Source organism: Shumkonia mesophila (assembly GCF_026163695.1).
Taxonomy (GTDB): Bacteria; Pseudomonadota; Alphaproteobacteria; order Rhodospirillales; family Shumkoniaceae; genus Shumkonia; species Shumkonia mesophila.
On record NZ_JAOTID010000007.1, the window covers coordinates 162,884 to 219,188 of the forward strand.

The 56,305-nt window shown below is 63.3% G+C and carries 55 protein-coding genes, 2 tRNA genes and 3 pseudogenes (2 of these 60 cut by a window edge); 30 read left to right on the forward strand and 30 right to left on the reverse strand.

Annotated features, from left to right (window positions below):
• Positions 1–1,692, reverse strand: the 5' portion of a protein-coding gene (locus tag ODR01_RS13680) for an assimilatory sulfite reductase (NADPH) flavoprotein subunit (protein WP_316978232.1). The gene continues 96 nt to the left of window position 1, outside the view; only the first 1,692 of its 1,788 coding nucleotides appear in the window; it begins with the start codon at positions 1,690–1,692; its stop codon lies beyond the left edge, outside the window.
• A 175-nt stretch (positions 1,693–1,867) separates the two neighbouring features.
• On the opposite strand from ODR01_RS13680, the gene ODR01_RS13685 reads away from it, so the two are divergent.
• Positions 1,868–2,689 (forward strand): sugar phosphate nucleotidyltransferase, encoded by an 822-nt coding sequence (locus ODR01_RS13685; protein ID WP_316978233.1) that lies wholly within the window; start codon positions 1,868–1,870, stop codon positions 2,687–2,689.
• Between the two features lie 8 nt (positions 2,690–2,697).
• Here the strand turns inward: ODR01_RS13685 and ODR01_RS13690 are convergent, their stop codons facing one another.
• From ODR01_RS13690 to ODR01_RS13710, 5 genes are all read right to left on the reverse strand, one after another.
• Positions 2,698–3,990 (reverse strand): TRAP transporter large permease, encoded by a 1,293-nt coding sequence (locus ODR01_RS13690; RefSeq protein WP_316978234.1) that lies wholly within the window; start codon positions 3,988–3,990, stop codon positions 2,698–2,700.
• Positions 3,987–4,490, reverse strand: coding sequence for a TRAP transporter small permease (locus tag ODR01_RS13695; RefSeq protein ID WP_316978235.1), 504 nt, complete (start codon positions 4,488–4,490; stop codon positions 3,987–3,989). The genes ODR01_RS13690 and ODR01_RS13695 overlap by 4 nt, the downstream gene beginning before the upstream one ends.
• A gap of 102 nt (positions 4,491–4,592) precedes the next feature.
• Positions 4,593–5,576 (reverse strand): TRAP transporter substrate-binding protein, encoded by a 984-nt coding sequence (locus tag ODR01_RS13700; protein ID WP_316978236.1) that lies wholly within the window; start codon positions 5,574–5,576, stop codon positions 4,593–4,595.
• Positions 5,573–6,760, reverse strand: coding sequence for an N-acetylglucosamine-6-phosphate deacetylase (locus tag ODR01_RS13705; RefSeq protein ID WP_316978237.1), 1,188 nt, complete (start codon positions 6,758–6,760; stop codon positions 5,573–5,575). The genes ODR01_RS13700 and ODR01_RS13705 overlap by 4 nt, the downstream gene beginning before the upstream one ends.
• Positions 6,761–6,805: 45 nt before the next feature.
• Complete coding sequence (locus tag ODR01_RS13710) at positions 6,806–7,561, reverse strand: glucosamine-6-phosphate deaminase (RefSeq protein ID WP_316978238.1); 756 nt, start codon at positions 7,559–7,561, stop codon at positions 6,806–6,808.
• A 104-nt stretch (positions 7,562–7,665) separates the two neighbouring features.
• On the opposite strand from ODR01_RS13710, the gene ODR01_RS13715 reads away from it, so the two are divergent.
• Positions 7,666–8,868, forward strand: a complete 1,203-nt coding sequence (locus ODR01_RS13715; protein WP_316978239.1) for an ROK family transcriptional regulator — start codon at positions 7,666–7,668, stop codon at positions 8,866–8,868.
• Between the two features lie 57 nt (positions 8,869–8,925).
• Here ODR01_RS13715 and ODR01_RS13720 read toward each other — a convergent pair.
• A tRNA-Thr gene (locus ODR01_RS13720) sits at positions 8,926–9,000 on the reverse strand.
• Positions 9,001–9,117: 117 nt separating this feature from the next.
• Between ODR01_RS13720 and ODR01_RS13725 the strand changes: the two genes are divergently transcribed.
• From ODR01_RS13725 to ODR01_RS13735, 3 genes are all read left to right on the forward strand, one after another.
• Positions 9,118–9,306, forward strand: a complete 189-nt coding sequence (locus tag ODR01_RS13725) for a hypothetical protein (RefSeq protein WP_316978240.1) — start codon at positions 9,118–9,120, stop codon at positions 9,304–9,306.
• Positions 9,307–9,451: 145 nt separating this feature from the next.
• Positions 9,452–10,738, forward strand: coding sequence for a UDP-N-acetylglucosamine 1-carboxyvinyltransferase (gene murA, locus ODR01_RS13730; RefSeq protein WP_316978241.1), 1,287 nt, complete (start codon positions 9,452–9,454; stop codon positions 10,736–10,738).
• Between the two features lie 372 nt (positions 10,739–11,110).
• Positions 11,111–11,329 carry a hypothetical protein gene (locus tag ODR01_RS13735; protein WP_316978242.1) on the forward strand — a complete coding sequence of 73 codons (219 nt, stop codon included), beginning with the start codon at positions 11,111–11,113 and terminating at the stop codon, positions 11,327–11,329.
• 24 nt (positions 11,330–11,353) lie between these two features.
• Here the strand turns inward: ODR01_RS13735 and ODR01_RS13740 are convergent, their stop codons facing one another.
• Together ODR01_RS13740 and ODR01_RS25250 are read right to left on the reverse strand one after the other, a co-directional pair.
• Positions 11,354–11,638, reverse strand: coding sequence for a hypothetical protein (locus tag ODR01_RS13740; protein ID WP_316978243.1), 285 nt, complete (start codon positions 11,636–11,638; stop codon positions 11,354–11,356).
• A gap of 13 nt (positions 11,639–11,651) precedes the next feature.
• A pseudogene (locus ODR01_RS25250) lies at positions 11,652–12,134 on the reverse strand (FkbM family methyltransferase); the annotation flags it as partial.
• Positions 12,135–12,309: 175 nt separating this feature from the next.
• Between ODR01_RS25250 and ODR01_RS13745 the strand changes: the two are divergent.
• The 5 genes from ODR01_RS13745 to ODR01_RS13765 all read left to right on the forward strand — a co-directional run bounded on the left by ODR01_RS13745 (position 12,310) and on the right by ODR01_RS13765 (position 14,815).
• Entirely contained in the window at positions 12,310–12,474 is a 165-nt protein-coding gene (locus ODR01_RS13745; RefSeq protein ID WP_316978244.1) for an FmdB family zinc ribbon protein, read from the forward strand.
• Positions 12,475–12,669: 195 nt separating this feature from the next.
• Positions 12,670–13,032, forward strand: a complete 363-nt coding sequence (locus ODR01_RS13750; RefSeq protein WP_316978245.1) for an SPW repeat protein — start codon at positions 12,670–12,672, stop codon at positions 13,030–13,032.
• Positions 13,033–13,421: 389 nt separating this feature from the next.
• Positions 13,422–13,754 (forward strand): hypothetical protein, encoded by a 333-nt coding sequence (locus tag ODR01_RS13755; protein WP_316978246.1) that lies wholly within the window; start codon positions 13,422–13,424, stop codon positions 13,752–13,754.
• A gap of 168 nt (positions 13,755–13,922) precedes the next feature.
• A complete protein-coding gene (locus tag ODR01_RS13760; protein ID WP_316978247.1) occupies positions 13,923–14,354 on the forward strand; it encodes a hypothetical protein in 432 nt (143 codons plus the stop codon).
• A 116-nt stretch (positions 14,355–14,470) separates the two neighbouring features.
• The gene (locus ODR01_RS13765) at positions 14,471–14,815 is read left to right on the forward strand and encodes a hypothetical protein (protein ID WP_316978248.1); all 345 of its coding nucleotides are present in this window, start codon (positions 14,471–14,473) and stop codon (positions 14,813–14,815) included.
• A gap of 349 nt (positions 14,816–15,164) precedes the next feature.
• On the opposite strand, the gene ODR01_RS13770 is transcribed toward ODR01_RS13765, so the two are convergent.
• Positions 15,165–16,037: a universal stress protein gene (locus ODR01_RS13770; protein ID WP_316978249.1), complete on the reverse strand. Its 873-nt coding sequence runs from the start codon at positions 16,035–16,037 to the stop codon at positions 15,165–15,167.
• Between the two features lie 243 nt (positions 16,038–16,280).
• Between ODR01_RS13770 and ODR01_RS13775 the strand changes: the two genes are divergently transcribed.
• The 8 genes from ODR01_RS13775 (at position 16,281) to ODR01_RS13810 (ending at position 22,548) form a co-directional block, all read left to right on the forward strand.
• Positions 16,281–17,471, forward strand: coding sequence for an acyl-CoA desaturase (locus tag ODR01_RS13775; RefSeq protein ID WP_316978250.1), 1,191 nt, complete (start codon positions 16,281–16,283; stop codon positions 17,469–17,471).
• A 127-nt stretch (positions 17,472–17,598) separates the two neighbouring features.
• Entirely contained in the window at positions 17,599–18,903 is a 1,305-nt protein-coding gene (hisD, locus tag ODR01_RS13780) for a histidinol dehydrogenase (protein ID WP_316978251.1), read from the forward strand.
• Between the two features lie 6 nt (positions 18,904–18,909).
• Complete coding sequence (locus tag ODR01_RS13785; RefSeq protein ID WP_316978252.1) at positions 18,910–19,383, forward strand: UPF0262 family protein; 474 nt, start codon at positions 18,910–18,912, stop codon at positions 19,381–19,383.
• 4 nt (positions 19,384–19,387) lie between these two features.
• Positions 19,388–19,834 (forward strand): arsenate reductase ArsC, encoded by a 447-nt coding sequence (locus tag ODR01_RS13790; protein WP_316978253.1) that lies wholly within the window; start codon positions 19,388–19,390, stop codon positions 19,832–19,834.
• 136 nt (positions 19,835–19,970) lie between these two features.
• Positions 19,971–20,189 (forward strand): translation initiation factor IF-1, encoded by a 219-nt coding sequence (gene infA, locus ODR01_RS13795; protein ID WP_316978254.1) that lies wholly within the window; start codon positions 19,971–19,973, stop codon positions 20,187–20,189.
• A gap of 35 nt (positions 20,190–20,224) precedes the next feature.
• On the forward strand, positions 20,225–20,836 hold the full coding sequence (locus ODR01_RS13800; RefSeq protein WP_316978255.1) for a Maf family protein: 612 nt from the start codon (positions 20,225–20,227) through the stop codon (positions 20,834–20,836).
• 7 nt (positions 20,837–20,843) lie between these two features.
• Positions 20,844–22,334, forward strand: a complete 1,491-nt coding sequence (locus ODR01_RS13805) for an Rne/Rng family ribonuclease (protein ID WP_316978256.1) — start codon at positions 20,844–20,846, stop codon at positions 22,332–22,334.
• Complete coding sequence (locus ODR01_RS13810; protein WP_316978257.1) at positions 22,327–22,548, forward strand: DNA gyrase inhibitor YacG; 222 nt, start codon at positions 22,327–22,329, stop codon at positions 22,546–22,548. Before ODR01_RS13805 ends, ODR01_RS13810 begins: the two co-directional genes overlap by 8 nt.
• On the opposite strand, the gene ODR01_RS13815 is transcribed toward ODR01_RS13810, so the two are convergent.
• The gene (locus ODR01_RS13815; RefSeq protein WP_316978258.1) at positions 22,527–24,680 is read right to left on the reverse strand and encodes a TRAP transporter permease; all 2,154 of its coding nucleotides are present in this window, start codon (positions 24,678–24,680) and stop codon (positions 22,527–22,529) included. The genes ODR01_RS13810 and ODR01_RS13815 overlap by 22 nt on opposite strands.
• 85 nt (positions 24,681–24,765) lie before the next feature.
• A complete protein-coding gene (locus ODR01_RS13820) occupies positions 24,766–25,806 on the reverse strand; it encodes a TAXI family TRAP transporter solute-binding subunit (protein WP_316978259.1) in 1,041 nt (346 codons plus the stop codon).
• Positions 25,807–26,119: 313 nt separating this feature from the next.
• Between ODR01_RS13820 and ODR01_RS13825 the strand changes: the two genes are divergently transcribed.
• From ODR01_RS13825 to ODR01_RS13835, 3 genes are all read left to right on the forward strand, one after another.
• A tRNA-Phe gene (locus tag ODR01_RS13825) sits at positions 26,120–26,195 on the forward strand.
• Between the two features lie 189 nt (positions 26,196–26,384).
• Complete coding sequence (locus tag ODR01_RS13830; protein ID WP_316978260.1) at positions 26,385–27,593, forward strand: tyrosine-type recombinase/integrase; 1,209 nt, start codon at positions 26,385–26,387, stop codon at positions 27,591–27,593.
• Positions 27,594–27,806: 213 nt separating this feature from the next.
• On the forward strand, positions 27,807–27,950 hold the full coding sequence (locus tag ODR01_RS13835) for a hypothetical protein (RefSeq protein ID WP_316978261.1): 144 nt from the start codon (positions 27,807–27,809) through the stop codon (positions 27,948–27,950).
• Here ODR01_RS13835 and ODR01_RS13840 read toward each other — a convergent pair.
• The 10 genes from ODR01_RS13840 to ODR01_RS13885 form a co-directional block, all read right to left on the reverse strand.
• On the reverse strand, positions 27,924–28,550 hold the full coding sequence (locus tag ODR01_RS13840; RefSeq protein ID WP_316978262.1) for a dihydroxyacetone kinase subunit L: 627 nt from the start codon (positions 28,548–28,550) through the stop codon (positions 27,924–27,926). The genes ODR01_RS13835 and ODR01_RS13840 overlap by 27 nt on opposite strands.
• 2 nt (positions 28,551–28,552) lie before the next feature.
• Positions 28,553–29,551: a dihydroxyacetone kinase subunit DhaK gene (locus tag ODR01_RS13845; protein WP_316978263.1), complete on the reverse strand. Its 999-nt coding sequence runs from the start codon at positions 29,549–29,551 to the stop codon at positions 28,553–28,555.
• 27 nt (positions 29,552–29,578) lie between these two features.
• Positions 29,579–30,742 (reverse strand): enolase C-terminal domain-like protein, encoded by a 1,164-nt coding sequence (locus ODR01_RS13850; protein WP_316978264.1) that lies wholly within the window; start codon positions 30,740–30,742, stop codon positions 29,579–29,581.
• A 108-nt stretch (positions 30,743–30,850) separates the two neighbouring features.
• Positions 30,851–31,528, reverse strand: coding sequence for a 4-carboxy-4-hydroxy-2-oxoadipate aldolase/oxaloacetate decarboxylase (locus ODR01_RS13855; protein WP_316978265.1), 678 nt, complete (start codon positions 31,526–31,528; stop codon positions 30,851–30,853).
• Positions 31,529–31,623: 95 nt separating this feature from the next.
• Positions 31,624–32,898, reverse strand: coding sequence for a TRAP transporter large permease (locus ODR01_RS13860; RefSeq protein WP_316978266.1), 1,275 nt, complete (start codon positions 32,896–32,898; stop codon positions 31,624–31,626).
• Between the two features lie 3 nt (positions 32,899–32,901).
• Entirely contained in the window at positions 32,902–33,432 is a 531-nt protein-coding gene (locus ODR01_RS13865; RefSeq protein ID WP_316978267.1) for a TRAP transporter small permease, read from the reverse strand.
• A 106-nt stretch (positions 33,433–33,538) separates the two neighbouring features.
• Positions 33,539–34,522 (reverse strand): TRAP transporter substrate-binding protein, encoded by a 984-nt coding sequence (locus tag ODR01_RS13870; RefSeq protein WP_316978268.1) that lies wholly within the window; start codon positions 34,520–34,522, stop codon positions 33,539–33,541.
• Positions 34,523–34,604: 82 nt separating this feature from the next.
• Positions 34,605–35,375: an enoyl-CoA hydratase-related protein gene (locus tag ODR01_RS13875; protein WP_316978269.1), complete on the reverse strand. Its 771-nt coding sequence runs from the start codon at positions 35,373–35,375 to the stop codon at positions 34,605–34,607.
• Positions 35,376–35,410: 35 nt separating this feature from the next.
• The gene (locus tag ODR01_RS13880; protein ID WP_316978270.1) at positions 35,411–36,631 is read right to left on the reverse strand and encodes a CaiB/BaiF CoA transferase family protein; all 1,221 of its coding nucleotides are present in this window, start codon (positions 36,629–36,631) and stop codon (positions 35,411–35,413) included.
• A gap of 194 nt (positions 36,632–36,825) precedes the next feature.
• Positions 36,826–37,593 carry an IclR family transcriptional regulator gene (locus ODR01_RS13885; protein ID WP_316978271.1) on the reverse strand — a complete coding sequence of 256 codons (768 nt, stop codon included), beginning with the start codon at positions 37,591–37,593 and terminating at the stop codon, positions 36,826–36,828.
• Positions 37,594–37,628: 35 nt separating this feature from the next.
• On the opposite strand from ODR01_RS13885, the gene ODR01_RS13890 reads away from it, so the two are divergent.
• Positions 37,629–37,943: an ATP-binding protein gene (locus ODR01_RS13890; protein ID WP_316978272.1), complete on the forward strand. Its 315-nt coding sequence runs from the start codon at positions 37,629–37,631 to the stop codon at positions 37,941–37,943.
• Between the two features lie 145 nt (positions 37,944–38,088).
• Positions 38,089–38,412 (forward strand): hypothetical protein, encoded by a 324-nt coding sequence (locus tag ODR01_RS13895; RefSeq protein WP_316978273.1) that lies wholly within the window; start codon positions 38,089–38,091, stop codon positions 38,410–38,412.
• Here ODR01_RS13895 and ODR01_RS13900 read toward each other — a convergent pair.
• The 3 genes from ODR01_RS13900 to ODR01_RS13910 all read right to left on the reverse strand — a co-directional run bounded on the left by ODR01_RS13900 (position 38,393) and on the right by ODR01_RS13910 (position 41,810).
• Positions 38,393–40,087 (reverse strand): recombinase family protein, encoded by a 1,695-nt coding sequence (locus tag ODR01_RS13900; RefSeq protein WP_316978274.1) that lies wholly within the window; start codon positions 40,085–40,087, stop codon positions 38,393–38,395. The genes ODR01_RS13895 and ODR01_RS13900 overlap by 20 nt on opposite strands.
• Positions 40,077–40,274 carry a hypothetical protein gene (locus ODR01_RS13905; RefSeq protein ID WP_316978275.1) on the reverse strand — a complete coding sequence of 66 codons (198 nt, stop codon included), beginning with the start codon at positions 40,272–40,274 and terminating at the stop codon, positions 40,077–40,079. The genes ODR01_RS13900 and ODR01_RS13905 overlap by 11 nt, the downstream gene beginning before the upstream one ends.
• A 516-nt stretch (positions 40,275–40,790) precedes the next feature.
• Complete coding sequence (locus ODR01_RS13910; RefSeq protein WP_316978276.1) at positions 40,791–41,810, reverse strand: LacI family DNA-binding transcriptional regulator; 1,020 nt, start codon at positions 41,808–41,810, stop codon at positions 40,791–40,793.
• 122 nt (positions 41,811–41,932) lie between these two features.
• Between ODR01_RS13910 and ODR01_RS13915 the strand changes: the two genes are divergently transcribed.
• The 7 genes and pseudogenes from ODR01_RS13915 to ODR01_RS13945 all read left to right on the forward strand — a co-directional run bounded on the left by ODR01_RS13915 (position 41,933) and on the right by ODR01_RS13945 (position 50,327).
• Positions 41,933–42,946, forward strand: coding sequence for a TAXI family TRAP transporter solute-binding subunit (locus tag ODR01_RS13915; protein WP_316978277.1), 1,014 nt, complete (start codon positions 41,933–41,935; stop codon positions 42,944–42,946).
• An 80-nt stretch (positions 42,947–43,026) separates the two neighbouring features.
• Positions 43,027–44,178 carry a mandelate racemase/muconate lactonizing enzyme family protein gene (locus ODR01_RS13920; protein WP_316978278.1) on the forward strand — a complete coding sequence of 384 codons (1,152 nt, stop codon included), beginning with the start codon at positions 43,027–43,029 and terminating at the stop codon, positions 44,176–44,178.
• The gene (locus ODR01_RS13925) at positions 44,175–46,067 is read left to right on the forward strand and encodes a TRAP transporter permease (protein WP_316978279.1); all 1,893 of its coding nucleotides are present in this window, start codon (positions 44,175–44,177) and stop codon (positions 46,065–46,067) included. The genes ODR01_RS13920 and ODR01_RS13925 overlap by 4 nt, the downstream gene beginning before the upstream one ends.
• Before the next feature lie 13 nt (positions 46,068–46,080).
• Entirely contained in the window at positions 46,081–47,379 is a 1,299-nt protein-coding gene (locus tag ODR01_RS13930; RefSeq protein ID WP_316978280.1) for a 3-isopropylmalate dehydratase large subunit, read from the forward strand.
• Positions 47,376–47,903: a LeuD/DmdB family oxidoreductase small subunit gene (locus ODR01_RS13935; RefSeq protein ID WP_316978281.1), complete on the forward strand. Its 528-nt coding sequence runs from the start codon at positions 47,376–47,378 to the stop codon at positions 47,901–47,903. The genes ODR01_RS13930 and ODR01_RS13935 overlap by 4 nt, the downstream gene beginning before the upstream one ends.
• A 9-nt stretch (positions 47,904–47,912) precedes the next feature.
• Entirely contained in the window at positions 47,913–48,569 is a 657-nt protein-coding gene (locus tag ODR01_RS13940; RefSeq protein ID WP_316978282.1) for an RraA family protein, read from the forward strand.
• Positions 48,570–48,988: 419 nt separating this feature from the next.
• Positions 48,989–50,327 (forward strand): annotated as a pseudogene (locus ODR01_RS13945) (IS701 family transposase).
• 50 nt (positions 50,328–50,377) lie between these two features.
• Here the strand turns inward: ODR01_RS13945 and ODR01_RS13950 are convergent.
• The 5 genes and pseudogenes from ODR01_RS13950 to ODR01_RS13970 form a co-directional block, all read right to left on the reverse strand.
• Positions 50,378–51,131, reverse strand: a pseudogene (locus ODR01_RS13950) (IS5 family transposase).
• Between the two features lie 181 nt (positions 51,132–51,312).
• On the reverse strand, positions 51,313–52,518 hold the full coding sequence (locus ODR01_RS13955; RefSeq protein ID WP_316978283.1) for a CaiB/BaiF CoA transferase family protein: 1,206 nt from the start codon (positions 52,516–52,518) through the stop codon (positions 51,313–51,315).
• A gap of 224 nt (positions 52,519–52,742) precedes the next feature.
• The gene (locus tag ODR01_RS13960; protein ID WP_316978284.1) at positions 52,743–54,482 is read right to left on the reverse strand and encodes an acetolactate synthase catalytic subunit; all 1,740 of its coding nucleotides are present in this window, start codon (positions 54,480–54,482) and stop codon (positions 52,743–52,745) included.
• Between the two features lie 218 nt (positions 54,483–54,700).
• The gene (locus ODR01_RS13965) at positions 54,701–55,507 is read right to left on the reverse strand and encodes a CoA-transferase (RefSeq protein ID WP_316978285.1); all 807 of its coding nucleotides are present in this window, start codon (positions 55,505–55,507) and stop codon (positions 54,701–54,703) included.
• Positions 55,504–56,305, reverse strand: partial view of a CoA transferase subunit A gene (locus tag ODR01_RS13970; protein WP_316978286.1) — the 3' portion only. Its footprint extends 98 nt past the window's final position; only the last 802 of its 900 coding nucleotides appear in the window; the start codon falls outside the window, past its right edge; the stop codon is at positions 55,504–55,506. The genes ODR01_RS13965 and ODR01_RS13970 overlap by 4 nt, the downstream gene beginning before the upstream one ends.

Below are 56,305 nucleotides of genomic sequence, written 5' to 3' on the forward strand. Positions count from 1 at the left end.
GGCCTTAAGCGTCGCGTGCACATCCTTGGCCATGTGCTTCTCGTCGCCGCAGACGTAAAGATGGGCGCCGCCTTCCAGCCACGAGAACACGTCACCGCGTCGCTCCCACAGCCGATGCTGGACGTAGACCTTCTCGGCGGCATCGCGTGAGAAGGCGACGTCGATGCGATCCAGCACGCCCTCCTTCACGAAATCCTGCCAGTCGAGCTGATAGAGGAAATCGTGGACATAGCGGCGGTCGCCGAAGAACAGCCAGTTGCGCCCCTTTGCGCCGGTGGCCTGACGTTCCTGGAGGAAGGCGCGGAAGGGGGCGACGCCGGTGCCGGGGCCGATCATGATGACGTCGCGCCCGGTGTCGGCCGGCAGCCGGAAATGGCGGTTCGGCTTGACGTAAACTTTGAGGCGGTCGCCCTTGGCCACGCGGTCGGCGACGAAGGTCGAGACGACGCCCCTGCGTGCCCGGCCGTGGCTTTCGTAGCGCACGGCGGAAATCAGCAGGTGGGCCTCGTCCGGCGCCGCCTTCAGGCTCGACGCGATGGAGTAGAGGCGCGGCGGCAGCGTGCGGAGGACGCCCACCAGCTGCTCGGCCGTCAGGCCGTGGGGAAAGTCCTCCAGCAGGTCGACGATCTGCCGCCCTTCCAGGTAGGGAAGAAGATCGGCGCCTTCGGCCAGGGCTTGCAGCTTGGCGTCCTCGGTCAGCCGGCCGTAAGCCTCGATGACGGGGCGCGTCAGCGTTGTGATGTCATAGCGTTCGGCCAGCAGTTGGCCAACCGGGACCCCCTCGACCGCAGCTCCGCCATCGATGCGGGCGGCCTTCAGTACCGCCTCGACCATGGCCGGGTCGTTGACGGGCACGATGCCCAGCGAATCGCCCGGCTCGTAGGCAAGCCCCGACCCGGCCAGCGACAGTTCGACGTGGAGCGTCTCCTTATCCGAACGGCTGCTGTTCAGGTCGACGATGTCGGCGACTTCGGCCTCGAAGGGGTGGCTGCGCGAATAGGCGGCGGGCCGTCGGGTGTCCAGTTGGATGACGTCTCCGCCGCTGCCCGCTTGCGCGGCCTCGTTGGGCTCGCCCAGGCGGTTCAGCGCCTTGCCGATCCACGCGGCGGCCGGTGCCTCGAAGTCGAGGTCGCAGTCGATGCGCTCGGCCATCCGCTCGCCGCCCAGCTCGGCCAGCCGGGCGTCGATGCGCTTGCCGGTTTCGCAGAAATTCACGTAGGCGGAATCGCCCAGCGCCAGGACCGCAAAGCGCACGCCCTCGAAGCGGGGCGCATCCTCGGCCATCAGGGCGTTATAGAAGCCGGTCGCGCGCTCCGGCGGCGAACCTTCCCCCCACGTGCTGGCGATGACGAGAAGGTTGCGGGTCTTGGCGATGTCCGCCGGGGTCGCGTCGGCCATGTCGGCAACCGTCGCGGCGAAGCCCTGGCGGGCCGCCGCCTTCTTGGCGTCGGCGGCCAATTCTTCGGCGTTGCCGGACTCGGTGGCGAACAGGATGGTCAGCGGCTGGCGCGCTACGGTCGTCGGCGCCGCCGTTTCGACCGGCCGCCCGGCCGCCTGATAGCCGGCCAGGAAGCCGCTCAGCCAAACCCGCTGTTCGGCGTCGGTGTCGGCCATCACCCGGTTGAGCAGGTCGATCTGTTCGCGCTCGAAGGGCGCCGTAACGGGGATGACGGGGGCGGCAAGAGTCGACATGAGCTTTCCTGACGGGGCTAAGGAGGGCCGCAGCTCCGGCGCACGGCCACGAAAAGGTATAATATACAAATTAAAATGTGTATATTATTTATATTTAACTATATAAATACGATATAAATTCAGTCAACAACATTCTGCGACGGTAGATTGATTCGCGGGCGACGGGTTGCCCGGCATGGCGTTCTGGATCTTTTTGGTGGGCGGCAAGGGAACGCGCCTGGGCTCGCTCGCCGCCGACACGCCGAAGCCATTGCTGCCGGTGGGCGGCCGGCCGTTTCTCGACTACCTGCTCGATCGTGCGGTCTGCCTTGGGGCCGACGAGATTTTGCTGCTTGCCGGGCATCTCGCCGGAAAGGTCGTGGCGTCCTATCACGCCCGGCCCTGGAATGGCGTGCCGGTACGCTGCCACGTCGAGGCCGAACCCATGGGGACGGCGGGGGCGTTGCGCCAGGCCTCGGCGCAGCTGCCGGCGCGCTGGGTCCTGATGAACGGGGATACGCTGTTCGACGTCGATCCCGCCCGTCTCGACCAGTCGGGAGAAGAATGGATGGTCAGCATGGCCCTGCGTCGGCTGGACGATACGGCTCGGTCGGGCACGGTTTCTCTCAAGGACGGGCGGGTGGACGAGTTTCACGAGCGCGGAACGGGCGGGCCCGGGCTGGTCAATGCCGGCGTTTACGTCATGCGCCGCGAAACCGTCGCCCTGCTCCTGGAATTCTACGATTTCGCCATCGAGGTCGCGACCGAGGCGCCCTTCGCAACCGACGAGGCCGACCGGTTGATCGCCTTGGCGCGGAACCAGGCCCGGCATACTCCGGAAGAAGCGTTAAGCGACGTCGAGGCCTTGCTGGCCCGCATGAAGGCGTTGCCGGCCGAAGCCGGCCTGGAACTGTGCCGGTTCGTCGATCGGCACCGCGCGCTCTTCGATGTCGCCGACGCTGCTTTGCCCCGGTCCGAACCGGTACCGCGGGGACGACGGAAAGCGGCGATACAATAGGCGACCGCTCAACGCATCTTGGACGGAAGCCACAGCGACAGTTCCGGGACCAGGATGATCAGCGTGAGAATGGCAAGCATCGTCAGATAGAAGGGCGTGAAGCCCTTGACGGCGTCCTCGATGCTGATGCGGGCGATCGAGCAGCCGACGAACAGTGACGTGCCAACCGGCGGCGTACACAGGCCGATTCCCAGGTTGACCATCATGATGATGCCGAAATGGATCGGGTCGAAGCCGACCGCGGTCACCACCGGCAGCAGGATGGGGGTCATCAGCAGGATCAGGATTCCCATATCGACCAGCATGCCCAGAACCAGCAGCAGCAGGTTGACCATAAGCATGACGACCAGCGGATCGCTGGAAACGCTGGTGAAAAATGCCGATACCATCACCGGAACCTTCAGCCAGGCCAGCAGGAAGGCAAAGACCGATGACGCCCCGATGATGGCAATGATCATCGACAAGGTCTTCAGCGAGCGCAGGAAAACGTTCAGCACGTCCCGCGGGCCCAGGGACCGGTAAACGAACACGGTGATGATCAGGCCGTAGACCGAGGCGACCGCGGCCGACTCGGTGGCGGTAAAAATGCCGAACAGGATGCCGCCGATGATGATGAAGATGACGAACAGGCCGGCGATCGCATCGAGGAAGATGCGGAGGGATTGTCGCAGGGAATAGGTATCGCCGCGCGGAAACTTCTTCAGGACGGCAATGACGTAGCACACCGTCATCAGGCTGCAACCGAACAGGATGCCCGGGATATAGCCGGCGATGAACAGTTTGCTGATCGACAGACCTCCCGCCGCGAGGGCGTAATAGATCATGTTCTGGCTGGGCGGGATGATGATGCCCTGCACCGAACCCGAGACGGTTACCGCGGTCGCGAAATCGGCGGGATACCCTTTCTTTTTCATCAGGGGGATGAGAAAGGTGCCGATAGCCGACACGTCGGCCACCGAGGAACCGGAAATCCCGCCGAACAGCATGCTCGCCAGCACATTGACCATGGCCAGGCCACCGCGCACCTTGCCGACGACGGCGTCGGCAAGCCTGATGATCTTGTCCGACATGCCGCCGTCGCTCATGAGTTCGCCGGCGATGATGAAGAAGGGGACGGCAAGGAACGTGAAGCTGTTCAAGCCGGAGACCATCTTCTGCAGCAGCACCACCAGGGGAATGTCCAGGTACAGTCCACAGGTCACCGAGGCGGCGATCAGGGCGACGGCAATGGGCACCCGGATCAGGATCAGCCCGAAGAAAGCCGCCAACAAGATGATCAGCGCGGTGGCGTCCGTGGTCATTCAGATCCCTCCAGCCGCTCGATGATCGAGGTTGCGGCGAAGGCGTCCGGCCGGAACAGGTGTATGCCGGCGTAGAAGGCGGTCAGGCCACCCGACAGGATCAGGCTGTAATAGAGAACGGCTTTCGATATCCCGAGGGCGGGCATGCTCTGGATGGCGGTCTTGGCAACCAGCACGCCGCCGTAATGGATCATCAGTCCGGCGAGGATCAGAATCAGCACGTCGGACAGGATCTGCAAAACCCGAATGGCGGCGTCCGGCAAGTTGCGGGTCAACGAATGGAGCGCGATGTGGTAGTTGTGCCCGAACCCCAGCGCCATGCTCATATAGCCGAACCAGATCAGGATCAGCAGGGTCAGTTCCTCAGACCAACTGGTCGGATCGTTGAACACGTAGCGCAACACGACCTGTGAAAAGATGATCGCCAGCATGGCGATCAACTGGATGGCGCAGAGATACACCACCGTATGGTCGATGAAGACAACGATCCGCCGGATCATACCTACTTCTTCCTCGCCATCCGCCCGTCCTTTCAGAACCCATGCGACCGGAAAACCGCGGGGGCGACGGGTGGTCGTCCCCGCGGCAAGGCATTGCGGGCGTTACTTGACGGATTCGATCCGCTTGAGCATGTCCGCGTAGTCGGGGAACGTCGCATAGATTTCGTTGACCGCCTTGCGGAACGGCGCGTTGTCGATGGTTGTGATGACGACGCCGGCGGCGATGGCTTTCTTCTTGGCCTCTTCGTTGCCCTTGACCATGAGATCGCGCTCGAAGATGGCGGCTTCCATGCCGGCGGCCAGGACGGCCGTCCGGTGTTCCTTCGAAAGGGAATCCAGCTTGTCCTTGCTCATCAACAGCATCGCCGGCGGGCTCAGGTGGTTGTCCTCGGTGAAGAAGGGAGCGACCTCGAAGTGGCCGGAGGTCACATAGCTGACATAGTCGTTCTCCGCCCCGTCGATGACGCCGGTCTCAAGGGCCGAGTAAACCTCGCCATAGTTCATCGGGGTCGGCGTGGCACCCAGCAGCTTGACCATCTGGATCGAGATCGGCGCCGGCTGGACGCGGATCTTCTTGCCCTTGAGGTCGCTCAGGCTTTTGATCTGCTTGCCCTTGATCGTATAGAAGGAGCGGGTTCCGGCCTCCATGTAACCGAGATTGACCAGGCCCTGCTTCTCGAGCGCGGCATCGACCTCCTTGCCGATCTTGCCGTCGAGCACCTTGAACTTGTGGTCGATGTCACGGAACACGTAAGGCAGCGTGAAGACGCCCACTTCCTTGACCACGTTGCCGACCACCACGCTGTTCACGCGGGCAAATTCGATCGCGCCAAGCTGGGCCTGCTCGATGGTCTCGGGCTCCTGGCCAAGTTGGGCGGCGGTATAGACAGACACCTCGATTTCGCCGTTGGTCTTTTCTTTGACCAGCTTGGCGAAGTGATGCATGGCGACGGAAACCGGATTGTTTTCCGGCTGGTTCTCGGCCAGGCGCATCGTGATCTTGGCGGCGCTTGCCGGATGGATTCCGCCCAATGCCATCGCGGCGATGGCGACGAGGCCGAGGCCCCAGAAGGTTTTCGATTTCATGATCTCTTCTCCTGCTCCCCATGTGGAAGGTTCGGTCGAGGCGTGTTGCTCCATATCCATGGACCGAGATGGACCCGCGCGATTTGCGGCCCGTTCTCGCCATCGATCCATTCAATGAAATCGGCCCATTCGCCGATTGCCGGTACACTCCGCGTCTCTGCGATCGCGTGCAGCGGATTGACGCGGCAGAGCCGCAGGATGTCATCCCATCCGAAGTCGAACCACGCCATGACGTTGCGGACCATTTGGTCCATCGATACCGACGATCCGGCCAGGTACGGCGACCCGGGGATGCGGACCACGCCGTCCGGGCTGCGCTCGATCCGCGCTTCGCCGATGGTATAGATCCCAGCCGGCGTGTTCGGTCCGGCCGCGGCGGCGGCATCGGACGTCAGGATGGAGCGGCGCACCGTCTTGGCTCGCAGCCAACTGCGAAGAACGGCCGACGGGATGTGGATGCCGTCGGCGATGAAGCCGGCGAACAGCCCGTCTTCGGCAAGCTGGGAGAACAGGGGGTTGTCGTTTTTCGCAAGCTGGTGGGGTAGGCCATTGCCGAGATGGGTGGACAAGGTCGCCCCGGCCTCGACGGCCCTGTGAATGGTTTCGGCGTCGGCGGCGGTATGGCCGATGGAGCAGGTGATGCCGCGGGCGCGGAGGATGGGAATCAACTCGATGACGCCGGGCACCTCCGGAGCCATGGTCAGGATGCGGATCGGCTTGCGGCGGCCGGCCAGAAGGCGTTCGACCGTCGCCAACGAAGCCGGCTTCATGGCATCGGCCGGGTGGCAGCCGGAATATCCGCCCTGCGTCGAAAGAAAGGGCCCCTCGACATGATAGCCCATCACCATCTGCTGTCCGAGAGCGCTTGCGGCGATGGCGCGGTCGAGGGCATCGAGGCGCTCCACCAAGTCGTCCTCGTCCGCGGTGATCAGCGTCGGCAGAAACCGGGTAACCCCGCAAGCCAGGAGTTCGTGAAGCGCGCCCTCGAACGTCGCCGGCGGTAATGTGGCGGCATTGAAATCAACGCCCGCGAAGCCGTTGACCTGGATGTCCACGAGGCCGCAGGTGACGCAGGGCGCGCGGATTGGCGTGGTCTCCGCGGGGCGGCAGGGCAGAACGGAATCGATCCGTCCATGCGCATCGACGGCAATGTCGAACCGAGGCGCCTCATCGCCGAAATACACCCTGAAAGTCGAAGATGCGGCTCGTGCGATGAATGCCATGGCCCGTCAGGTGCCTGTGGAGGAAGACGAAAGTAGGGAGGCGGAAGCCGCATCCAGATACAGATGGGCGTCGGCATGGTCGCGCAGGATCGAGGCGGGCCTCAGGTTCGACACCGGTTCCTCCAGGCAGGCCTTCACGGCGGGCGCCTTACGAGCATCGGGCACGGTGCAGATGATGGTTGCGCTCTTCATGATTTGTCGGATCGACATCGACACTGCCCGGGCCGGCACATCGTCCAGCGTCGCGAACCAACCCTCGCCCATTTGCTGGCGCCGGCAAGGTTCGTCCAACTCGACGACGATGTAGGGGGTTTCAATTTCGAAATCGGCCGGCGGGTCGTTGAATGCCAGATGGCCATTCTCGCCGATGCCGACAAAGGCGACATCGATCGGGTCTCGCACAATCGCGTTCCCCAGGCGGGCCAGTTCGCCCTCCAGATAGGCGGCGTCGCCTTCCACGAACACGAAACGGCCAAGGTCGGGGACCTTGGCGAGGAATCGCTCCTTCAGGTATTTGCGGAAGCTGGCCGGATGGCTCTCGGGAAGGCCGATGTATTCATCCAGGTGAAATGCCGTGACTTTCGACCAATCGATGCCGGGGAGTTCAACCAGGGCGGCCAGCAAATCGAACTGGCTTGCGCCGGTGGCCAGGATGATGGCGGCCTTTCCCTTGCTCGCAATGGCCTTGCGGATCGCTTCGGCGCCGCGAATGGCGCCATCCCGGCCGGCTTCCTGGGCGGTATCGCGTCGATAGACCTGCACCGGACTCCTCCTCAACCTGAACCTTGCACTGATTTAATAACTTATGGTGTAATCAAATCAAGGTCAATTTTCGCTGTTGGACCTTTTGGCGGAAAGAGGGAGGAATGCTCGGCCGTCTGAATCATTGGGACCCTCCCGCGGTGGCGACCGCGGCGGACCGAAACAAGGCCAGGATTTACACCCATATCTGCGCGTCGCCGGAGGTCACCCGCAAGCAGATCGCCAGTGACCTGAAAATCCGCCCCGCCACGGTGTCGGCCCTGGTGGCCGGCCTGCTGGAACACCGTCTGGTCCGCGAGGGTGAACCCTTCGTTGAGAACCGCAAGGGCCGTCGGGAGATCCCCCTGACGCCGGTGCCCGACCGCTTTGCCGCCATAGTCGTGCATGTGGTGTCCAACACGGTCCGCGCCACCCTGGTCGACATGGCGGGCAACGTTCGGGCCGAAAGAAAGGTCGATCGACCGATCGATTTCATGGCGGAAAACGCCGATCTGGAGACCCTGTTCGCTTCGTTGGTCGAGGAACTCCGGCCGTGCGTGACGCCTGGCATGGACCTGGAGGGGATCGTTCTGGCCTTGCCCGGGTTGGTCGACGAGCTTTCGGGCGTTTGGATCTTTTCCTCCCGGTGGCCGAGGATGAGGGAGATGACCTTCGGGGAACTGGCCCGGCGGAGCGGCCTGAAGGTGCTGGTCAGCAAGAACCTCAATGTCGAGCTTGAACATTACCTTACCGTCCATCCGGAAGCGGCGGAGGGAGGGACCCTGTTCGTCCACTGGGGATTCGGAATCGGCGCTGCCTATGCCCATGACGGCCAGATCTTGCGGCCCCATGGCGGAGGATTCGGTGAACTGGGTCACTGGCTCGGCGGCGCGCAGATGGACCGCCAATGCCTGTGCGGAAAACGCGGCTGCCTGGAAACCGAAGCCGCCCTCTGGGCCATTCTCCCGGAAATCCGGCACGCCTATCCGGATGCGCCGGGCGATGAATGGGCCTTCGAGGATTTCCTGGCGCGGATGGATCTGGCCAAGTGCACAGTCATTCGGCGGGCGACCGAACGTTTCGTCACTGCCTTGCACGATCTTCAAATGGTGTTGTTCGCCCGGACCATCGTCGTGACGGGGCCGTTCGTGCAGGATGCGGGCATCTTCGATCGTCTGAGGACCGGCCTGCTCGGCCTGCTTCCCACCTACGCCAGGAAAGACCTGAAACTGGCCACCGCAAGGCATGTTGCGGCGGACGAGATCATCGGCGCCGCAGCCCCGTTCTTCGAGGCGGCACTGCGCGATCATCTGAACCTCCCCGACTGATGCGGCGCGTGCCGGAAAGCCGCAACACGGAGGAATCTCTTATTTTCAGGGGATAGGTGGTGCCGCCGCACAGAATTGAACTGTGGACCCCGCCCTTACCAAGGGCGTGCTCTACCCCTGAGCTACGGCGGCACCGGGAAATCGGGGCGCACCATGCCACAGTGGACCGACCAACGCAAGCGCCCCTTGACGTTTCCCCAGGCGATGCCCAGGATGCCGGAAAACCACCGTTTCGGGAGGGCCGAGGCCATGTCCGAGCTGTGCCGGCCGAAGCGTCCGGCAAGGGCCGAGAAATCGCGCCAGCGCATGGAGGAACGCCGCCGCCGGCTGGCCGCGGCGCTGCGCGAGAACCTGCAGCGGCGCAAGGAGCAGGCCCGCGCCCGCCAGGCCGAGGCCGTCGCCGCCGGCGAGGCGCCGCCGGAAGCCTCTTCGGAATAACCGGCCGCGCGGGGATGCCCGTACTTGAGGCGGGCGGGCGCATGGGCTAAAACCCGCGGCGGCGATTCGCGCCGGCCCCTGCGGCCGGTCGCATCGGCGCGGCACCCGGCCGGATGTCCCGGCCGACGAACACAAGGACTCCTCCATGGATCGCATCGTCGTTCGCGGCGGCAAGCCTCTCACGGGCTCAATTCCGATCGGCGGCGCCAAGAACGCGTCGCTGCCCCTGATGGCCGCCAGCCTGCTGACCGAGGAGACGTTGACCCTCTCCAACCTGCCGCACCTGGTCGACATCACCACCATGGCGCACCTGCTGGCCGAACTGGGGGTCGACATCGCCATGAACGGCCACGCCCCCAACGGCGGCCACGCCGGGCGCACCTTCGAGTTGACGGCGGCGGCCATCGCCAATACCACGGCGCCCTACGACCTGGTGCGCAAGATGCGGGCCTCGGTGCTGGTGCTGGGCCCGCTCCTGGCGCGCGCCGGGGCGGCCCGGGTGTCGCTGCCGGGGGGCTGCGCCATCGGCACGCGCCCCGTGGACCTGCACCTCTCGGCGCTTGCCAAGATGGGGGCCGTCATCGACATCCGCGAGGGCTACGTCGAGGCCACCGCGCCCAAGGGGCTCAAGGGCGCCAACATCGTGTTCCCGATGGTCAGCGTCGGGGCCACCGAGAACGCCCTGATGGCCGCCGCCCTGGCCGACGGCGAAACCACGCTGACCAACGCCGCCCGCGAACCCGAGGTGGCCGACCTCGCCCGCTGCCTGGTCGCCATGGGCGCCGACATCGAGGGCATCGGCCGAGGCACGGTCACCATCCGCGGCCAAAAGGCCTTGCACGGCGCCCACCATGCGGTGGTGCCCGATCGCATCGAGACCGGGACCTATGCCATCGCGGCGGCCATTTCGGGCGGCGACGTCACCCTGAAGGGCACCCGTTTCGACCTCATCGAGGCCCTGGTCGAAGTGCTGCGCAAGGCCGGCGTCGAGATCTCGGAGATCCCCGACGGAATCAGGGTCAGCCGCGCCAATGGGGCGCTGCGCGGGGCCGACGCCATGACCGAGCCCTATCCGGGTTTCCCCACCGACATGCAGGCCCAGTTCATGGCCCTGATGACGGTGGCCGAGGGCGCCTCGATGATCACCGAGACCATCTTCGAGAACCGCTTCATGCACGTGCCCGAGCTGTGCCGCATGGGGGCCAACGTCAACGTGCACGGGTCTTCGGCCATCGTGCGCGGGGTGCCCAAGCTTTCCGGCGCCCCGGTGATGGCGACCGACCTTCGGGCCTCGGTGTCGCTCATCCTGGCCGGCCTGGCGGCCAGTGGCGAGACGGTGATCAACCGCGTCTATCACCTGGACCGCGGCTACGAACGCATCGAGGAAAAGCTGGCTGCCTGCGGCGCCGACATCGAACGGCTTTCCGACTAGAGCATTGACTCATAACGGTATTTTCGTCATTCCGGACGTTAGGCGAGCCCGGAAATCTCCGGATTTCCGGGTTGCGAGCCTTGCGATCCGGAATCCAGAAGCCGTTCCGGGACGCCTGGACTCTGGATTCCGGATCACTGACTTTCCTTTCCAAATCAAAGATTTGGAGGAAAGTCGTGTCCGGAATGACGGCATAATAGGTTCCCGGCGCCGGGATCGGTGACCCTGTCCTTCCCGACCCCGGAAATGACGAGAATCCGGTTTCGCTCGGATCCGGCAACTCTTTATAAATAAACGGAATTTTCCGGATCGGCCGAAAAAAACCTCGTCATTTCTCGTCATTTTGCCATTTTCGCTTTTTGATTCAAGGGCTTGAGCCGCTTGGTCGTGGCGGTCCCCGAGGGCGCCGCGAAAGACGCTTTCGAGCGTGCCCAGCGGCACGTCCGGCCCGTCGCCGGCCTCGGCGCGGGCGGCGTGGAAGCCGGCGGTGGAATCGCGGCGGAAGCGTTCCTGGCGATGGATCAAGCCGTTGGCGCCCTTGGGCATGGTGACATCTCCTCGCGTGTCGGGATCGAAAAGAAAGGATTCTGACTATAATCCTATTATAGGAAAAAGTCAAGAGCCGAGGCGGCGACGGCAGTGTCCCGCAACCAACGGCGTCGACAGGTCGATCGCCTCGTCCACGGCGCAATGCCCGGCCAGGCTGTCGCGGAATTGCTCCAGGATCTCGATGGCGCTGTCCCCGTAGTCGAAGACGTCGAACAGGCCGCACAGCCGCAACAGGCGATCCCACGTCCAGGAGACTGAGGTCCGGCCTTCGATGCGCTCTCCGACCGGGTCGCGAAAATAGAGCGCGTCGCCGGTAAAGGCCTGCCCGAAAGGCCGGGGATCGAGCGCCACACTCCGACAGCATCCGGCCGGCGCCGCGCAGGACATCGAGTTCGGCCCCCTCGACATCGACCTTGACGAAATCCACCCGATCGACGGCTTCCCTGGCGACGAAGGTATCGAGGCTGACGGCGTCGACCTGGACGGTGGAGCGGACCTTGAGCGTGGTGAAGGGAAAACGATCGAGCCACTTGGGATTGCCGCGATAGAACCCCGACGAATAGGGGAACTGCGTGACGTGGAAGTCCCGGGGGCCATCGGTCATGCCGACGGCATAGGGATAGAAGCGATGATGGGCGTTGTCCGGCTCGGCGTTCAGCCTGGCGCATTCCCGCTCGTCGGGATCGAAGCCGATGACGTCGCAAAACCCGGCGAAGGGCGCCCACAGCCCGCCGGCGCCACCCCGCGCCCCGATATCGACGATGCGATAGCCGCGCTTGGGCTCCGAGAGCAAGGTCGACAGCAGGGCGCCCAGGCGTGGGTTCGGGTTGGGGAATTCAAGCGTCATGATGCATAGCTCCGAGGGCTACGGTTCCGCAGACGCGACACGGCAAGGAACCCGACCTGTCCCGGATGGGCGGCCGTCCCGGGCCGGTCGCGTTCCGCTCCGCCCCAACTGGTCTTCGCCCCGGCGAAGCGGTAGAATGGTCGACGGTCGGGCTTCTTGTTGCGAGGAGGCGTTCATGCCGACGTATTCCTATCATTGCGAGTCCTGCGGCAAGACCTTCAACGTCGTTCAAAGCCTTGCGGAACACATTAAGGAGAAGCCGCCCTGCCCCAAGTGTGGGGGCAAATCGGTGGCCTGGGTGCCGGGCCCGGTGCAGGTGATCACCGGCAAGAAGACCTGAGGGCGGGCGGTCCGGCGCGGGAACGTCCCAAGGCGTTGAAATAAGGGAATAGATTCCGGCGCCGGCGGGATTGACGGAAGGGCCGGAGCCGCCCAGATCATTGTCGCCGGGAACGGCCGGCACCGTTGCCGGCGGCGCCCGACGCCCGTCGGGTGCGCGCGTTACATGTCGCTTCGTGAAGGAGGATGTGTAGCCATGCGTAACGCAAGCGACGTTCTCAAGACACGGTGGCGCGACATCGCCAATCTGATCATCGGGGGATGGTTGTTCGTTTCCCCGTGGGTCCTTACCGACGCCCCGGTTCCCGCGGCGACGTGGAACGCCTATGGAATGGGCGTCGTCATCGCGGTCTTCGCCGTTCTCGCCCTGTTGGACTTCCATGAGTGGGAGGAATGGCTGAGCGTGCTCTTCGGCGTCTGGCTGGTTGCCGCGCCATGGGTGCTCGGCTTCGACGTGGTCGGGGCCGCGGTATGGAACCAGATCGCGGTCGGCGTCGTCGTCGGCCTGATGGCGCTGTGGTCGATCTACGACGTCCACGACGTGCAGGCTCACGCCTGAGGCGAAACGGCCGGCCGGCCCCTGCCGGCGGCCGGGGCTGGTAACGATCTGCGGTTGATTTTCATCTGACCAGAGGCGCCAGGTAAGGCCATCCATTCGGTCAGAATGGGCCTGTACGCTTGACTTTTTGATGTCGTGTCGCGTATATTGGCGGTTGTATATTACGGCATCCGCCGGCGCCGTTCGTGACGGCGCGGGCGGGGCGGGCGACGAACGGACGGACCTGCCGGCGCGGCGTGCCGCGGCGGCAGGGGGTTCCGGCGACGCCGGTTCGGAATCCTCTCTCCGCTCGGGCGCGTTCCGTCGCTCGCACGGATCAACGCCGGCCTGACGGCGCCGCCGGGCCTTTTCGGCCCCCGGAGCCGGGGCGTGAAGAGGAGAGAGCGACCATGTTGTTCGTCGTTGGCGTGGCCTTTCTGATCATCGGCATAACCGTCGCCGCGTGGGCGGCCATGATCTTTCAGGACCGCATCGGGCCGGCGTCGCTTCGGCGGCTGGTCAACAACGCGGTTCTTAGCGTCATCCTGGCGATGTTCGTGGGCAGCGGGCTGATGATCCTGTTCCTGTTCGTCGTCGAATTCAAAACCCAGACCTTCGGGGCGGCCGAGGCGCTTCTGACCCTGGCCATCGCGGCGGCCGGCGTTTTTGCCGTACGCTCGATCGCCAGGCGGCAACGAAGCCGTCACGACCACCCGCACATATCCGCCGGCCACCCGGCCTGACGGCGAACCCTCAACGTCTCCTCTCCGTCCCGCCGGCGGGGAGGGTTGCGGGTCGCGCGCCCCGGAATCCTCCCATCTTGACGGGGGGGCGCCCCCGGACTACGCATTGTCCCCAGCACATCGGTTCATGGCCGGCCCCGGAAGGGCATGGCCGGGAGCGGACGACGGATGATCGGGCGGGTGGGCATGGCGTTGCGCGGCGCGGCCATCAAGGGCCGTGGCGGCGTTCTGCTGGCGCTCCTCGTCCTTCTGCTCGGCGCCGCCCTGACCCCCGCGCTGCCGCCGCCCGTGGTCCTGGGCACCGATGCCGGGCCGATGCTGACCGACACCGCATCGCCCTGGCTCAACGCCCGGCTTCCCAATTCGCAGGCGCATTCCCGTCTGGCGAAGGCTCCGGCGATCGTCTCTTCCCATCGCTGGAAGGCCGCGCCGGCCGGCTCGCCGGGGCCCGATCCCGACACGCTTGCCGTCGATTCGCCCTGGCGTCCGCATCCGGACGCCCCTTGGCCGCCGGCCCTGCCGCGCGTCTCGGCCGTCGCCGCCGTGGCGGCGCCGTACAATCCCTGCGTCCCGCAGGGCCCTCCCTTCCGCGCCGTCTGATCCGGGCGCGCCCGTCGCCGGGCGAACCCGAAAATTCCAACACATCAGCGGTCATGCCGTGACGCTCCCAAGGGCGCGTCCGCGTCCGGCGTCATGGCGGAAAAAGGGAAATAACCATGCTTTTTGTTTTCGGCGTCGCCTTCGTCGTTCTGGGCGCGGTCTTCACCGTCGCCTCGCGCGCGATTTTCTATAACGGGATGCTTTCGGCCGGCGCCCGCGGCTGGATCGGGGGCGAGACGACGAGCGTCGCCCTCGCCACCCTGGCGGGGGTTGGAGTCGTGATGGTTCTTCTCTTCTTCGTCGGCGGGTCCGATCTCGGCGTCGTGTCGACCGTCCTGGCCGCCGCCATTGCGGCGGCCGGCGTTTATGGCGTTCGCGCCATCCATCGGCGGAGCGGACTGGACAACGAGGCGGCGGGGCTTTTCGCCACGCTGGAACAGCCGGTACCGGCGGCCGAATAGCGCAGGCAATCGACATCCCATGCTCCGGGGGGCGGCTACGGGATTCACGCATCTCGGACACCGTGCTTATCTCCCTCTCCGCCCCCAGGGGGCGGAGAGGGTCGGTCCAGCGGAGCCGGATCAAGGGAGGTGAGGTGGGGATTTCGGGCATTCCCCCCGCGAACACGACGGCGGCACCTCCACCTCACCCTCCCCATCGCTGGCGCGACGGGTCCCCGCCCTCTCCCCCGCCGTGCGGCGGAGAGGGCGAATTTATGCGGCTTTCGCTACCAGCCGAGATGTGTGAACCCGATAGGGGGGGCGGGGCGTCCCCGCCCCCCCATTGCGGTGTCCCGCCGCCGCATCGGCCTCAACGGGCCATCAGCACCGGCAGTTGGGCGTGCGCCATGACGTGGCGGGTGACGCCCCCGAACATTCGCTCCTGCAGGCGGGTGTGGGTATAAGCCCCCATCACCAGCAGGTCCGATTTCATCTCGGCGCACTTGTCGAGGATCGCCTCGCCGGCCGAACGGTTGCGGCGGTCCGCCAGGACATGGCGGCCCGCCTGGATGTCATGGCAGGCCAAATAGGCGCCGAGGCGCCGGCCGGCCGAGCCCGGCGTGCGGGCGCTCTCGGCGACGATGATGTCCACCGCGTCGGCGGCCCCGATCAGATCCATCGCCGCGGCGACGGCCCTGGCGCTCTCGGCGCTGCCGTTCCAGGCGATGGCCATTCGCCCGTACGCGGCGGCGGCGGGACGCGGCGGCACCACGAGGATGGGCCGGCCCGAGCCGTCGAGAATCTGGTTGATGAGGTCCTCGTAGCCGGCTCCGCTGTCGGCGACCGGGCGCCCGACGAAAACGAGGTCGGCCAGCCTGGCCTGGCGCACCACCCGGCAACCGCGGTCGAAGTCGGTGTAGGCGTCCCAGTGGGCCGAGGGCGGCGGCGCCGTCTCGTCGGCAACGGCGGGAAGATGGAAGCGCCGGCAACTGTCATCGAACTCCTGGCGGGCCTTGCCAAGGAACGACGCCTCGTGATTGTGCACCTGCGTGACCGCCTGCTCGATGCGTTCACGCATCGATTCGTCGGCGACCGACATCAGGTCCGGATTCCAGAGGCCGGGATAGGGAAGAAGGACCTCCAGCCTGGCCTGCCAGCGCGACCCGAAGGCGCAGACCGTCTCCAGGAGAGAACGGTTGGAGGCACGATAGTCCAGAACCGCGAGCAATGCTCTCATCGACATGGCACACCTCCTCATGTCGGAATCAGCAGCTTCGGCCGTTCCCCAGTATATCATGTTTCGGCCTCGACGGGGACGGCCCGCCGAACGTCATGCGGCTGGCAATGGGCCGGCGGCGTCCCCACCTAAGAGCATGGACATCGACGACGCGGACGGAGGCCGGCCCTCGAAGGGGCCCCGGCATGCCGAAGGGGACCGTGACGCGATGGCGACCAGTTCCCCCTTTGGCTGCGAGTTGATTCCCCCATGCCTGGTTTGTTTCGCCTTCCGACGGCTCGGCTGCGGGCCGTCGCCGATTCCTATTGCTTGGCCGAGACGGTACCGTTCGTCCTGGCCCACCTCGCCTGCCTGGCCGCCGTGTGGACCGGCGTGTCGCCGGCCGACGTCGCGCTGGCCTTCGGGCTCTATGCGCTGCGCATGTTCGGGGTGACCGCCGGCTATCATCGCTATTTTTCGCATCGCACCTTCAAGACCGGCCGCGTCTTCCAGTTCATCCTGGCCTTCATCGCCCAGTCCTCGGCCCAGCGCGGCATCCTGTGGTGGGCGGCCAACCACCGCCACCACCACCGCTTCTCGGATACCGAGGAGGACGTCCATTCGCCGGTGCTGAGAAGCTTCTGGCACGCCCACATGGGGTGGATCTTCACCGAGCGCTATGCCAGGACCGAGCTTTCCGCCGTGCCCGACCTGGCCAAATTCCCCGAGCTGGTGTGGCTGGATCGCCATCCCTACCTGCCGGCCGTGGTGCTGGGCCTGACGGTCCTGGCGGCGGCCGGCTGGTCGGGCCTGGTGGTCGGCTTCTTCTGGTCGACGGTGGCGGTCTGGCACGCCACGTTCGCCATCAATTCGCTGGCCCACGTCATCGGCCGCCGTCGCTATCTGACGGCCGACCAGTCGCGCAACAACTGGTGGCTGGCGCTCATCACCTTCGGCGAGGGCTGGCACAACAACCATCATCATTACCAGGGGGCGGCCTGCCAGGGCTTCCGCTGGTACGAGATCGACGTCAGCTATTACCTGCTGAAGGGCTTGGCGGCGGTCGGCCTGGTCAGCGACCTGCGCGTGCCGCCGGCCGAGGTGGTGCGGGCCGAGCAGCGCCTGGGGCGCGCCGTCGTCGAGAAGGCGGCCGGCCAGTTGGCCGCCCGTTTCGAGGCCGAGCGCATCGTCGCCGACGTCAGGGCCGCGCTGGCCGGGCGCTGGGCCGCCCTGACCGGCGGCCGGTCGGTCGAATCGGCGCGCCTGGAACTGGCCCAGTTCCTCCAGAGCGTTCATCTTCCCGCCATGCCGACGGCGGCCGAGATCAAGGCGCAGGCGGCGGCGATGTTCGTCGACACGCCGTCGATCAACGATATCGTCGAGCGGGCCCGCCAGCGGCTGATCGAGACGGTCTGCGAAATGGCGTTGGGCCGGCCGGCGGAGACCCCTGCCGGCGCCTGATACCCCGCGCCGCCGCCTCACGGTCCTGTGGCGGTCCCGGCCGAAACCCGGTATGAATGCCAAAGCGCGCGGCGAAAGCCGCGGGTTTTGGCGCGTGCGAAGGATGACAGCGGGAGAAGGACGGTCGATGCCGGTACGGCTCAGTTCGCGGGACGGGGATTTCGAGAAGCGGTTCGCGGCGCTGGTCGCCGCCAAGCGCGAGGCCGAGGCCCATGTCGGACCGGTGGTGGCCGAGATCCTGAAGGCCGTGCGCGAGCGGGGCGACGAGGCCGTCATCGCCTTCACCGAGAAGTTCGATCGCCTCAAGCTGACCGCCGCCACGTTGAAGGTTTCGGCCGCCGAGGTCGAGGCCGCCGTCGCCGCCTGCGCGCCCGACACCCTGGCGGCGCTCGACCTCGCGGCCGGGCGCATCGCCGACTATCACCGCCGCCAATTGCCGGAAGGCCTGAACTACGTCGATTCCGTCGGCCTCAGGCTGGGCTATCGCTGGACGGCGGTGGCGGCCGCCGGGCTGTACGTGCCGGGCGGGCTTGCCGCCTATCCCTCCTCGGTGCTGATGAACGCGCTGCCGGCCAAGGTGGCGGGCGTGCCGCGCCTAGTCATGGTGGTGCCGGCCCCCGACGGCGTGCTCAACCCGCTGGTGCTGGCCGCCGCCCGCATCGCCGGGGTGGACGAGATCTATCGCATCGGCGGCGCCCAGGCGGTCGCGGCGCTGGCCTTCGGCACCGCCACCATCGCCCCCGTGGACAAGATCGTCGGGCCCGGCAACGCCTATGTGGCCGAGGCCAAGCGCCAGGTGTTCGGCACCGTCGGCATCGACATGATCGCCGGGCCGTCCGAGATTCTGGTGGTGGCCGACCGCTTCAACGATCCGGCGTGGATCGCCGCCGATCTGTTGTCCCAGGCCGAGCACGACCGCGCCGCCCAGGCCGTGCTGATCACCGACGACGCCGCGTTCGCCGAAGCCGTCGAGCGGGCGCTGGAAGGGCACCTGAAGACGCTGCCGCGCGCCGACATCGCCGGCGCCAGCTGGCGCGATTTCGGCGCCGTCGTCGTGGTGGGCAGCCTCGACGAGGCGCCCGCCCTGGTCGACCGCCTGGCGCCCGAGCACCTGGAACTGGCCACCGAAGATGCCGGGGCGCTGGCCGGGCGCATCCGCAACGCCGGGGCCATCTTCATCGGCCGCTTCACGCCCGAGGCGGTGGGCGATTACGTGGCCGGGCCCAACCACGTGCTGCCGACCTCGGGCAGCGCCCGGTTCTCCTCGGGCTTGGGCGTGCTCGATTTTCTCAAGCGCACGTCGCTGGTCGGCGGCGACGCCGCCAGCCTGGCGGCGGTGGGGCCGGCCGCCGTGACGCTGGCCCGGGCCGAGGGCCTGGATGCCCACGCGCTGTCGGTGGCGATCCGCCTCAACGCCGGCCCGGCCGATTGAGGAACCGTGGCCGGCGCCCCCTGCATCAAGGACCTGGTGCTGGAGGACGACCGGCGGGTGCGTCTCAGCCCCAATGTCGAACATGAACGGCGGGTCGCCGTCCACGACCTGCTCGAGGCCAACGTCTTCGAGCCGGTGGGCGATTTCGCCGGGCCGTTCGTCCTGCACCTGGGCCTGGAGGGCGGCAGCCTCATCTTCAACGTGCACGACGAGGCGGACCGGCCGCTGGTCAGCTTCTCGCTGCCGCTGGGCGACTTCCGCAGTCTGATCAAGGACTACTTCACGGTCTGCGAGACCTACTTCAACGCCATCAAGACGCTGAGCCCGTCGCGCATCGAAGCCATCGACATGGGCCGGCGAGGGCTGCACAACGAGGGCTCGACGCTGATGGCCGAGCGCCTGGCCGGCAAGGTCAGGATCGACACCGACACGGCGCGCCGGCTGTTCACCCTCCTGTGCGTGCTGCATATCCGGGGATAGGGCGATGCCGGACCTGCCATCCGCCGTCCTGTTCGCCTGCACCAACAACTCGATCCGCTCGCCGATGGCCGAGGCCATCCTCAAGTTCCTGCACGGCCGCCAGATCTACGTCGACTCGGTGGGCGTCCACGAGCGCGAGGTCGACGGTTTCGCCGTCGCCGTCATGGACGAGATCGGCATCGACATCAGCGGTCATCGGCCCAAGACTTTCGAGACGCTCGAGGATACCAGCTACGACGTCGTCGTCTCGCTGTCGCCCCAGGCCCAGCACAAGGCCGTCGAGATGACGCGCGTCATGGCCTGCGAGGTGGAATTCTGGCCCACCTTCGATCCCTCGATGATCGACGACGAAAACCGCGAGGTGCGCCTGCAGGCCTATCGCGACGTGCGCGACCAGCTGATGCGCCGCATCAAGGAGCGTTTCCCCCTGGCGCCGACGGCCGATCTGTGAGCGGCACCGCCGATTTTCCGGGCGGAGCCATGCGGGAGGCGCCGGAACAACAGCCGGAAAACTTTGGAAAACACTTGACCGGGGCGGCCCGGACGGCCACTTTGAGCCCGCCGCAACCACAACAGAGAAGGGATATATGGCCAAAGAAGAGGTGCTTGAATTCAGCGGGGTCGTGACCGAGCTTCTGCCCAACGCCATGTTCCGGGTGAAGCTGGACAACGACCACGAGATCCTGGCTCATACCGCCGGCAAGATGCGCAAGCACCGCATCCGTGTCCTGGCCGGCGACAAGGTCAACGTCGAAATGACGCCCTACGATCTGACCAAGGGTCGGATCACCTTCCGCTTCAAATAGCCGCGCCCGCTTCGGCCGGCTTCGGAGAGCCAAGGATGTCCGACGACCGGACCGATCGCGAGAAGCCGCTTTTCGTGCTCGCGTCGGCATCGCCGCGTCGGCGCGACCTGTTGACCCAGGTCGGCCTGGCCCCCGATCGCATCGTTCCCGCCGAGATTGACGAGCGCCCGCGCCCGCGCGAACTGCCCCGCGACGTGGCCCGCCGGCTGGCCGAGGCCAAGGCCGGTGCCATCGCCTCGCAGTTTCCCGGCGCCTTCGTGCTGGGCGCCGACACCGTGGTCGCCTGCGGGCGGCGCGTGCTGCCCAAGGCCGAGGAGGAGGGGGAGGCCAGGGCCTGCCTCGCGCTGCTGTCGGGCCGTCGCCACCGGGTGATGGGCGGCGTCGCGCTGATCGATCCGACGGGCCGGCTGGTCAGCCGGCTGGTGGTGACGGCGGTGACCTTCAAGCGGCTGGAACCCGCCGAGGTCGACCGTTATCTCGCCAGCGGCGAGTGGCGGGGCAAGGCCGGCGGCTATGCCATCCAGGGGCTGGCGGCGCTTTACGTGCGCCAGATCGTCGGCTCCTACTCCAACGTCGTCGGCCTGCCGCTGTTCGAGACGGCGGCCCTGTTGAAAGGGCTGGGCTACGCCCCCCGTTCGGCCCCATAATCCGGCCGTGTCGACCGATGAAATCCTGATCGAGGCGGGGCCGGGCGAGACGCGCATCGCGCTCATGGAGGGCGGGCGGCTCCGCGAACTGGTGGTGGCGCGCCCCGGCGACGGCAGCGTCGTCGGCAACGTCTATCTGGGCCGCGTCGAGCGCGTGCTGCCGGGCATCGGGGCGGCCTTCGTCGACGTCGGGCTGGAGCGGGCCGGCTTTCTCGGCCTGGCCGAGGCCCGGCCGGCCGGCCATGCCGCAGGCCAAGCGGGTGCGCCCGCCGCCGACCGCATCGGCGACTATCTGTCCGAGGGCGACGCCGTGCTGGTGCAGGTGCAGCGCGATGCGGTGGCCGACAAGGGCGTCAAGCTGACCACCCACATCGGGCTCACCGGCCGCGCCCTGGTGCTGCTGCCCGGGGTGGGCGACATCCTGCTTTCCAGGCGCATCATGGGCGAGGCCGAAAGGGCAAGGCTGGAGGCCCTGCTGGGCGACCTGGCGGAAGCGGGCGAGGGGCTGATCCTGAGAACCGCCGGCATGGACGCGCCGGCCGAGGCCCTGGGCCGGGAGTTGGAAACGCTGCGCGGCCTCTGGCGCGTCATCCAGGAAAGACGGCGGGACGGCCGGCCGCCGGCCTGCCTGCTGGCCGAGCCGACGGCGCCCTTCCGGGTGCTGCGCGACGAGGCGGGGCCGGAGGTGCGCCGCATCGTCGTCGAGGGCGCGCGCATGCTGGCCGAGCTGGCCGCCTTCTGCCGCGAGCAGGCGCCGGGGCTGGAGGCCAAACTGCGCGGCCACGCCGAAGAGGCGCCGCTGTTCGAGGCCTTCGGCGTCGAGGAGCAGATCGAGGCGGCGCTGGCCGAGCGGGTGGCGCTGCCCTCGGGCGGCAGCCTGATCATCCAGCCGACGGCGGCGCTGACCGCCATCGACGTCAACACCGGCGGCCGCTCGGAAAGCGGCGGGCCCGAGGAGACGGCGCTTGCCACCAACCTGGAGGCGGCCGAGGAGATCGCCCGCCAGTTGCGCCTGCGCAACCTGTCGGGCATGCTGGTGGTCGATTTCGTGCCGATGCGCCGGCGTCCCCATCAGGCCGAGGTGCTGGCCCGCCTGCGCTCGGCGGTGGCCGACGACCGCGTGGCCACCCATGTCTTCGGTTTCAGTCCGCTGGGGGTGGTCGAAATGACGCGGCCCCGCCATGGCCAGACCCTGGCCGAACGGCTGACCGTGCCCTGCCGGGCCTGCGCCGCCAGCGGCCGGGTCAAGAGCCCGGCCGCCGTCGCCGCCGCGATCCTGCGCCGCGTGCTTGGCGAGGCGCGGCTGGCGCCCGGAGCCGTCCTCGAGGTGGCGGCGCCGCCGGCCGTGGTCGAGATGTTGGGAACGGGGTTGTCTCGGGCGTTGGCCGAGACCGAGGAAAAACTGGGAGCGCCGCTTAGCCTGAACGCCGATGCCGCCCTGGCGGCCGACGCCTTTAAGGTGACGGCCAGGCGCCGGACGGAGGAAGGACATGACTGACGACACCGCAAGCCGGCCGGACGCAAAGGTCATCCCGCTGGTCCGCCGCCGGCGCTGCCCGATCTGCGGCAAGCCGCAGGTGCACGCCTATCGGCCGTTCTGTTCGCAGCGCTGCGCCGACCAGGACCTCGGCCGCTGGCTGACCGGCGGCTATCGCATCGCCGCCGAGGACGAGCCCGATCTGGACGACGATCAGGCCGACGACGGAACCTGATCCCCGGCCCGCCCTGCCGCGTCGCGCCGGCTCTGGCGGATGTTGAAGGCCAGCAGCACCAGCACGGCGCCCAGGGCCACGAACTCCCACACCGATCCCAACGGCCACAGCAGGACCACGCCGAGGAACAGCATCGCGAGGCGCATCGGCCGGCCGATCCGGGTTTCCATGTAGCCGCGGATGGCGGCGACCACGCAATACATGCCGCCGATCCCGAAGAAAAAGATCTTGAAGGACAGGGCGAGGTCCGACGACAGGAACGGCGTGTAGGCGAACAGCAGCGGAATGATGAAGAACGCCATGCCGACCTGGAAGGCGGTGACGCCGGTCTTCCACGGCGGGCTGTCGGCGATGGCGCAGGCGGCGTAGACCGCCAGGCACACCGGCGGCGTCAGGTTGCTGAACTGGGCCAGCCAGAAGATGATCATATGCGCCGACAGCAGCGCCTGCGTCTGGTTGGCGGCGCTGACCGTCTGTTCGATGACGCTGGTCGCCATGTCCGGCGGCACCAGGGCCAGCATGGCCTTGACGGCCTCGACCGGCATCGGCTTGCCGAGCATGCCGGCCTGGTCCGGCGCGACCAGCATCAGCACCGCCTTGACCGTATCGACCACCTGGCCGGAGGCGATCAGGCTGACCGCCTCGGAGTGGGTGATGAGGTTGTAGAGCGCCGGCGCCGAAAGGGTGCCGAGCACGATGTAGGCCGCCGTGGTGGGCAGCCCCATGCCCAGGATGATGGAGGCAAGGCTGACCCACAGGATGGTGATCAGCAGGCTGTCGCCGGACCAGCGGCTGATCATCAGCGAGAACGTGTTGCCGACCCCGGTGGTGCCGAGCACGTTGACGACAAGGCCGATGGTGACCAGCAGCACCGCCGTCGGCACCATGTTGCGGGCGCCCTTTGCCAGCGCTTCGCAGATCGCCCGCGGCCCCATCCGCTTCTTTGAAAGCCACGATGTCGCGATCACGGCCAGGATGCTGATGCCGGCGGCGTAGGTGGGGGTGAAGCCGACCACCAGCAGCCCGATGAGCAGCACGATGGGAATCAGGTTGTGACCGCCGTCGCGCATGGCCTGGCGGAAGGTCGGCGCCTCGGGGTCCTCCTTGCCGTAGATGCCCAGGCGGATCGCCTCCATCCGCACCCAATAGCCGACCGACAGGAAATACATCATCGCCGGCAGCACCGAGACGGCGATGATGTGGACGTAGGGAATCTGGGTGTAGCTGGCCATGACGAAGGCGCCGGCGCCCATGATCGGCGGCATGATCTGACCGCCGGTGGAGGCCGAGGATTCGACGCTGGCCGCGAAATGGGGCGGGAATCCGGCCCGCTTCATCAGCGGGATGGTGATGACGCCGGTGCCGACCACGTTGGCCACCGCCGAACCGCTGATGGTGCCCATCAGGGCCGAGCCCATGACCGCGACCAGGCCGGGCCCGCCGGTCATCTTGCCGGCCGCGCAGCGGGCCAGGTTCATGATGAAATCGCCGGCCCCCGAGCGGGTCAGGAAGGCGCCGAACAGAATGAACATGAAGACGTAGGTCGAGGAGATGCGGGCGATCTCGCCGAACATCCCGTCGCCGCTGAAATAGGTGCGGAACAGCGCGGTTTCGAAGGTGAGGCCGGGAAACTGGAACACGCCGGTGACGTACTTGCCCCACCACACCACGTAAGTCAGCGAGGTGACGATCAGGACCGGAATGATCCAGCCGGTGGTCCGACGGGTGAACTCGATGCCCAAAAGGATGGCGACGATGGCGGCCACCCAATCCAGCGGCAGGAGGCGGATGCCGCGATCGTACAAGGCCACTTCGTTGAGGATCAGATGAACGGCGGTCCACAGGATCAGCAGGCCGAAAACCACATCCACCACGGCGACCGCGCGGCCGGCCGCGCTTCCGGCGCGCGTGCGGACCATCGGATAGAGCAGCGTGCACAGGAATCCGAACAGTCCGAAATGCAGGGCCGAGGTCCAAAGATCCTCGATCGTGCCGATGGTATTGAAATAGAGATGGAAGAGGGAGATGCCGACGCCGGCCCAGAAGACCACCGGTTCCGCCCACTCGCGGGCCTTCTTGGGGGCCTCTTCCTTGTCGAACTTCGCCAAGTCCGCTTCACGATCCTCGGTCACCAACGCCTCCTCGCCATTTCGGGAGCCAAGTCCGCATAAGAGAGCGGGGCGGTCCCTTGGAGGAACCGCCCCGGCTGAGCCTGGATCACTTGGCGATGAGCGCGTCCGGAATGCTCAGGCCCTTCTCCTTGTAATACTTGACGGCCCCGGGATGGAGCGGGAAGGGCAGGCCGCCGATGGCCCTTTCCAGGGCCATGTCCTCGGTCGACTTGTGGATGTTGCGCAGGAACGCGAGGTTCTCGTAGAGCGTCTTGGTCAGCAGATAGACGTCATCTTCCGAGACGTCTTTGCGCGCCGCCAGGAAGTTCGGCTGGGCGATGGTCTGGATCGGCTTGGCATGGCCGGCGTAGGTGCCGGCCGGAACGGTGAACGGGACCCACAGGTCCAGCTTGGCCGCCCCGTTGATCTTCTTCAGTTCGTCGGCCGAGACGTTGAGGATGCGCATCTTGTCCTTCAGCGTGGCGGCCGCCTGGGCCACCGCCGAGACCGGCATGCCGCCGGGAATGTTGAAGCCGGCGATGGTGCCGTTCTGCAAGGCTTCGGCCGACGGGTTGTAGCCGAGATAGGCGAGATCGAAGTCCTTGTCGGGGTCGAACCCGAGCCCGGAAAGGATGGTGCGCCCCGAACCCTCGGTCCCGGACTTGCGGGCGCCGATCGAGAACTTCTTGCCCTTGATGTTCGCCATGTCCGAGATGTTGCCGGTCTTGGCGTACTCGCTGAGAATGGCGAAGTGCTCGGTGTTGAACCACAGCATGCTGATGGAACGGAAGTCGTGTTGCGGACCTTCCGCCTTGAAATCGCCTTCGCCGTTCCAGGCCCAGGCGCCGTACAGGCCCTGAAGGATCGAAAACTGGATCTGGTTCTCGCGCATCAGCTTGATGTTCTCGCCGGAGCCGGCCGAGGTGATGGCGGAGAGCGATATCTTGTGCTTGTCCTGCAACTTCACCTTGGTCAGGGTGGCGATGGCCACGCCGATGGGATAGTAGGAACCACCGGTGGTGGCAGTGCCCAGGAGATAGGAGCGTTCTTTCGGAGCCTGCGCGAAGGCCGGGGCGGAAAACGCGATGCCGGCCGCGACGGCCGCAACGCCAAGAACGCACGCGAACGTGCGGACAGATTTTGCCATGGTGTCGTCTCCCTGTTGTTCTTCGGGCCGGCCACTTCCTCCCGTGGGGATCTTGCGGGAGTTGAATCTCCCGTCGTCCGCAGCCGGGGCAGTATCGCTCCGCCGGAGCCAGACTACCGTCAGAGGTCGAGGAAAATCAACCAAATAGCTTGTCGCGACGTCATCGAAGAATTGCCGATCGGCCACCTTGCCCACGAAGGCGAAAGGAACGCCTTCCTGCCCTCGCAGCCACGCTGGACAGGCCGGGGGAATTCTTCTATAAGCGGTCCGTCGCGCGCGGGCGCACGCCGTTTTCCCGCGCTGCGGCTCCGGTGCCCAGGTAGCTCAGTTGGTAGAGCACGTGACTGAAAATCACGGTGTCGGTGGTTCGATCCCGCCCCTGGGCACCATTCCCTCCCCTCCCCATATTCCTTTCTGCCGCATCGCGTTCGCTGTGATCTCCGTAATCGTCTGAAATTTCATAGTTTTCAGGCAATTCGTCGCATTGGAGCATCGGCGGGGACGCGTGGTCGCACTTCGTCCAACGGCGATTCCTGTTGGTACTTTTGTTGGTATCCTGGACCCCTGTTGGTATCCTGATGGCAGAAGGAATCGAACCGATGCCGCTCTCGGATGTGACATGCCGGAATGCCCGGCCGGGCCCCAAGCTCCGCAAGCTCTCCGACGGTGGTGGACTCCAGCTCTGGGTCCGGCCGACGGGTGGGCGCCTGTGGCGCCTGGCGTATCGCTTCGGTGGCAAGCAAAAGCTCCTGGCGCTCGGGAGCTATCCGATCGTTTCTCTGGCTGACGCCCGGCAGGCGCGGGACGATGTGAAACGACTGCTCGCGGCCGGCCTCGATCCCGGCAAGGAAAGGGGGAAGGCGGGAGGCGGCAACAGCTTTCGGGCCATTGCAGAGGAATACCTTTCCAAGCTGAAACAGGAGGAGCGGACCGATTCCACGATCGGGAAGATCGGCTGGCTTCTCTCGTTCGCCTACCCGACGATCGGCGACAGGCCGATCAGGAGTATCGACGCGCCGGCCGTCCTCAGGGTACTTCGGGAGGTGGAGGCTCGCGGCCGCTACGAATCGGCCCGCCGGCTCCGATCGGTTATCGGCCGCGTGTTCCGGCACGCCATCGCGACGGCGCGCGCCGAGACCGATCCGACCGTCGCTCTCAGGGACGCTCTCATCAGGCCGAAGGTGACGTCACGGCCTGCGATTACCGAGCCGAAAGCGGTCGGCGCACTGCTGCGCGCGATCGACGGGTTTACGGGCCAGCCGGAGACGGGGGCGGCGCTGAAACTGATGGCGCTGCTGTTTCCGCGTCCCGGCGAGCTGCGCGCGGCTGAATGGGCCGAGTTTGACTTCGAGAAGGCCGTCTGGACCATCCCCGCGGGCCGTATGAAGATGCGGCGCATCCACCGCGTGCCCTTGTCCAATCAGGCGATCACCATCCTCGAGCAACTCCGGGAAATTTCAGGAAGCGGCACCCTCGTATTCCCCAGTATCCGGACGACGGAGCGCCCGATTTCCGATGGCACGCTCAACGCCGCCCTGCGGCGCCTTGGCTACGCCAAGGACGAGATGACGGCGCACGGCTTCCGGGCGACGGCGTCCAGCCTGCTGAACGAGTCGGGCAAATGGCATCCAGACGCCATTGAACGCCAACTCGCGCATATCGAGAGCAACGATGTTCGCCGCGCCTACGCCCGAGCCGAATACTGGGACGAGCGCGTCGAAATGATGCAATGGTGGGCGGATTACCTCGACGACCTCAGGAGAAATCCCGCAAACCGGGACTCCTGAATGTAGGCAAAAGGCGCCTGTTACATGTAACGGCGCGCTGACGCTAATACTGGCTCGACTCTATTCCGAACTGTAACGTTTGCAGCTTATACCAACCTCCTCAGGTCTAGGCAAATCCTCGCCGTTCTCCAACCGCTGTCGGCGCCCGACGAACCGATCGGCAACGCCACCACCGCGGACCACCGCCCGCCATGCCCCAGTTGCGGCGACCGCATGATCATCGTCGAGACCTTCGAGCGGGGCGGTTCCCGGCCGATCAACTACTGGATACCGCTGGACCCCGGCACGAGCCTGGCGCAAGCGACGATCGACAACGAAGCCTGCCTACGGCTATGCAACATCATCGTCCCTCATTAAAACCAGACCGTCTAGAACGCGCCGAAACGCGACCATGCCAGGATCATCGCGCCCGATCGTTTTATCGGCGAAGATGCGGGCACGGCCAACCTTGTTGGGCCGGTCGCGGAACGCTGCCAGGGCTGCATCGACCGCCGTCTTGGCGGCTACCAACTGCTGTGCCGCTTGGTCCAGTCCGGCAATTGCATCGCGGGCCGCCGCCAGGGCGTCGAGCACGGTCTTGTCACCGAGTTCGGCTTTGCCGCGCGCTTTCATTGCCTCGATCGCGGTGCCCAACAAGACTGGCACTTCAGCCCATGGCAGGTCGGTGCGGCCTTTGACCGATTTGGCCACGGCCATGAAACCAGTGGCAATCAGAGTTCCGAAGGTCGAGCCGGAGGTCTTGGTGAAGGCCTGGGCGGTCTTCATGAAAGCAATGCCGAGGTCGTCGGGCAGGCTGTCGATCTGCTCGACCACCTCGCGGGAACCCCGTGACATGGTGATGCCCAAGTCGCCGTCGCCGACCGCACCGTCGAGCGCGTTCAGCTCTTCGGCGCACGCCGCCATCTTCGCCGCAACACGAGCGAAGCCAGCCTTCAGCGTTTGCGTGGTGAGAGCCATCGTCACACCTTCCAGAACGCGCACGCGGCCGGCATCTTGAGCAGGGCCTCAAGTTCGTCGTCCAGCTTGCAGATTGTGAAGCTGATGCCCGCCATCTCCATCGAGGTTGCGTAGCGGCCGACCAGAGGCATCACGATGGTGATGCCGGCATCCTTCAGGCGTGCCGCGGCATAGCGATAGAGGATGTAGAGCTCCTCGGGCGGCGTCGCGCCGAAGCTGTTGACCAGGATCGAGATCCTGTCGCCCTTGACGAGCGGCTGGTCGGCTAGGAGCTTGTCCATGATCTCGGCCGCAACCTGGTCGGCGCTGCGCAGCTTGCCGCGCCAGACCCCGGGCTCGCCGTGGATGCCCATACCCATCTCCATCTCGTCCTCGGCGATTTGGAAGGTCGGTTTGCCGGCCAGCGGCACCGTACAGGAGGTCAGAGCGGCGCCCATTGAGCGGCAGGAGTCTGCCGTCTTCTGGGCGACCCGTGTCACCTCGGCCAGGTCGGCCATCGCGGCGGCCTTGGCGCCGGCCATCTTGTACGCGAAGACCATGCCAGCGACGCCGCGGCGCTTCTGTCTCTCCGCAGGTTTGGCGCTGGCGACGTCGTCGGTGAGCAATACGGTGGTAGAGGGGATGTCCTCCATCTCCAGTATCTCGCCCGCCATGTCGAAGTTCATGCAGTCGCCGCCGTAGTTGCCATAAAGGCGCAGCACACCGGCACCGCCGTTCGCGGCGCGCATGGCATCGGCGATCTGCTCGACCGAGGGGGAGGAGAACACTTCGCCGATGGCGCAGCCGTCCAGCAGGCCCCGCCCGACATAGCCGGTGAAGATGGGAAGATGTCCCGAGCCGCCACCGGACACGATCGCCACCTTGCCCTTGATCGGCGCGTCAGCGCGCACGATCACCCGCGCCCCCGGCGCGGCGCGGCGGTAGTACTCGGGATGGGCGGCGCACAGGCCGTCTAGCATCTCGTCGACGAACTTGCGGGGATCGTTCAGAAGCTTTTTCATGCTTTTCCTCTCACGCAACTTGCCCGCTCACTCGGCGAATACATGGAGAGCGATCCGGTGGGCGTTGATCCAGTCCCAGTCGTAGGTGACGCCGAGACCGGGACCTTCAGGGACCGAGAAGGTGCCGTTCGGAGAGATGGCGTCGATCTCATCGCGGTAACCCTCAGCGTACACCGGCTGGACCAGATGGTTGCCCACCTTCGGATGAGCCAGGATGAGCTCGTAAAAGTTCGTATTCGGGATCGCGGCGATGCAGTGGCGATGGGCGGGTCCACATCCATGGAGCTCGACGTCGATGCCTAGCGCTTCTGCAAGGTGAGCCGTCTTCATGACACCAGTGATGCCGACATCGTACTCGGGGTCTGCACGGAGGAAATCGGTCGCGTCGGCGATGACGAAATCTGCCTTCGCTTGCAGCCCTCGGACATGTTCGGTGATGAGAAGCGGTGTCTTGATGAGTTGACGAAGCTTGCGATGTGCGACGCGGGATTCGCTGCTCGGCAAGAATGGGTCCTCGTACCACATCGCCCCGATCTCATCACAAACCCTGCCGACCTCTATCGCCTGAGCGAACGTGCGAAGTTGCGATGAGCAGTCCAGCATGATGGCCATTTTGCCGCCGACCCGGGCCGCGATTGTCCGCAGGTTCCTGCACTCTTCCCGGACTTTGCACGTCGTCCAGGTATGGACCTTAAAGCCGACGTACCCGAGGCCGAGGCAGTATTCGGCATAATCGGCGTAATCGTCGGGACTGGACAATCCCCCGTTGCGGTCCCCGAAGAGGGTGCTCGCGTAAGCCGGCAGCTCCGTCCTGTATCCACCGAGCATGCGGTAGATCGGTGTCCCGAATTCCTTCCCCGCAAGATCCCAGAGACAGATGTCGATCGGCCCGTATCCCATTTTGTCTTGTTTGCGATGCTTCTGGATGAACTCGAGCGCGAGTTCTTCCCTACGGTGTGGGTCGCGGCCAACAAGCCTTGGTGCAAAATTGAGCGTCTGAGCGAGTGTCATCTTGTCACCTGCCCAAACCGCGGCATATTCGCCTCGCACCCCCTCGTCGGTCATGATTACAATGACGAAAGATGTGAGATCGATCGAACTCCCTGGTTTGAAAACGGGGTTTCCGTCGTTGCCGAAATCCTTCGCCTGGTATGCGACCTGATGTACCTCAACATGCCTAATCTTACTCATGACGCCTATCCTCTGAACTCAGTGGACGTTGAACCCCAAATCCGCGCCATCTCATCAAACCGGCTTTTTGGTGGGGCTGAATGCAGGCTCCTTAAGCACCGCGGGCTATCAGGAGCGATCACCCCACGTGCAACCCTTTGCGCGCATAACCGCGAGTCGTGCGTTGATGTCCATCGGCTGACCCGAGCGGAGGGACGCCATCAGGTGCGCCTCGTCCTCTTCGCGGGCCGCACTCGCCTTTGCCACCTGGAGGATTTCCTCCTTGCGAACGACGACGAGGCCGTCGTCGTCGCCAGCGAGGATATCGCCCGGTCGGATCAATTCGCCCCCGAGCACGATGGGATGGTTTATGGTGCCGACAGTCTCCTTTGCGGTGCCTTTGATGCACAAGCCGAGGGAGAAGACCGGCAACCCTAAAGTACGAAGCGCACTGCCATCCCGCACGCCCGCATCGACGACGAACGCAGCGATCTTTCGTGCGGAGCACGCGGTCGCCAGAACCTCACCGAATCCCCCTTGCTCGTGGTTGTTGCCGGCGCTCATTACCAGGACATCGCCCGGCTGGGCGAGACTGATCGCCTCGAATATCATCAGGTTGTCGCCAATATGGCAGGCAGCGGTCAGCGCGGGGCCACAAAAATGCATTCCTGGTGCCAACGGCTTAATCCGAGAATCGACGGCCCCGCGCCGCCCTTGTGCTTCGTGCAGAGTGGCCGGTGGAAACTTGGCAATTTCGGCGACATGATCAGGGTGCGGACGGTCAAACGATCGAATGACATTTGTCATCGTGGGTTCCTTCTTTGACAAAACCAGCCCGTCGAGCGCCGCAAATGGCACCACAGGTTCTCGTCACTCTTGCGAGCACGATCGGGACTTCTTTCTCAGTTGCCAACCGCGTCCGGAATGAACGTGGCGATTTGCGGGATGTACGCCGTGAGGAAGACCACCAGGACGTTGACGAGCAGGAACGGCATCATGGCTCGTGAAATCGCCCAAATGGTTCGTCCGGACACGCTGCTGATGACGTAAAGCGTCAGTCCCACAGGGGGAGTGATAGTTCCGATCATCGCCGCCATGACGATGACGAGCGTCATGTGAAACACGTCGAGGCCCATGGCCTCCACGACCGGGATGAATAGCGGAAGCGTAACCAGCAGCGCTTCGAGACCAGACAGAAAGGTCCCCAAGAAAATCAGGAGGAGGATCATGATAAACTTCAGCCAAAAGATACTCAGGCCGCTATCGATCGCGGACTGCACCAAGTGCTGCGGTACTTCCGAGTAGACGAGCGCCCACCCGAACATGACGGCCATGCTGGCGATGAAGAGAACCTCCCCCGTCGTGCGCACAGCGGAAATGCCGCATGCCTTTATTTTCGCCCAGTTTATTTCCCGCCGCAGACCGCCTATGCCGAGGATGTAGAGTACGGCGATGGCCGATGCCTCCGTCGGCGTGAAGAAGCCGAACACGATCCCTCCGATCACAACGAGAGGCATCGTGAGGTCCAGGAAGCTGGCGCTGAGCGACAGGAAGATTTCCCTGAACCCGCGAAAGGGGCTCAAGGGATGGTTCTTGAGGTGAGCCAAGATGTAGGCGACCACCCCCATGCCGACGCCCATCATCAGGCCCGGCATGATACCTCCCATGAACAACCGCGCGACCGAAACCTCGACCATCGAGCCGGCAACGATCATAGGGATGCTGGGAGGAATGATCGGACCCACGGCCGCGGATGCGGCGGAAAGTCCTGCAGCATAGTCCGGATCATAGCCCTCGTCGACCATGGACCGGTACATGACTGTCCCGATGCTTGAGACGTCGGCAAGCGCGGCGCCGGATACACCGGCGAATATCATGCTCGTGCCGATGTTTACTTGTGCAAGGCCGCCCTTCATGCCTCCCACGATGCTATTTGCAAATCGTATGATTCGCGGCCCCATTGACGTCTCTACCATCAACTGCGCAGCGAAAATGAACAGCGGCACGCTCAGCAGGACGAATTTGGAGACGAAGGCGAAAATGACCTGCGGAATGATCGTCAAACTGAGGTCGGCCGCAAACAGGAACAGAAGCGAACTGATACCCAGGACAAACGAGATCGGCATGCCTAGGAACAGAAGGACCAAGAAAGAGCCAATCAACAATGAGACGGCCATCGGTCACCCTTCCCCAAAACCTTCGCTATGCGAAGACGGCGCCCTTTCCGGTTTTTGGTATCCGACCGCTAAGGTTCTGATCGCTTTACGCATATGGTAGGCCAGCCCCCACACCATGAGCACCACCATCACGAGGACGCCAAGGTATAGGTAACTTTCCGGTATCTCGAGGGCAGGCGTCCTGACTTCCATCTTGCGGGCAACGAGATAGAACGTCTTGTATCCCAATACGCACAAGAAGCTCAGCGTGAGCGCCATAAAGGCAAGGTTCACGCTGTGCCTCAATCGCGGTGGCATGGCGTTGGCTATGAATTCGACCGCTCCGCGGAAGCCGCCCTCGCTACGGAGGGCGATGCCTGCGCCGAGGGCGGTCAGCCAGACTAGGAGGTACTGGCCAATCTCCTCAGTCCAGGCCGGCGCTATCTCTAAAAAATAGCGAGCGTAAATCTGCACGACGACGGCGCTGAACATAACGATGAGGACGATGATCGAGCACCACTCGAGGACACACTCTAACCGACTTTCCCTGGTCATTCTTGGGGCCCCTTACACTGCGCATCCCGGCTCGGGCACGCCACGCTTCCGACCTGCCATCGGCACCGCAGCGGGCAGGTCGGAATAGGTCTGTTGCCTCAGGCGCTCACTTAATTGCCTGGATTTTCTCGATCCATGGCTTCAGATCTGGGAAGTCGTCATAGCTTTGCTTTGCGGCTGCCCGGAAGGGCTCGAGATCCGGCGATGTGATCTTCATTCCGAGGCCCTCGAGCTTGGCCACGGCTTCAGCATCTTCCTTGATCACGATGGCTCGCTCATAGTCATGGACTTCCACTGCAGCCTTGTCGATTACGCGCTGCCATTCCTCGGGCAACGATTTGTATTTCTTCTCCGACATCAGCACATACACGGAGGCAAACACATGATCGGTGCGGGCGGCGTACTTAGTGACTTCGTAAGTCTTTCGTGCAAGCATGTGATCGAATGGATTTTCCTGGGCATCTAGAACGCCTTGCCGCAAGGCGGTAAACACTTCCCCCCAGTTCATGGGGACCGTCTTGGCGCCGATTGCCGTCCAGCCTGCGATCGCCGCCTTGCTCGGAGTGACACGCAGCTTCAATCCCTTGACGTCATTTATGGAGTTCACGACCGTCTTGGTCGTCGACAACTCTCGCGCAGGCCGCGGGAAATAGGTCAATACCCGCAGACCCGTCTTCTTCTTCGTAATTTCCTTGAGATCCTTTCCAACCGCACCTTCCTCGAACTTGATCAGGTGGTTCATGTCACGGAAAAGGTAGAGCATCTGATAGACGTTGATGTCCGGCACCCAGGCGCTCAGGGGCTCCAAGGAAATCGTCAGGTCGTTGGTCCCGGCGTCAATGATCTGCTCGATCAGTTGACGCTGTTCCCCCAGGATGCCGGAATCGAATAACTTGATCGTCAGATTGCCGTTGGTTTCCTTCTCGACGATTTCCTTGAACTTGACCGCCGCTTTCGCCCAACTTTGCGCTGGCGCAAATCCATGAGCGAAAGCCAGCGTTTCCTTTTTTTGAGCTTGCGCAGAGTTGCTTGCCAGAACGAGTGCAAGTGCGCTGAACAGAACCGTGAGTCTATTCTGTCTCCCAAACATCTTGAAACTCCTTTCTCAGCCTGCTTCATGGACAATGAGCCCTGGTTTGCTTTGTTTTTTGACTCATTGACCGCTGCCTAGGTCACCGGCCGTGAAACACCGGTTCTCTCTTTTCGACAAACGCCCGCTGCGCCTCTTGCGAGTCCTCGGTCGTTGCCAATTCGATCGTCTTGTTGGCCTCAAAAAGTGCGGCTTCCCGGAATGGGAGGCTTTCCGCCGCAGCGAAGACACCCTTGGCGGCGATTACCGCAAGCGGCGGCTTGGCAACGATCACCTCGGCGAGCCTTGTTGCCGCTGCCATGACCTGATCCTTCGGAACGACTTCCTGAACGACATCCAGGCGATACAGATCGGCAGCCGATATCTTGCCGCTCGTCAGCAACGCCCATCTGGCTCGCCAGGGCGTGAACGCGCGGGACAGCGTCGTCGCACCTCCGACCATGCCGCGATCGATTTCGGGCATCCAAAAGTAGGCGTCATCTGATGCCACCAGAATGTCGCAGTTCAACATCAAGGCGACGCCGGCGCCGATCGCCGGTCCGTTCACGGCACCGATGACTGGTTTCCTGCAATCCTTGACGGATGTAATACTGGCCAGCGACATGCGATTGACTTCACGATACTTCTTGGGGTCACGCACGCGGGACCTCTCCTTGATGTCCGCTCCCCCGCAGAAGTATTTGCCATGTCCGGTGAATATGACGACTCGGACGTCCGCGTCTTCGCTCAACGTGTCGAAGATGTTGATGAGTTCGTAACGGCTAGCCTCGTTCACGGCGTTGACCGGCGGGCGATTCAACGTGACCGTCGCAATGTGCCCTTGCTTGGATAGGCGGAAGCTTTCATATTCCATCGACCGTTCCCCTTGCATTCACATGTGTAGGCTTATCAGACGGCACGCGCCGGCTTCTTCTTCGATTCGTGCCTGGACAGTGGATTTTCAGTTGCGCTCACCCCGAATTCAGCCAGCACCTCCGCGGTGTGCTCGCCGAGGCCGGGCGGCGGCCGATCGATGGCTGGACCATCCTCCATACACATGAAGGGTGTGTTCAAGAGCGTGATCGGACCATCGACGCCCTTCGCGCCATCCATCTTCAGCAGCAAATTGCGGTAAGGCAGCTGAGGGTGTTCCATCGCTTCGGGGAGAGTCCTGATCCCGGCCACGGCCAAGCCCGCATCCGTCAGACGCTGCTCCCAATTGTGGGCGGTATCGGTCGCGAAGCGCTCTTCTAGGATCGCCCGCAACGCCAAGCCGTTCTCGATACGCGACGGCCAATCCTTGAACCTCGGATCGTCGAGAGCGTCCTCCCGTTGCACCGTCCGCAGGAGGATACGCAGCTGCTCGTCGTTGTTCACCGTCAGCATGAACTGACCGTCGCTGGCGTGGAAGCTGTCTGATGTGGGGATTCGCGTCCAGGCCTGGTTGCCGCGCAAGACGGGGTCGCCGCCAGCTTGCCACCAAGCGATCGCGCTTCGCATCGTGGAAAGGTTGACGTCGAGCATTGCGACATCAATGAACTGCCCTTGGCCCGTGCACGCACGCCGGAACAGGGCTGATGCAATTGCCAGTGCGGCCACGTAGCCGCTACACATGTCGATCACCGGAGCACCAACACGCGTCGGCCCGCACTGGGGATGTCCCGTGATCGACATCATCCCCGAAAGCGCCTGCACTGCGCCATCGTAGCCAGCTACACCAGACGCCGGACCGGTCTGTCCGAAGCCTGAGATCGCGCAGTAAACAATATCCGGCTTTACTGCCTTCAAGTCGTCGTAACCAAGACCGAGCCTGTCCATCACCCCGGGTCGGAAGTTCTCGACGACGACGTCGGCCGAGCGAGCCATCGTGCGCACGAGATCCCGAACCTCCGCACTCTTGAGGTTGAGAGTGACGGATCGTTTGCCGGCATTGACGCTGAGGAAACCCGAAGCCATTCCGTGGGCGAGAAGGTCCGGATTGCAGCAGAAGTGCCTGGCTTCGTCGCCGGTGCCAGGCTTTTCGATCTTGATGACGTCGGCCCCGAGCGTCGCCAAGAGTTGGGTCGCGAATGGACCCGATATGACCCTTGTGAAATCGAGTATGCGAATTCCCTTAAATGGCCTCGACATGGCCTAACCTCTGCATCCACTGATTGGGCTAGTCAGACGCCGTTCTTCTGACGTTCCGGGTTTCCTTGGAACGCACCGGACAGCAGAAACGTATCGACGGACATCTCCTGTCGCAAGACTAGTTCTTTTATTCTAGATTTAGAATCCAGCTTACTCGGAGATTCCGGCATGAAGAATAGGCGCTGAATGCGGGCTTATCGTACGCCGGGGAACGGAAGTATCACGTCGGGGCTCACATGCTTCAGGAGAGACTCCTTGATCGCCTGAAGAACGAATCCGCCAGATTGATGCAGGAATGGGACCGAAGCGCCGATTCCAACTGCCAGCTGCCGACCCACGACAAGAACCGGAATACCAAGCGTGCCGTGACCCACCCGCAGCGTATTTTCCGACACGACAAAGCCGACGGTCCGGCAAGCGTCGATGGCGCTTTGGACTACTTCGGTGTCCACTGTTTCGGCTTCCGGAAGAATCAAGTTGGTGCGACGGATGATGCTGTAGACGGCATTGCCGTTGAAGAGGCTCATCAGCGCCAACCCAAGTCCGGAATGGACGAGAAGACGTGTTACCCCCACCTTCGGGACGACTTCTTCGGCACGTTCGCCGGCTTCAATGTGAAGATACTGCACCCGAATATCATTCTGGTGCCCGAGGAAAACGATCTGTTCCGTGCGCTCACGGATCTCGCGCATTGCGGCGAGAAGCCGCCGATCGGGTAATGAATGAGGTCCAGCCCAGGCGCCCAAATGTGCGAGGCGAACGGTAGGACTATACCGTCGCGAGGACCGATCATGGTGGAGATAGCCGAGTGCCACCATCGAGCGAAGCAGGACGGCTGTGCTGGAAGCAGGAAACCCCAGCCAATCCACGATCTCCGTCATGTTCAGGGGCCGTTGCTCGGCATCCATGAGTTCTAGGATCTCAAATATCCGTTCCACGGATCGTATGGATTCTGATCGCATGGCGATGCCAGGCTAGGGTTAGACAGTCGTGTCGCGTGCGCTTCTATAAAGACGTCTTTCCCGATCAAGGTCAATGTAAGCTGCTCGGCAAGTGGACCAGCGTGTTCGCCTCCGAGCGGTTCGCCGACGGCCTGCTCGATCGCCTCACTCACCGCGTCCATATCCTCGAGATGAACGGCGACAGCTACAGGGCAACTTGTAGGAATGTACGATCCAACGAGACACCTTCGATAATCTCCGTTTTGGAGACGGAGGGTGTATTCGATGACGGACGATCAGTGGAAGATCCGTCTAAGCCGCCGCAACCGAAACGGACACTGTGCCCTGAGCGGCCGGTTACACAAAGGTGACGTTGACCTGAAAGACAAACTTTGCTGAATGGGAGCGCTTCTACAATCCCGTTTCATAACACCCATCTGTCTATGTCGTTGGAGAGAATAGGTTTTGCTGATCGGGATGCGATCCCGCGGGGTATTTGGGGTTCAGCCGGGCCCGATGAACGATCTGTCGAGCTTCCGGCTCGGCAAGTACCGATCGGCTGAAAATCCACGGACCGTCCGGCAGAGGATGAACGCCCTCGATCTTTCCCGCTTCGGCGGCGAGCCTGAGGGTCTTCGGTGTGACACCGAGCAGCCGTGCGGCGTTGCTCAGATTGAGCCATGGTTCCATCCCGTCCGGCTGCGGACGGAAGCCCGGGATTTTGTGATGCGACCGGAGCGCAGTGACCCGCTCGCGCGTCCAGCGATTGGCGTGTCCGGTTACCAGGCCGTTCCGGTTGAGGATGCCGGCAATCAGATCATCACCGGCGATGAGCACTAGGCGCCGGACGGCCTCGATGATATCGGCAGAGGTGCTGTTGCGCTGCCCGCGGCGCCGCTTCGGCAGGTGCAGTTCGGTATGGACGCCGCCGATCCAATGGATCAGGAGCGCGATCTCGGATGCGGCATCGTCGATATCGGCGACCACCTCGTGGATGACGGTGCGCACAATGCGCTTCTTGAGCCTTGCATCCGTCGTCGGCGCCGACCAGACGGTCCGAAGGTCTCCAGCGAGTGCGGTAATGTCCAGCGCCGACAGAAGTGGTGGTTCCGGTTTCGCGGGCATCATGCGCGGCGATCCTGCTCTCGATCCCACCGACATATGCGAGGGCCTGGTTCCATCGCGACTCCAGTTCCGCTGCAACCAACCGGTTCTCTGGATCAGCGGCGTCATATTGCCGGAACGACCGATCGGCGCAGTAACGGGCCGCTTCGAGATCGCGCGTCAGCGCATCGCGAACTTGGTCACGGCGATAGGCCGCTTGCGCCACGGCTTCGGCGGCGGCAGCGATGGCGCCGGGTTCGACGACCTGGAAAAGTGCTTCTTCAATGGCATCGTCGACGCGCAGTCCACCGAAGGCTATGCAACGCGGCTCGCCATTGTCGAGCAGTCCCCGCCAGCAGGAATAGCGCGGAATGTTGTGCTTGGCCCCTGTATAGCGGACCGTCAATTTGCGGCCACATCGCCGGCAGCGGACGAGACCGGCGAGCAGGGCGTCGCCATGCTTGGCCGCTCCGTGGTGCCGGCTCGTGGGTACGTTGTCGCTGACCATCTTGCGGATTGCCTCCGCCCGCTCCCAACTGACGTAACCTTCGTGTGCTTCCGGGATCAGCGCCAACCATTCGTCGCGCGGCTTGCGACGGCTGCGCGACCGAACGGCGGGTGCACCGAACTCCGATGCAGCACCCGTCTTACCATAGGCGTAGGCGCCGCCGTAGATCGGGTTCTCGATCATTCGGTGGATGGTCGCGTAGTTTGGCCTGCGCCAAACCACGTCGCCCTTATTGCGCCTAGCGGGCAACTCAAGCCCCTGCTCAAGGAACCAGAGCAGGGCCTGCCGGGCACTGCCGAGTTCGGCTACCTTGTCGAACACAAGGGTGATGGCTTCCTGGACACGGCGATCGGGATCCTTCTCCAGGTGGTCGCCGGTCTTCACAAAGCCGACCGGAGCGGCGACCACGAGTTCACCGCGCCGGGCCTTCTCGTAGCGGGCCGACAGGGAGCGCTGGCGCAGAAGGTCGAGCTCATACTCGTTGAGACTACCCTTCAATCCCAGCAACAGCCGGTCATTGCCCTGACGCGGCGCATAAACCGTGTCCTGGTCGACCAGCACGGTATCGACGACGCGGCACATCTCGATGAGTTGCTGCCAATCGCGGCTGTTGCGGGCGAAGCGCGACACCTCCCGCGCCGCGACCGCCCCAACCCTGCCGAGGCAGACCTCGGCGACCATCCGGTCGAAGCCGGCACGCACGACGCCGCCGGCCGCCGAACGGCCGAGATCGTCATCGACCGTGTCAATGTCAGACCAACCGAGCGCTATCAGGCGGTCGCGCATCGCATATTGCAGGGCGCTGCTCTCCCGATTGTGCAGAACCTGATGGGCCGAGGACTGCCGGACATAGAGGATCGCCTTGCGCTCCAAATGATGTGGCCCGATCTTCTCATTCGTCATGATGCGTCTCCTCTCCTCGCGCGGCACGCTCGTCCTCGACGTGGTCGAGGATCAGGCGCACCATCAGCTTTGTCAGCGTCCGGCGCGTCTGTTCGGGCAGCGTCTGCCATTGCGGCATCTGCGCCGTCTTCGCGTCGCACGGGCTGGAGAACAGATCGAACTGGTATGTCGTGGGCTGGAGCGGCATGGACATCTCCCCGGTTCGTGTCGTGAGAGCCCAATGCTGCACCCGAATCGCGCAATTGCGATGGGGCGATGGAAACGGCCGCGGCATCTCGAAGCAATGTCGCCAAGGCTCCCAGAGCACCAACCTCGACATGGGGAACAGTCGCGATACGCCAACTCGCGCCGGCCACGCAATCGAACATCCAGGCCGGGACCTCCAGCCACCGATCAGATGCGTGGCCGGAGAGGCTGCAACGGAAAACCGCCGCGCCATGCTTCTCAATCACCTCATGAATGTGGACTTGGCTACCTGCCCAAGGATGCCAAGGATAGAGAAGCTCACGATGATCGGTCCCGTGGGCGTTCCGTCGTCGTGTTGTACAAACTCGCCAGAGCTCATGGAGCACACAACGGAAAGACCCCTTACGAGGCCGGAGGGAAAAGTTATGGTTCGTGCAGAACGTGTCTCGCCGGATCGTTCAGGTTACAGTTAGGCACACCCTGGAAGTTAGCATATGAAAGACTCGTGGAGGCTTTATCAGGCGCTTGCGCGCACGATGAGTTCAAACCCGACGTCGATCTTTCGGCAACTCAGCATTTTCCCGCCGATCCGGTCCAAAAGCAGACCGGCGGCCTGTCGACCAATCTCGTTGCGGGGAACGCGCACCGTTGTCAGCGGCGGCACAACTTGACTGGCAATTGGCAAGTCGTCGAAGCCAACGATTGCCAGTTGGCCGGGGACCTGGAGTCCCATGCGTTGGCATTCGAACAGGGCGCCCGCCGCCCAAATATCACCGCCGCAAAAAACGGCATCGAGGTTGGGTTGGCGCGCAAGCAATCGGCGCAACGCGGCCGCTCCGTGCTCAAGACCGTAGCCCGTCTCCTCGAGATGCTCAGGCCCGGCGGGCAGACCGGCCTCGATCAATGCCGCGATGAACCCACGGCAGCGGTCAGCCGAGCGGTCGTTCCATGTCGTCGCCGGATGGATGCAGCCTATATTGCGATAGCCTCGATCGACAAGGTGTCGGGTCGCCTGCCGCGCCGCTTCGAAGTTGGAATAGCCGACCTGCAGATCTATCGGCCGTGTCGTAATGTTGCCAGTTTCCACTACTGGCAAGGCGGCTGCCTGAAGCCGTTGTCGCGTTTTGCGGGTATGTATTGAGCCGTGAATTAGTATTCCGTCGGGGCGCTGAGAGAACAACGCGGTGATGAGCTTTTCCTCTTCCTGTGGGCTGCCGCTACTGGTCCCTAGGGTGAGGTAATAGCCTTCGGCTCGGAGGATATCGGACATTCCCCTCAAGATGTCCGCAAAAACCGGATTTTGGATTGATGGAAGGACGATGGCGACCAAGTTGGTACGGTTCGTTACTAGACTGCGTCCGACTAGGTTTGGCACATACTTTATTGCCTCCACGGCCTCCAGCACCCTGCGCCGCGTCTGCTCTGCAACCTTGGCTGGATGGTGAATGACACGGGACACGGTCATCATCGAAACACCCGCCCGACGGGCGACTTCGCGAATAGTGACTTGACGGGGCGAGACGGGGTCGATGGTCATATTTGCAACCCTATTGACTTTGCCAACTGGTTGATCTTAGCATTATGTTAACGTAAACATAAAGCCCGAACAATGGGCGCGTTTTGATTGCGGCGATGCCGCAAGACAGGAGGTCACAAGAGATGCAAATTTTTTCTAAATTCACCGTTGCGGGTGTCACGGCCTTGTTCGGCGCCATGGTTCTTGCGGTCGGGACCGCGGATGCGGCCGAAAAGCAGTTCTTGTCGTGGGGATCGTCTTCCACCGGTACGTCGCAGTACGTGTATGTGGGTATGCTGGCCGGCCTCGCGCGGCAGTATCTTCCCGATATCTCGTTCAACAATGAAGCGGTAAGCGGCACAAGCGAGAACCTCGACTTGATCCGGCGCGATAAGATTGCGCTGGCAATCGCCTCGCCCGAGCGTCTATATGCCGCTCACCATGGCGTTGGAAAATACAAAGAAAAGATCGACGTCACCACCATGTGGGTAATGAATCCGCAGGTAACGCTGATGTTCACCAAGAAAAACTCAGGCATCGAGAGCTTCCGTGACTTGGCCGGAAAAACGGTGAATATAGGTCCTGCAGGCTCATCCAACGAGATTAAGAACAGCTTTATTCTCGAAAGCTATGGATATGCGCGAACGAAACCTGGAGCTTTTGAGTTCAAGGAATTAAAGCTAACCAAGCTCTCGCACTCCGAGGCGGCGAACGCTCTAGCCGAGGGGACCGTCGATGCGGCAATCGCCACGCAGCCGCTGCCCGACCCAAGCTATGCCGAACTGGCCGTGCGGATGCCGATCCAGATAATCGGCGTCGATGAGAACATGTTCGAGAAGGTGCGCACCGTCTATCCCTGGATGTGGGTTACAAACGTGCCGACGGGCTTCTATCGCGGCCAAGAGCAACCGATCAAAACGCTAGGCGACCGCAACTACATCATCGCGTCGGGCAAGAACCTGTCCGAGGATGCTGCCTATCGGCTGACTAAGATCTATGTCGAGAAGCTTCTTCCGGAGATGGCAAAACAAACTGACTATCTGAAGCCCTACGCCGAGGATCCGAAGGAACTTGTCAAGACATGGGTTATCCCCGGCCATCCGGGGGCCGTTCGGTACTTCAAGGAAGTGGGCCTCAACCCCGAGGTAGTGCGATAGGCCTCACTGTACCGAGGAGTAGGGGCCGTCGCCGCACCCCCGGTCGAGGCGATGGCCCCACCTTTGTAAGGATCCCTAAAATGAGCCATTCCGAGAGTATTCGGTCCGTCGAGACGATACCGTTGCGAATTCCATTCGCGCACGCCTTCACGATGGCGGCACCGGGACAGCAGACGCGGCAGTCGGTGGACATTCTGCTAGTCAAGATTCATACCGAAGGCGGCCTTTGTGGGATCGGCGAAACCCAGGCTTGGCGCCGCCAGGGGAGCGCCGAAACCCTGGAGAACCTGTCGCGCACGATTATTGACCATTTCGTACCGCGTATGCTCGGCCGATCCTGCCTCGATATTGCGCCGATCATGCACGATCTGGAGGGAACCATCTATGGCAGCCTCTATGCGCAAGCGGCAATCGGCGATGCACTTTACGACGCTGCAGGCAAGACGCTAGGTCTACCCGTCTGGAGGTTGCTCGGTGGCCAATGCAGGGACCGTATCCAAGTAGGAATCGCGGTCAGCATCACGTCGTCGCCCGACGCCTTGATCGACGCCCTGGAAGGTTGGGTGGCGAAAGGATACCGTCACCTGCGGCTCAAGGTTGGTATCGATTACGAGACCGATTTCCGCAATGCATCCAAGGTGCGCGAGCATTTCGGCGACGCCGTCGTGCTGCGGGCCGACGCAAACGGTGGAATGCAGTATGGCGATGCATTGCGTTTGCTGCGGAAACTGGAGGCGCTCGATTTCGACATTGTCGAGCAACCGGTGGCGGGGTGGGATCTCGGCGGCATGGCCGCTCTCGCGCGCATGGTTGGTCTACCGCTATCCGCCGACGAGAGCTTGACCACTGACCACTCATTGATCGAGATCATCCGGCGCGGTGCGGCCAGGGTTATCCAGACCAAGGCCGGCAAGAATGGTGGCCTTTACTATAGCAGGCGGTTGTGGACCATCGCTGAAGCCGCGGGCGTCGGCATCTTTCCTGGGAACCATCCATCGACCAGCATTTCCGTAGCCTCGGTGGCGCATCTGTGTGCATCGTGGCCCGGGCGGCTTCTGGTCGGTGACTTTCAAACCGGGATCGCAGACATGCTTGCCCATGACATCGTGACCAAGCCGCTCCTGCCCGAGCATGGTTTTGTCGATGTGCCACAAGGCTTGGGTCTCGGGGTTGAGATCGATGAGGATGCGATCGCCCGGTTCCGCATCGACGGAGGGGAGAGGGCGTCATGACGGCGAGCGATCGCTCATCAATGACCTTTGACCAATGGATGCAGCTTGGCATGGGGTGTGCCCTGTTAGTCCTCACCGTCTATGCCAGCGCTGTGGTTCCACTGCATCCGACCATTCAGCGCGGCGTCTTCCTGACCGCGATCATTCTGGTCGCACTCGCGGCAAAACCGCTCCCGGGTTATTGGCGACTCCTGGACGCGGCTATTGCCGCTGCCAGCATCGTCTCGATAGGTTATCTCCTCGTCAATTGGGAGACGCTTGCTTATCGCGTCGTCTACGAACCGGACACTACCGAATATGTCCTCGCCTTTGCCGCAGTCCTTTGCGTGCTGGAGGTGACACGTCGGGTCGTCGGCTGGCCAATGATCGCTGTGACGATTGCGGTCGTCCTCTACGCGCATTTCGGGCGCATCCTTCCCGAGCCGTTCACCCACAAGGGCTACGATATCGGTCGTTTGGTCGTGACCCAGTACCTGACCCACGAGGGACTGTTTGGCTCGTTGCTCGGCGTTGCGGCGGTGCTGGTGGCGGCCTTCATCCTGTTCGGTGCCCTACTTCAACTCGTGGGCGTAGCGGACCTGTTCATGACCCTCGCCGCTCGTTTTAGCCGCGGCACTCATGGCGGTCCGGCCAAGCTGGCGGTGACCGGAAGCGCCCTGATGGGGACCATATCGGGCAGTTCAACAGCTAACGTCGTTACCACAGGGACGACAACAATTCCGCTGATGATCCGGGCCGGCTACCGACCCGAGTTTGCGGCGGCCACGGAAGCCGTTTCTTCGACCGGGGGCCAGTTTATGCCACCCATCATGGGTGTTGCCGCCTTCCTCATGGCTGAGATCACTGGAATCCCCTACGTCACGATTGCGACCGCGGCGATCATCCCGGCACTGCTCTACGTTGTCTGCGTCTACTGCGAGGTCGATTTCGAAGCCCGGCGCCTCAATCTGCGTGAGCGCGACTTGCTGACGGGAATTGGAGTATCGTTCAGTCTCGTGCGAGGCCTCTCCCTCCTGCTTCCGCTGGCGGTTCTCCTTTATCTCCTGCTGATGCTTTATGCACCTGCAAAGGCTGCGTTTTGGGGTAGCGTCACCGTACTTCTCGTGGCGTTGCCCACATGGCGGCGCACTTTTACCCTTGAAAAAATGAGGGACATCGTCCTGTCCTTCGCTGGCGCGGCGACCACGGTCGGGCTCGCGTGTGCCACCGCGGGCATCGTCATCGGCATGCTCAACCTGACGGGTGCCAGTCTAAATTTAAGCTATGTCTTGGTGGAACTGGCAGGCAACAGCAAATTTATGTTGTTGCTGATGGTCATGCTGTTGTGCCTGATCCTTGGCATGGGACTTCCCACGCCGGCCGCCTACGCCGTTGCTGCGGCGTTTGCGGCACCCATGTTGACAACTGTCGGTGTGAGCAAGATCGCGGCACATTTGTTCGTCCTGTATTTCGCCTGTATTTCGTCGATTACTCCGCCGGTGGCGATCGCCGCATACGCGGCCGCGGGTCTTGCCGGATGCTCGCCGATGAAGACGGCGGTGGTCGCGACCAAATTGGGCCTAGCGGCTTTCATCGTGCCGTTCATGTTCGTCGAGCACCACGCGCTGCTGATCGGCTACGCCTCGGCGTGGGACACCGTTCTGGCAACTGCCACCGCCTTGGTTGGAGTTGCCGCGCTGGCAGTGGCCACGATCGGATACTACCGAGGCCCTGTTGGCTGGTTGGAGCGTATTGGCTGGGCGGGGGCCGCGCTGTTCCTGATCGCGCCGGCGATGACACTCAGCGCTGCCGGACTGGCCGTCGCCGGGGCTCTGCTCGCGTATCACAGATGGAAGTACCCGCAGCCGTTGGCGGATGTTGCTTCGAGCGTCGGCGGACCGAACCACTAATGGAGAGAATGCAATGGGAATGACGATTGCTGAGAAGGTCCTGGCGCGGGCATCGGGTCAAGCCGAGGTCCATCCAAGGCAGTATGTCGACGCGAGGCTCGGTCGCATCATCGCGCACGAGGAGTTCTACCGAATTCATACCGCAGTTGTGGAAGGCGGTATGCCCGACGGTATTCCCCGCATTCTCGATCTCGACCGGTTTCACGTCATCCTGGAACATTTTCAACCGGCCATGGATTCGGTCCAGGCGTTACGCCAGGAAAAGATGCGCCAGCTGGCGCGTCAATACGGCCTCAAGCACTTCCGCGATGCTTTGTGTGGCGTTATTCACCGGATCGCTCTCGAGGACTACGTGGTTCCGGGAGAGTTGGCGCTGGGCAGCGATTCGCACAGTTGTGCCTGGGGAGCCGTCAACTGCGTTGGTACAGGTATGGGTGAGCACGAACTCGCTTACGGCCTCGTTTTTGGAACGCTGTGGTTCGAGGTCCCGGAAACGATTAAGGTCCACCTTCGTGGCACCTTGAAGGAAGGGGTCGCGGCAAAGGATATAGCGCTTTGGCTTGGGGGCCAGTACGGTACCGAATTCGCCCTCTACAAATCGATTGAGTTCGACGGGCCTGGCGCCTCCGCGTTGTCAATGGATGCACGGATCACGCTAGCCAGCCATACCGTGGAGTTGGGGGGGAAATTCGGTCTGTTCGACTATGACGAAAAGACCGAGGCGTTTCTTTCTAAGCGGACCATACTCAGGGATCAGTTGCTGCAGGCGATGCCGGTGAAGGCCGATCCCGACGCCCACTACGCCCAGGAGGTCGTCATCGACCTTGACCAGCTCGGGCCCCAGGTAGCGTGCCCGCATACCTTCGAAAATGTTGTGCCCGTTTCGGATCTTCGTGGTGTGCGGATCGACCAAGCGCATATTGGTGCGTGTTCCAACGGGCATGTCGAGGACATCGAGGCCGCTGCCCGGTTGCTGGCCGGACGCAGGGTTCACCCGCAAACCCGGATGTATGTCCAACCGAACTCGTGGGCGGTCTACCGCGAATGTATGGCACGGGGATTGTTCGAAATCCTCCTAGATGCCGGGGCTCAGGTCTTGTCGCCGGGCTGCCATCTATGTTTCGCAATGCAGGGCCGGTTGACGCCAGGCCAAGTTTGCCTCAGCTCGACCACCCGAAACCACCGCGGTCGGATGGGTAGTGGCGAAGCGAGCGTCTATCTTTCCAGTTCTGAGACCGTTGCGGCTTCGGCAATGGCTGGCGAGATTGTTGACCCGCGGGAGTACATTAATTCAGCGAAGGAGCGGTCATGAGCGAGGTCCTGAGGGGTCGTGTTTGGAAGTTTGGGGATAATATCGACACCGACATCATTGCGCCGGGCGATACCATTTCGTTTGGGCTCGGTGATGCCGACGAGGAACGTATAGTCAAGGAGAATGCTTTCCGCGACGTCCGACCTGAATTTTACAAGCGGGTAGAACGTGGCGATATCCTGGTCGCTGGTCGTAACTTCGGGCTCGGCTCACATCGTGAGCCGGCCAATAAGGCCTTGCGGAGCTTAGGTTTCACCGCAGTGGTCGCGGAATCGATCGCTCGCTTGTTTTTCCGTAATTCCATCGCCATCGGGGCCCATGCGTTACGAGTGCCTGGCATCACGGCGATGGTCGAGGAGGGCGACAAACTCGAGATCGACCTGGACAAGTGGCGGATCCGTAACCTTACTCGGGGCACCGAAAAGCAGATCGAACCCTATAGCGAACTCGTACAAGAGATCCTGGAAGGGGGCGGCATTGTTGCCGTTCTCAAGAAACGATTTGAAAGCGAATCTCGCGACTAGGAGGAAAGAATGCTGTCCAAGGACATCCTAGAGATTCTCGACCAAACGACAACCTGCGCGGTTTCCGATGTGTTGGTGAAGATGGGCACGAGATCGTACATGGGGTCCCGGATCCGGGCGCTAAACAACCACCGCCTAGCCGGCTATGCGTTGACCATGGAACGGCGTGACCTCGAGATGAACCCTTCTAAGAACGCCATACCGGGACGGGTATTCGTCGAGATGATCGAAACCGCCGAACCGAGTACCGTCTTCGTGATCTCTTCAATAGCGCGGATGGAGGTCGCTCTTTGGGGTGGTCTGGTTGCCGCGGCGGCGAGTAAGCGTGGCGCTGGAGGCGTCGTCTGCGACGGTCCGGTGCGCGATCCACTCGAGATCAACGATGTCCAGTTGCCGTGTTTTGCCACGGGTGCGATCCCGTCCGGGCCGGCGGGCATCCAGAACCTCGCTGCGGTCAATGAACCTGTCTGGTGTGGCGGCGTGTTGGTGCGACCAGGCGATTTCGTTTTTGGCGACTCGAACGGTGTGGTTGTGATCCCCGCCGGCAAAGAACGTGAGGTTCTTGAAGAGTCCGTTAAAGTTGAACGCGGCGATCAGGAGGCAATGAAACGCATCCTTGCCGGCGCCGGGCTGATTGATACGATGAATGCGCTCGGGCGGTTCTAGCAGGCTGCTGAAAAAGTCCGATACAGATCGACGGGGTGCAAGTTTCGAATCAAAGCAGTCGGTGCATTGAATCGTTGTTGCGTCGATATTGGCGTCCGCGAATCAATCTTGCGTCTGCAAGGTTCCGAAATCGTTTTTCAGCAGCCTGCTAGAGCGTTTCATGTTTTCAGTGAATCGAAAGGGGATTGAACTAACCCGCTGGCGCGGGAGGTAGGCGTGGTCCCGGACGGAGGGTTTCCGGTTTGAGAGGATATCGGGTGTTGAAGCCCGACCTTTCAGACAGGAGAAGCCCGATGGTGGAGATGAGCCCTCTGCGCCGGCGGGTTAGTTCAATCCTGTTTATGGGTATGTGACCTAGCACTACTTTGGCAGATTTTTGGAGAGACGAGCATTTTGGGGATTCCCAAGAGGCGTCTTCGGTGATTCATAGGAGGTCGGCTTTTGGAGGGGCCGGCCATGGATGGGAAGTGGCAATCTGATCTGGAGCGCTGGCTGGCGCCGTTTGTTGCGGCACTGCGGCATAAGACGAGGGCACGGATGTGTCCGGCGTATGTCGCGGGATTGATCGGTCCTGGCGATCGCAAGAGCGTTCAACCGATCGCGGCGCGCACAGGCAACGTCAGCTACGACCAGTTGCACCATTTTGTTGCCAGCGGCGTGTGGAATGCCGTGCCGTTGGAAGCGGCGCTGCTCGCCGAGGCCGAACGGTTGGTTGGCGCGAGCAATGCTTGGCTGATCGTGGACGATACGGCGCTGCCCAAGAAGGGACGCCACTCGGTCGGCGTCGCGCCGCAATATGCCTCGACGCTCGGTAAAAACGCCAACTGCCAGACGCTCGTGTCGCTGACGCTGGCCTCTGGCGAAGTGCCGGTTGTGGTAGGGCTGCGGCTGTTCCTGCCTGAGAGCTGGACGAGCGATCCTGCCCGGCTTGATCGTGCCGGCGTGCCCGATGACCATCGCGCCTACAGGACCAAGCCCGAGATCGCGTTGGCCGAGATCGACCGGGTTCATGCGGCCGGCGTGCGTTTCGGCGGCGTGCTCGCTGATGCCGGCTATGGCTTGAGCGCCCCGTTCCGGCAGGGTTTGAGCGAGCGCGGTCTCCCCTGGGCAGTCGGTATCCCGTTCAAGCAAAAGGTCTATCCCGCCGACGTGGCGATGATCTTCCCCATCGCCGGGCGCGGCCGTCCCCGCCAGCGGCACATCCCCGACGTGAAGTCGATCACCGCGCAGGCGATGCTGGAAACAGCAACATGGCGAACGGTCAGTTGGCGGCGGGGCACCAAAGGCCGCCTCTCAGCACGCTTCGCCGCTGTCCGTGTCCGGGTTGCAGACGGTCCGCCCCAGCGCATTCGCGACATGGGCGCCCAGCACCTGCCCGGCGAGGAGGCCTGGGTGATCGGCAAGCACCGCTCGACCGGCGAGCGCAAATATTATCTCTCCAATCTTCCCGCCGACACCCCGCTTAAGCAACTCGCAGGCGCCATCAAGGCGCGCTGGGTCTGCGAACAGGCACATCAGCAACTCAAGGAGGAACTCGGCCTCGACCACTTCGAGGGGCGATCATGGACGGGCCTTCACCGACACGCGCTGATGACGATGATCGCTTACGCCTTCCTGCAATCTCGCCGCCTCAAACAAGCGGCAGGGGGAAAAAAGAATCCCCGGCCCGCCGCCACAGCCAAGCCTTCCAGCCGTCCGGCAGGCGATCCTAAACGCGTTCTCACAGCCGCCACCAATCCGATGCCCACACTGCCGTAGGCCCTTCTCCTCTAAAAATCTGCCAAAGTAGTGCTAGGTAGGGGACTCATTCAGATCCACCCGCAGAAGAGGGCGGCGAGAGCGAGCCCGGAGAGGTAGTTTTGAGCGAGGCGATCGTAGCGGGTCGCGATGCGGCGCCAGTTTTTGAGCCTGCAGAACAGCCGCTCGATGAGGTTCCGGCGGCGGTAGGCCTTCCGGTCGAGAGGGTATGGGGTTCGTCGGGTCGCGGTTGAAGGAATGACAGCCTTGATCTTTTGGAGACGAAGCCAAGACCGGAAATGGTCGGCGTCGTAGGCCTTGTCGGCGAGGAGGCGTTTGGGCGGGACCACCGTGCTCAGAAGCGGAACCGCCATCGTGATATCGGCGATATTGCCGGGGGTCAGCGCGAAGGCGACCGGTCGGCCGAGATCATCGGCCAGAGCATGGATTTTGCTCGTTCTTCCGCCGCGCGAGCGCCCAATCGCTTCCGCGTATTCCCCCTTTTTGAGCCGGCCGCCGAGCGGTGCGCCTTGACGTGGCTGGAATCGATGGAAAGCTCCTCGGGGATTGGTCCGACGCTGCCATCTTCTCGAAGATGCGCTGCCAGATGCGGCGCTTAGACCACCTGTTGTAGCGGTTGTAGACCGTCGTCGCCGGGCCATAGGCCGCAGGCACGTCACGCCAACGACAGCCCGTCTTAAGCACATGCAGAATGCCACTGATCACGCGGCGGTCATCCACCCGCGGCTTGCCCGGCTGGCCCTGCGGAAGATGCGGTTCTATGGCCGCCCACGCGGCGTCCGATAGCCAAAACAATGATGCCATGGGTCCCTCGCATCCGATGGAACCCATATAGAATCAGCTTTTATAATTTTTTTCAATATGTTGTATGAGTTCTCAACCTAATGCAATTACCGCTGCGTGACGTAACTAGCGGCGTCGATCCCAATGCGTCGGCGGTAGTTAATGTGACAACGCCCTCACCGCGTGAATGGAACGCTCATCGTCATCCGCCCGACCCAGCGCGTTTAGTCTGACAATGCTCCCCCCTGACTGCCAATTGGGATTCCTCTTTCAGCCACTCCCGCAAGATCTCGGCGCGATGTTCGTCCAGCAGGGGAGGCGGACGGCGGATGCTGGCCGGCGTGTCCGATAGCCGCACGGGTACCCCGTTGGTCAAATATTTGCCGGCCGACGGGTGGTCGATTTCCACAAGCTGGCCACGGGCGCGAAGTTGGGGGTTGGCAATGATATCCGCCATGGTGGCCACCTTGGCACAAGGTACGCCGGCTTTGTCCATCAACTCCACGACGGTTTCGGCCGTCCGTTCCTTCACCCATGCCGCGACGATGCCCTCGAGGACATCGGCATTGTCGAGCCGCAGATATACGGTCGAGAATCGCGGGTCCTCGAGCAGTTCGGGCATTTCCAGGGTTTCCGCCAGGCGCGGGAACAGCGCGTCGGTGCCGCCCTGCACGTAGACCCAACTGCCGTCACTGGCCTGGAAACAGTTCACCGGCGCGACGTAACGGTCGGTGTTGCCCATCCGGCCCATGGATGTGCCGAGTTGCGCCTGCTGCGGAATGGCCGTCATGAGCATGCTGATGACGCTTTCGAGCAGCGTGGCTTCGACGAGCTGGCCTTCCCCCGTCTCGTGACGCTTGTTCAAGGCGGCAAGCGTGCCCACGGTGGCGAAAAGCGCCGTTGCGAAGTCGGCGACGTAGACTCCGGCGAGGGTCGGCGGCCCGTCCGACTGTCCGGTGAGCGACATCACTCCGCCCATTGCCTGGGCGATCGCATCGAAGCAGGGGCGCGCGGACAACGGGCCGTCCTGGCCGAACCCTGAGATCCGTACCATGATGAGCCTCGGGTTCAAGGCGTGCAACGTCTCCCAACCGCACCCCATCTTTTCCATGGTGCCGGCGCGGAAATTCTCGATCAGCACGTCCGCCTTGGCGATCAGCCGGCGCAGCGTCTCCTGGTCGGCGGGATTCCGGAAGTCAAGCGTGATGTCCCGCTTGTTGCGATTGAGCGTCAGGAAATACAGACTCTGGTCACCGAGCTGCGGAAGGTTCGCCCGCGTCTCCTCGCCTGCCTTCCGCTCGACCTTTACCACGTCGGCGCCCAGGTCGCCGAGGTGCATTGCGCACGTCGGCCCCGCAATGAATCGCGAAATATCCAGCACCTTGAGTCCGTGGAGACATCCAGTCATGAGGTAGATTCCTGCGTAGGGGTTTCATTTGGCCGGTGCACGGGACCTTTGACGGTCTCTGTCGGAAACGGAACCATTCGGGATGGTCGCTGTGCACTGTAGCCAATCATCTTCCGTTCCTTGGGCTTCAAACGCCTCGCATTGAAACGGGGGAAAACCGGAAAACCGTTTCTGCGGACCTGGGCGCGACCACGCCAAGCGCGGCCGCGCACCTCGGCCTCCGATCAGTAGGCCAACATAGATTGACCTTCGTACATGCTGATCGGGGGGTAGGCCCTTTCGTCGGTGATGACGTCGAGCAGCGTGGGTCGGTCGGCAGCGAAGGCCGTCTTCAACGCCGGCAGGAAGTCCGCCGGATCCTCGATGCGCACGCCCTCGCAGCCACAGGCCCGCGCAATCGCGGCATGGTCTACGGGCGAGAACTCGCAAACATCGGTGTAGGCGCCGAACAGCACCTTCTCTGCGTGCTTCTCGTAACCGAGGATCTGGTTGTTCAGGACGGCCACCACGACGTTGAGACCCATGCGCCGCGCCGTTTCCAGTTCGGACCAGACGTGCCCGAAGCCGCCGTCGCCCACGAGACAGAACACCTTCGCCTGCGGCTTCGCCACCTTGGTGCCGAGCGCGAGCGGCAGGCCCCAGCCAAGTCCCGCCAGGCCACGCGGCGTAATGATGCGCTGGCCGACCCTGCGCGTGGTTAAGAAGTTGGCGACCCAGATCGAGGAGTAGCTGGCGTCGGCGACGATGATCGTGTCTTCGTCGATGAGGCTGTCGAGGTCACGCATCAGCCGTTCGGGGCGAATCGGCCGCGCATCGGAGCCCAAGTGCTGCGTGGCCGCCTCTTGTGTGGACCGGCGGCCCGCCGCGATCTGCTTCTCGACGCCGGCGCGAGCTTTTTTGCGGCGCGAGAGGTCGCACCGGGCAAGGGCTTCGCCGAGTGCCGCGAGCGTCAGCTTGGCATCGCCGACGAGGCGCACCGACTCGTAGTTGCGGCCCACTTCCTGACCGTCGATGTCGAGGTGGATATATGTCGCGGATTTCGGATAGACGGTCCAGCTATCGGTACCGTTCTGGTTCGTTCGGTTGCCTATCAGCAGTACCACGTCGGCGCCGGAGACCATCTCGCGCAGGTCGTGCGTCATACCGCGCGTGCCCATGAAATAGCCGATCACGCCGACCGACAGCAGGTGACACTCGTCCACGGTGCCCTTGCCCATTACCGTCGTGGCGACCGGAATGGCCGCCGCTTCCTGCAGGGCGGCAAGTTCGGCCGCGGCATCGGAAAGATGCACGCCGCCGCCGGCGATGATCAGCGGCCGTTTGGCGTTCGCCAGCAGTTCCGCCGCCTTCTCGATTCTAGCGGGATCGGCGCAGACGCGGTCCAGCGGATAGTACCCGAGCCTGACATCTCGTGAGCCCTTGTCTAGGTTCGGTTTCTCGTTGAGGACGTCGAAGGGCACCAACAGCACCGCGGGGCCCGGACGGCCCGAGGCCGCCGCAGTAAAGGCCATGTCGATGTAGTCGTCGATGCGATCGACGTCGGCAACGCGGCGGATCCACTTGGTGCAGCCCTGGAACAATTCGAAATGATTGATTTCTTGGAAGGCGTTCTTGTCGGTAAAGGGACGTGGCACATCCTGGACGATGGCGACGATCGGCACCGAGACCTTGTACGCCTCGGCGAGGCCGGGCACGAGCAGCGTGGCCGCCGGCCCGTTCTGGGCAGTGACTACGCCCACCTTGTGCGAGATGCGCGCATATCCGTCAGCCATCGCGGCACCGGCGTTCTCGGTCCGGTAGCCGATCTGCTGGATGCCAAAGTCGGGGGCCGCGAGAATCAAAGCGGTCGGCAGGCTCTGCCCGAAGATTTTTTCCACGCCGTGGCGCTGCAGTGCCGCGGCCATGATTCGGGCACCGGTTCTGCGATCGTTGGCTTGGTTTACGAGCGGCTCCGACGATTTCATAATTGCCTCCAGTTCAAAACTACCTCCAGGATAGGGGGGCAAGGACAACCACTCGGTCCGGCAACAAAGGTCACCCCTGCTGCAGCCGTTCCGTTTGCATCACCTCAATTCTGCTGGCCAAAACTTGGATCCAGGAGTGGGGGTAGGCTGAGCACTCTCGGAACTGAGGGGGTAGCCATGTCTCGTGCTGCACTTTCCTCCTCTGCCCGGCCTCGGTTTCAGACGCGCAGCAGCGTTCGGTTCGGGTCGATCTTGGTCCTGATCAGTTTCACTTCCGCTGCGGTGGGTGGGGTCGTTTCGGCAAGCGTGGCCGGAATCTCGGGCGCGAAGCCCATTAGCTCCAGCACCTCGTCCAGCTTCACCCCCGGGTGCAGCGAGCGGATCCGCATGCCGCCACCCTCGCCCTTGAAGTCGAAAATGGCCTTGTCGGTGATGCAGAGCTGCGGGCCGGGGCCGGAAAGGCCATAGCTCTGCCGGGGCACCCCGTGGCGCTGGTGGCCGAGGCTCGTCACGTAGTCCACCTCCTCAACGAAGGTGCGCTGCTTCAGGTCCACCATGATAATCGGCTTGCGCACGAACGCCAGATGTTCGGTCTGCGCCAGGCAGCCGATCAGCCGGGTCTTGATGCTGCCGTCCGGGTGGTTGAGCCGGGTGATGTTGAGATTGCCGTAGCGGTCCACCTGCGCCGCAGATTCGAACGACACGTCGAACCGTCCAAACGCCAACATGTCGTTCTTCTGCGCCGTTTCGGTCAATTGGCTGGCCGCCGGCCAACGGGTAAAGGTATCCTGTAGCCAACTCTGCGGCATGCGGCTAAGGTCGGGCGAGAGCAGGTTTCCCCAGTAAATCGAGGCATCCGGCGCATGCGCGCTCTGGGCCAGCCCGGTCGCCACCACCCCCACCCCGCACGCCAGCGTGAACGCGCGGTCGGTCGTGCCAACGCCAATGAACACTAAATCCCCGTCGGCAATCTCGCGTGCTACCGCAGCCGCAAGCAGTTCGTTGGTTGTGTATTGTGCGCTCACGCTGTTCTCCCTTTGACAGAAAGGCGCTGCCGGAGTGCCTTGAGGCCACCGAAGCGGGCAAGATAATCCGCGTGCGTGGGCACCCCACGAACGTATTCATCCACATATGCCTTCGCCCCTTCTGGCGTCCTGCCCGCCTCGGTGTAGGCCTGTATCGCGTCCACGTCTTCGTCGTAGTACGCGTCCACGGCAAGCGGATGGGCGCCAAACGGCGCCTCGACCACGCATTCCACCCATTGTGCCGGAATGTAGGTCAAGTTCGGCTGGCGCATGATCTCCTCGTAGTCGACGATCTCCTCCACCGTCACGATCAGACGCTTAGAGCCGCGAGCAACGCTCTGGTCGAAATCGTCGGCGTCGCGGGCTAGTGGCCATTGCACGTTGCCAAAGCGGTCGCCGCGGTAGCCGTGTATTATGGTGAAGTCGGTTTGCAAGGCGCGTACCGCCGCGTACTGCTCTCCGGTGAACGGGCAGGCGATCTCGGTGACTAGCGACGGGTCCTGCTTCGCCATATCAGTGCCCAGCAGCGCTTTCACCGGCGCGAAGGTTACGCCGTTGCAGGCCGCCAGGATGCGCCCCCCCATGGCGGATTCGGAGAAGTCGCCGACCGTTACTTGGCCTGCCTCGACCGCCCGGCGGAAACTCGGTGCCAGCCCGTGCCAGAATAACCCCACGTACACGCTTTCCACGCGCGCCAGTAACCCGGCGGCCGCCAGCATGTCGACCGACAGTCCTGTCGAGAACGCATAGAACGACAGATTGCCAATCGACTGTCGAATGATCTCTCGCACGATGGCA

Coding starts and splice junctions, on each gene's coding strand:
- ODR01_RS13685 (WP_316978233.1), top strand. CDS start 1,868: ATGGCGTTCTGGATCTTTTTGGTGGGCGGCAAGGGAACGCGCCTGGGC.
- ODR01_RS13690 (WP_316978234.1), bottom strand. CDS start 3,990: ATGACCACGGACGCCACCGCGCTGATCATCTTGTTGGCGGCTTTCTTC.
- ODR01_RS13695 (WP_316978235.1), bottom strand. CDS start 4,490: ATGATCCGGCGGATCGTTGTCTTCATCGACCATACGGTGGTGTATCTC.
- ODR01_RS13700 (WP_316978236.1), bottom strand. CDS start 5,576: ATGAAATCGAAAACCTTCTGGGGCCTCGGCCTCGTCGCCATCGCCGCG.
- ODR01_RS13715 (WP_316978239.1), top strand. CDS start 7,666: ATGCTCGGCCGTCTGAATCATTGGGACCCTCCCGCGGTGGCGACCGCG.
- ODR01_RS13725 (WP_316978240.1), top strand. CDS start 9,118: ATGTCCGAGCTGTGCCGGCCGAAGCGTCCGGCAAGGGCCGAGAAATCG.
- murA (WP_316978241.1), top strand. CDS start 9,452: ATGGATCGCATCGTCGTTCGCGGCGGCAAGCCTCTCACGGGCTCAATT.
- ODR01_RS13745 (WP_316978244.1), top strand. CDS start 12,310: ATGCCGACGTATTCCTATCATTGCGAGTCCTGCGGCAAGACCTTCAAC.
- ODR01_RS13750 (WP_316978245.1), top strand. CDS start 12,670: ATGCGTAACGCAAGCGACGTTCTCAAGACACGGTGGCGCGACATCGCC.
- ODR01_RS13755 (WP_316978246.1), top strand. CDS start 13,422: ATGTTGTTCGTCGTTGGCGTGGCCTTTCTGATCATCGGCATAACCGTC.
- ODR01_RS13760 (WP_316978247.1), top strand. CDS start 13,923: ATGATCGGGCGGGTGGGCATGGCGTTGCGCGGCGCGGCCATCAAGGGC.
- ODR01_RS13765 (WP_316978248.1), top strand. CDS start 14,471: ATGCTTTTTGTTTTCGGCGTCGCCTTCGTCGTTCTGGGCGCGGTCTTC.
- ODR01_RS13770 (WP_316978249.1), bottom strand. CDS start 16,037: ATGTCGATGAGAGCATTGCTCGCGGTTCTGGACTATCGTGCCTCCAAC.
- ODR01_RS13775 (WP_316978250.1), top strand. CDS start 16,281: ATGCCTGGTTTGTTTCGCCTTCCGACGGCTCGGCTGCGGGCCGTCGCC.
- hisD (WP_316978251.1), top strand. CDS start 17,599: ATGCCGGTACGGCTCAGTTCGCGGGACGGGGATTTCGAGAAGCGGTTC.
- ODR01_RS13790 (WP_316978253.1), top strand. CDS start 19,388: ATGCCGGACCTGCCATCCGCCGTCCTGTTCGCCTGCACCAACAACTCG.
- infA (WP_316978254.1), top strand. CDS start 19,971: ATGGCCAAAGAAGAGGTGCTTGAATTCAGCGGGGTCGTGACCGAGCTT.
- ODR01_RS13800 (WP_316978255.1), top strand. CDS start 20,225: ATGTCCGACGACCGGACCGATCGCGAGAAGCCGCTTTTCGTGCTCGCG.
- ODR01_RS13810 (WP_316978257.1), top strand. CDS start 22,327: ATGACTGACGACACCGCAAGCCGGCCGGACGCAAAGGTCATCCCGCTG.
- ODR01_RS13820 (WP_316978259.1), bottom strand. CDS start 25,806: ATGGCAAAATCTGTCCGCACGTTCGCGTGCGTTCTTGGCGTTGCGGCC.
- ODR01_RS13830 (WP_316978260.1), top strand. CDS start 26,385: ATGGCAGAAGGAATCGAACCGATGCCGCTCTCGGATGTGACATGCCGG.
- ODR01_RS13835 (WP_316978261.1), top strand. CDS start 27,807: ATGATCATCGTCGAGACCTTCGAGCGGGGCGGTTCCCGGCCGATCAAC.
- ODR01_RS13840 (WP_316978262.1), bottom strand. CDS start 28,550: ATGGCTCTCACCACGCAAACGCTGAAGGCTGGCTTCGCTCGTGTTGCG.
- ODR01_RS13845 (WP_316978263.1), bottom strand. CDS start 29,551: ATGAAAAAGCTTCTGAACGATCCCCGCAAGTTCGTCGACGAGATGCTA.
- ODR01_RS13850 (WP_316978264.1), bottom strand. CDS start 30,742: ATGAGTAAGATTAGGCATGTTGAGGTACATCAGGTCGCATACCAGGCG.
- ODR01_RS13855 (WP_316978265.1), bottom strand. CDS start 31,528: ATGACAAATGTCATTCGATCGTTTGACCGTCCGCACCCTGATCATGTC.
- ODR01_RS13860 (WP_316978266.1), bottom strand. CDS start 32,898: ATGGCCGTCTCATTGTTGATTGGCTCTTTCTTGGTCCTTCTGTTCCTA.
- ODR01_RS13865 (WP_316978267.1), bottom strand. CDS start 33,432: ATGACCAGGGAAAGTCGGTTAGAGTGTGTCCTCGAGTGGTGCTCGATC.
- ODR01_RS13870 (WP_316978268.1), bottom strand. CDS start 34,522: ATGTTTGGGAGACAGAATAGACTCACGGTTCTGTTCAGCGCACTTGCA.
- ODR01_RS13875 (WP_316978269.1), bottom strand. CDS start 35,375: ATGGAATATGAAAGCTTCCGCCTATCCAAGCAAGGGCACATTGCGACG.
- ODR01_RS13880 (WP_316978270.1), bottom strand. CDS start 36,631: ATGTCGAGGCCATTTAAGGGAATTCGCATACTCGATTTCACAAGGGTC.
- ODR01_RS13885 (WP_316978271.1), bottom strand. CDS start 37,593: ATGCGATCAGAATCCATACGATCCGTGGAACGGATATTTGAGATCCTA.
- ODR01_RS13895 (WP_316978273.1), top strand. CDS start 38,089: ATGAACGATCTGTCGAGCTTCCGGCTCGGCAAGTACCGATCGGCTGAA.
- ODR01_RS13900 (WP_316978274.1), bottom strand. CDS start 40,087: ATGACGAATGAGAAGATCGGGCCACATCATTTGGAGCGCAAGGCGATC.
- ODR01_RS13905 (WP_316978275.1), bottom strand. CDS start 40,274: ATGCCGCTCCAGCCCACGACATACCAGTTCGATCTGTTCTCCAGCCCG.
- ODR01_RS13910 (WP_316978276.1), bottom strand. CDS start 41,810: ATGACCATCGACCCCGTCTCGCCCCGTCAAGTCACTATTCGCGAAGTC.
- ODR01_RS13915 (WP_316978277.1), top strand. CDS start 41,933: ATGCAAATTTTTTCTAAATTCACCGTTGCGGGTGTCACGGCCTTGTTC.
- ODR01_RS13920 (WP_316978278.1), top strand. CDS start 43,027: ATGAGCCATTCCGAGAGTATTCGGTCCGTCGAGACGATACCGTTGCGA.
- ODR01_RS13925 (WP_316978279.1), top strand. CDS start 44,175: ATGACGGCGAGCGATCGCTCATCAATGACCTTTGACCAATGGATGCAG.
- ODR01_RS13930 (WP_316978280.1), top strand. CDS start 46,081: ATGGGAATGACGATTGCTGAGAAGGTCCTGGCGCGGGCATCGGGTCAA.
- ODR01_RS13935 (WP_316978281.1), top strand. CDS start 47,376: ATGAGCGAGGTCCTGAGGGGTCGTGTTTGGAAGTTTGGGGATAATATC.
- ODR01_RS13940 (WP_316978282.1), top strand. CDS start 47,913: ATGCTGTCCAAGGACATCCTAGAGATTCTCGACCAAACGACAACCTGC.
- ODR01_RS13955 (WP_316978283.1), bottom strand. CDS start 52,518: ATGACTGGATGTCTCCACGGACTCAAGGTGCTGGATATTTCGCGATTC.
- ODR01_RS13960 (WP_316978284.1), bottom strand. CDS start 54,482: ATGAAATCGTCGGAGCCGCTCGTAAACCAAGCCAACGATCGCAGAACC.